We start from the raw sequence: 57,000 nt of genomic DNA, 5'->3' as shown, positions 1-57,000 counted from the left end.
GCCGGAGCATGGGGGATGCCCAGGCGGCCGAGCACGCCATAGGCTTCGAGCTCGTCGAGCACGGGGCCGGGGAGGGCGGGCGCCACCGCCGGTCGGGCGATGGTGGTCGCGAGACGGCGCAGCAAGGCGGCGGCGACCACGTCGGCGCAGCTCTCGGGCGTGCGGAAGGCTGGCACACCCGCCTCCTCCAGCCGGCGCAGCGCCTCCGGTGCCTCCGGCACGATGAAGGCGGCGAGCGGCTTGGGACCGCCGATGCTGGCGGCGATCGGGGCAACCGCCAGTTCCGGCCGCGAGCGCGCCGACGAGCCGACGACGGCGAGCACCAGGTCGAACTCGGGAGCCGCCAGCAGCGTCTCCAGCGCCGCCTTCATCACGGCCGGCCGTGTGCCGGCCAGGGTGAGGTCGACGATGCGGCCGTGCGCCGCCTCCACCTCGACTGCGGCCAGGCGCCGAAAGGTCTCCTCGCTCGGGGAAGCGACATCGATGCCGCGCAGGGCGAGCTGGTCCACGGCCATGGCCGCGCCGCCGCCGGTGGTGGTGACCACGCCGACGGTGGGTGTGCGGCTCGCCGGCCGCCGCGGGCTTGTCCGCCGCAGCAGCGCCGGCGCCTCCAGCAGGCCCTCGAAGGTGTCGACCCGGGCGATGCCGAGGTCCGAGAGGAAGGCGTCGACAGCCGCGTCCTCGCCGGCGAGCGCGCCGGTGTGGGAGACGGCGAGCTCCGCGGCAGCCGCCGAGCGGCCGAGCTTGTAGGCCACGATCGGCTTGCCGCGCCGGGCCGCTTCCAGCGCGAAGGCGCGCAGGTCGTCGGCACGGCGGATGCCTTCGAGAAACAGCAGGTAGGCGTCGATGTCCGGGTCGTCGAGCGTCGCCGCGCAGATCTCGCCGATGCCGAGGTCGACCTCGCCGCCGACGGACACCAGGCCGGCAAAGCCGATGCCGCGTGCCTTGCCGCGCGAGACCAGGGCGCCGATGAGGCTGCCGCTCTGGGAGGCGACGAAGGTGCGGCCGGACGGCAGGTCCGGCTCGGCGAAGGCCGCGTTGGCGGTCAGCACCAGGCGCGCCCGCCCGCTGACGACACCGAGGCTCGATGGCCCGAGGATGCGCAGGCCGGTCTCGGCGGCGATCCGCGCCAGGCTGGCCTGGCGGGCCTGGCCTTCCGCGCCGGCATCGGAGAAGCCGGCGGCAAGCACGGTCGCGACCTTGACGCCTGCTGCCGCGCAGTCCGCCACTGCGGCGACGGCCGCGTCCGTCGGCGTCAGGATGAAGGCGTGCTCGGGCGCCTCCGGCAGGTCGGCCAGCGACCGCCAGGCGCGCTCGCCCTGCACGCTGTCGCGCCTGGCGTTGATGGGGAAGATCGTCCCGTCGTAGCCGGCGGCCCGCAGGAATTGCAGCGGTCGTCCGGCGGTCTTGGCCGGCTCGTCGGAGGCGCCGACGAGGGCGATGCTGCGCGGCGCCAGCAACGCCTCGATGAAGCGGCGATCGCCGGCCTCGGTCGCGCCTGCGATGTGCTTAGCCGGCTTTTGCGGCATGGGGCGCCCTCTGCTCGAATCTGCGGTCGAAGATGTGCTCGGCCACGCGGTTCTTGAGGATCTCGGTCGAGCCGCCGGCGATCATCCAGCCGCGCGTGCGTCGCATGCAGTACTCGGCCAGCGCTTCGGTGCTGTAGCCCAAGCCGCCCATCACCTGCACCGCCTCGTTGGCCGCATCGAAGCCGGCCTGGTTGCAGGCGAGCTTGGCCGTGGTGGTGTCGATCGCCGTGGGCAGCTCACCCGGCGGGGTCGAGGCGGCCCGATAGAGCAGCAGCTGCGCGGCCTCCAGCTTCAGGTAGACGTCGGCGAGCTTCCATTGCAGGCCCTGGAACTCGCAGAGCGGCCGGCCGAACTGGTGCCGCTCGAGCGCATGCCTGCGCGCCAGCTCGAAGGCGTAACGCCCCAGCGCGAGCGCCCGCGAGGCGTTGCCGATGCGTTCGACGTTGAAGCCGGCGATCTGCTTCTTGAAGCCGCCGGGCCCGAGCAGGACGTTCTCGGCCGGGATGCGGCAATCCTCGAAGTAGAGCTGCGACCATTCCTCGCCGCTCATGAACGCCGACGGCCGGCCGACGGTGAAGCCGGGCGTGTCGCGCTCCACCAGCACCGAGCCGATGCCGCCGACGCCGGGGCCGAAGCGCACGTAGATAAGGAACAGCCCGGCGTCCGGACTGTGCGTCGAGAACACCTTGGTGCCGTTGATGACATAGCCCGTGCCGTCCTGGCGCGCGCTGGTCTTCAGGTCGGTCGCGGCCGACCCCGCCTCCGGCTCGCTCATGCCGAGGCTGATGACCTTCCGGCCGGCAAGGAGATCAGGCAGGAAGCGCTGCTTCTGCTCGGGTGTCGCATACTCCGCGAAGGTGCGGATCGGGCCGAAATTGCCGGCCTGCACGACGTCGGCGCTGCGTGGGCAGACGGACGCAACCTGCTCGATAGCGATGACGGCGTCCATCAGCGTGCCGCCCTGGCCGCCGTCGGCCGCCGGCACGGTGATGCCGAGCAGGCCCTGGGCCCCGAACAGCTCCGCCACGTCGAAGGGGAAGCGGGCGTTATGGGCCCGTTCACGGGCGTCCGCGGCCAGGTTGTCCTCCGCCAGCCGCCGCACCGAGGAGGCGAACAGCCGCTGCTCCTCGTTCAGTGTGAAATCCATCGGCAGACCTGCTCCCGGGCTGAGCCCCTTGATGTCGTTGCATGATTTGCCTGGGCGGTTGGCCATGCAACCGACCAGATGTTAGCGTCGCATGAGTTTTTGTGGGGTCGTATTGCTCGCGATCATGAGCAAATGTCGGTACGCGCGGCCGCCGGGGCCGTTCAGCCGGAAATGGCCAGGCCCATGTCCAGACGCATGCCGCCGCTCAACCCACTGCACGTCTTCGAGGTCGCCGCGCGGCTGGGCGGCTTCACGCGCGCGGCGGAGGAGCTGAACGTCACGCAATCGGCCGTGAGCCGGCAGGTGGCGGTGCTGGAGAGCTACTTTGGCCAGCGCCTGTTCCAGCGCGACCGAAGTGGCGCCAGCCTCACCGAGGCGGGGCGTGCCCTGGCAGCCGAGATTGCCGAGCCCTTCGCCAGGCTGGCGGCCGCCGGCAGCCGCTTCGCAGAACGCGAGAAGACCGACCCGGTGCGCCTGCGCGCCTACACGACGTTTGCCACCCGCTGGCTCATTCCCCGGCTGCCGGCCTTCCGGCTCCTCAACCCGGGCATCTCCATCTTCGTCAGCAACACGGTGAAGCCGGTCGACTTCGAGCGCGAGAACGTGGACCTGGCGATCCAGCTCGGCACCGGCGAGTGGCCAGGCCTCGAGGCACATTTTCTCTTCGCCGACGAGATGGAGCCCATCTGCAGCCCGGCACTGCTGCGCAAGGGGCCGCCGCTGGAGCGCATCGAGGACCTGGCCGGGCATACGCTGCTGCATTCCTACTACCGGCGTCGCGACTGGTCCGACTGGCTCGCGGCCGTCGGCCACCCCGAGGTGGAGCATGCCCGCTCGCTCGTCTTCGAGAGCTCGACGCTGACCTACCAGGCCGCCCTGGAGGGGCTCGGGGTGGCGATCGGCCAGAACCGCCTTCTGGTCGACGAGTTCGCCGACCGACGTCTCATCCGTCCCTTTGCCCATCCGGTGACCCGCAACCTGGCCTATTACGTCGTCTGGCCGGCGGACCGGGAGCCGTCGCGCAAGATGCGGCTTCTGGTGTCGTGGCTGAAGCAGGAGGCGGACGGAGCCGGGGCGGCCTTACCGGCAGCGGGATGAGGCCGCGCCACCGCGAGCCGACCTACTGGTCCTTGAGCGCCAGCGGGCAGCCGCCGTCGGCCAGCGGACGGAAGGCCTTGTCGCCCGGCACCGTCTCCAGCAGCTTGTAGAAGTCCCACGGGTACTTCGACTCCTCCGGGCCCTTCACTTGCAGCAGGTACATGTCGCGGACGACGCGGCCGTCGGCGCGGATGCTGGCGTCGTGGGTGTAGAAGTCGTTGATCGGCAGCTTGCGCATCTCGGCCGTGACGGCGGCCGCGTCATCGCTCTTCGCCGCCTCGATAGCCTTGAGATAATGCGTGACGGCGCCGTAGACCGCCGCCTGCAGGCTGCCGGGGGCGCGGCCGTCGAAGCGGGCCATGAAGCGCTTGCTCCAGGCGCGGGTCGCGTCGTTCATGTCCCAGTAGAAGCTGTCGGCCAGCAGCAGCCCTTTGGCGCTGGCGAGGCCGAGCGCATTGATGTCGGGCAGGTTGACCAGCAGGGCCGCGATGTTCTGGCCACCGCCGACGATGCCGAACTCGGCCGCCTGCTTCTGCGCATTGATCATGTCGGCGCCGGCGTTGGCGAGGCCGATCACCTGGGCGCCCGAAGCCTGCGCCTGCAGCAGGAACGAGGAGAAATCCGCCGTGCCGAGCGGATGGCGCACCGAGCCGATCACGGTGCCGCCATTGGCCTTCACGACGCGGGCGGCCTGCTCCTCGAGCGCGTGGCCGAAGCTGTAGTCGGCGGTGAGGAAGAACCACTTGGTGAGGCCGCGGCGCACGACGGCGCCGGCGACGACGTTGCCCAGCGCATAATTGTCGTAGGCCCAGTGCACGCCGTTGGGCGAGCAGGCCTTGCCGGTGAGGTCGGGCGTGCCCGGCCCGGTCGCCAGGAAGACCTTGTTCTTCTCGCGGGTGATCTGCTGCACGGACAGCGCCACCGCGGACGACACCACCTCGGTGATCATGTCGACCTTGTCGACGTCGTACCATTTGCGCGCGATGGCGGAGCCGACGTCGGCCTTGTTCTGGTGGTCGGCGGAGACCACCTCGACCGGCGCGCCGGCGACCTTGCCGCCGAAATCCTCGACCGCCATCTGCGCCGCCAGGATGGCGCCCTTGCCGACGTTGTCGGCATAGGGGCCGGAGAGATCCGTCAGCACGCCGATGCGGACGACGCCGTCGCTGATCTCGGCCCGGGCCGGCTGGGCCGCGGCCAAGAGGGCCACGCCCAGCGCGGCGCCGGCCACGGCATTGGTGATGGTGTTGAGCACGCGCGTATCTCCTCCCGCGGCCGCGCCGGAGGCGTATGTGCCTGAGCGGACGCGGCCTCGGACGGGAAGCTGGCGCGCAGACCCGGAGCCGACAAGTTCCGAATCCTCGGCGCGCCCCGACCTTTGCTCATGGCTGGCGGAGTTCCGCTCGGAGAAATGCTCTAGCCGCTGCTTGCCCGGGCGCGCTCGCGGTGGGCGCGGGCGTTCATGCGGTTGCCGCAGGCCCGTGAGGAGCACCAGACTGCCGAGCGGTTCTTCGAGGTGTCATAGAAGACCCGCTGGCACTCGACGTTGCGGCACAGCTTGAGGCGCTGCCAAGTGCCCTCGGCGCGCGCCGTCGCGATAAGCGCGAGGATCCGCGCCATCGCTCCCGCGGCGCCGGTTTCAGCGGGCCCCAGGGCCGGCTGTGCATTAGCGTCGAAGCGCACGACGAGCGGCGCGCGCTGCGCGATCGCATTCACCTTGTCGGCAGCCGCCGCGCCGGCGCCGTCGGGCGCGCCCACCAGGTCGCGCAGCGCATCGCGCAGCGACCGGACGGCCGTGAAATCCGCATCGGAGATCGGCGCGTCCGCTGCGACGAGCGCGCGCTTGCGCAGCCAGTCCTCGAGCCGTTCGCGGCTGTCGAAGCGCTCGCGCGGCCCGTCGGCGTGGCGCGTGTTGAGGAAGGCGTGCACCAGTCCGAGGTCGCCCGGCGCCGCCGCATGCTGGCTGATCTCGGTCATTGGCGCCCGCCTCCCATTGTAATGATCAAAATAACTTTACTCATTACGATCTCTCTGTATCATAGCTGCGGCGGTCGGCCCAGCGGCAACGCGACGGATCGCGAGAATGGGAGGATGCCGATGCTCTTCGATTTTGAGGCGCTGCCGGCGATGCAGCGCTACAAGCTGCTGCTCGCGACCGTCATGCCCCGGCCGATCGCTTGGGTCACGACCCAGGACCGCGATGGCCGCCTCAACACGGCACCGTTCTCGTTCTTCAACGCCTTCGCATCGGACCCTCCGACGGTCGCGCTCGGGATCGGCAGCCACGCCCCCGGCCAGCCCAAGGACACGCGTCGCAACATCCTGGATACCGGCGAGTTCGTGATCAATCTCGTTCCCTTCACGGCGAGCGAGCGCATGCGGGTGACGGCGATCCCGTTCCCGCACGGGGTCAGCGAAGTGGCCGAGGCAGGGTTGACGGCGATCGCGAGCGACAAGGTGGCCCCACCGCGCATCGCCGAAAGCTCGGTGTCGATGGAATGCGTGCTCATGCAGCACATCCCGCTGGGCAGCTTCGGGATGGTGCTGGGACGGATTCTGCGCATGCACGTGCGCGACGAGGCCGTCATCGACGCGGATCGCCAGTACATCGACGCCGAGAAGCTCGACCTCGTCGGCCGCATGGAAGGCGGCTGGTACACGCGCACCACCGAGCGTTTCGAGATGACGCCGATCGCGCTCGATGACTGGCGCGGCGCACCCGCCGAGACGCCTCTTCAGACCACCTGACCGACGTACACGAAACCAGGACAGATCACATGGCGGAACTGCTCGAGACCATTGCGGATGGCGTCGCGACGCTGACCTTCAACCGGCCCGAGAGCATGAATGCTCTCGCCACGCCGATCATGGAGGGGTTGCTCGAGGCGTTGCCGCGCCTGGCCGACGACCCGTCCGTGGGCGTCGTGGTGCTGACCGGCGCGGGGCGGGCCTTCTGCGCCGGCGGCGACGTCAAGAGCATGGCCGCGGGCGGGCCGGCGCTGAGCGAGGCGCAGGCCACCGCCAAGCTGCGCGCCCGCATGGAGATCTCGCGGCTGCTGCACGACCTGCCCAAGCCGACCATCGCCATGGTCAACGGCGCCGCGGCCGGGGCTGGGCTGTCGCTGGCGCTCGCCTGCGATCTGCGCTTCGCGGCCCAATCCGCCCGCCTGGTGACCGCCTTCGCCAACGTCGGCTTCTCCGGCGACTTCGGTGGCACCTACTTCCTCACCCAGCTCGTCGGGCCGTCGAAGGCGCGCGAGCTCTATTTCACCGCAGCAGCCATCCCGGCCCCGGAGGCTCTGGCGCTCGGCATCGTCAACCGCGTCGTGCCCGATGAGGAACTGGCCGGCACGACCATGGCCTATGCCGCCGCGCTGGCGAAGGGACCGCGCATCGCGCTGGGCTTCATGAAGCAGAGCTTCAATCTGGCCGAGCACGCCTCTCTGAGCGACGTCCTCGACGCCGAGGCGGAGCGCATGATCCGCTCCGGCCGCACCGAGGACCACCGGGAGGCCGCGCGCGCATTCGTAGAGAAGCGCAGGCCGGTGTTCGTGGGCCGGTAGCTGTCGTCATCCGCGCACCGTCCGGTGCCGCCGGTCGGGCAGACGAATCACGGAAACGGGAGGACACGCCGTGGACGAGGTGTTGATCGAACGCGAGGAGCGGGGGCCGGTCTCGGTCCTCACTATGGTCTATCGCCCCTACAACCTGCTCGGCCCGAAGCTGATGGGCGCCATCGCCGCCGAGGTGACAGCGGCCAAGGACGCCGGTGCCCGGGCCATCGTGCTGCGCAGCGGGTTGCGGCACTTCTGCGCCGGCGCCGACGTGTCGCTGTTCAGCGCCCGCATCGAACAGGAGGGCAAGGGCCAGGCGGCAATCAGCGGCGTCGATTTCCTCAGGCTGATGGAGCTGCTGCCGGTGCCGATCGTGGCGAGCGTCCACGGCGTCTGCCTCGGCGGCGGCCTGGAGCTGGCGCTTGCCTGCGACTACATCGTGGCCGCCGCGTCCGCCAAGATCGGCTCGGTCGAGTCCGCCCTGGGCCTGCACCCGCTGCTCGGCGGCATCCAGCGCCAGACCCAGCGCATCGGCGCCATGCGGGCCAAGGAGATGTCGATGCTCGGCCGCCGCTACGACGCGGCGACGCTGGAGCGCTGGGGGCTGATCAATCTGGTGGTCCCCGACGACAGCCTGGAGGCGACGACGATGACCGTGGCCGAGGAGCTGGCGCACGGGCCGACCGTCGCCCACGCCGCCACCAAGCGGCTGGTGCGTATCGCCGCCGACCAGGGCGTTGAAGCTGCCGACGAGGCCATGGCCGAGCTTCAGAAGCCGATCTGGGCGTCCGAAGACCTGAAGATCGGGCTCGCCTCGTTCCGCGCCAACGGCCCGGGTCTCGCCAAGTTCGTGGGGCGCTGACATGGCCGGACCTCTCAGCGGCATCCGCGTCGTCGACTTCTCCCGCGTGCTGGCCGGCCCGCTCTGCGCCCGCACCCTGCTCGACCTCGGCGCCGAGGTCATCAAGGTCGAGCCGCCGCGGCCCGACGTCTCGCGCTTCGCCTTTCCGGGCAAGCCCGGCATGTCCGGCTATTACGCCCAGCAGAACGCGGGCAAGCTGAACGTCAGCATCGACCTCAACGTGCCCGGCGCGCGCGAGCTGGCGCTGCGGCTTTGCGACACCGCCGACGTCGTCGTCGAGAACTTTCGCGCCGGCACCCTCGGCTTCTTCGGCCTCGACTATGCGACGCTGGCGGCGCGCAACCCGCGCCTGATCTACGCGTCGATCACCGGCTACGGCCAGGGCGGGCCGTGGCAGGGCCGCATGGCCTACGCGCCGACCGTGCAGGCCGAGGCCGGCTACACCCACCACAGCCTGCGCCATTACGGCGACGCCTTGCAGGAGGAGCGCACCGACAGCCTGTCGCACGCGGACGTCTACTCGGGCCTGCAGGCAGCCATCGCCATCCTGGCGGCGCTGAACCGGCGCGCCGCGACGGGCAGGGGCCAGTACATCGACGTGGCCATGGCGGCCACCCTGGTCGCCGTCAACGAGCGGGCGCACGTCGACCTGGGCGGCGAGGACCTGGGCGCCGAGCCCGCCATTCTCGGCGCCACCGACTGTCCGTTCTTCGATGGCCCCAACGGCGAGCGCTTCACCGTGGCGACCAGCATGGTCGGCTCGCGCACCTTTCCGTCGTACCTCAGGGCCATGCGCCGGGCCGATCTGGCCGACGACCCGCGCTTCGTCACCGCGGCCGCCCGCAAGGCCAACCTGGCCGCGCTGCACGACATCATCCAGACCTGGGTCCTGACCTTCCCGGACATGGGCGCGCTCGACGCCCAGTTCGACGAGGCCAAGATCGCCATGGGCATCGTGCGTTCACTGGAAGACCTGTCGCGCAGCGAGTGGGCCGACTACTGGGGGGCGGTGCAGGAGGTGTCCGACCGGCACGGCGGCACCTACCGCCTGCCCGGGCGACCCTGGCACTTCTCCGACGACGAGCTGACGCCGCTCGGCGACCCGGCCTTCCAGGGCGAGCACAACCGTGCCGTCTTCGGCGAGCTGGGCCTGAGCGAGCGGGAGATCGAGGGTTTTGTTGCCTCGGGCGCGCTGGTCGCCTCCACCGCCCCGCCGGCGCTGCCCGCCACGCCGTCGGCACCGAAAGCCGCCTGACAGTCGTTCCAATGTGATCAGGAGGGCCCGGCGGCCTCGTGACGGACGGGGGGCTCCGGCTGCGCCGCGTCGGCCTGCGCTGGAGGCCGGTTCGGCTGGAGCGCTTCGCGATTGGGTGGGCCACCCAATCGCAAGAGCCGAGGTCGCCACGCCGTGAGATGTCCGCCTCGGGCTACCCGCGGCGTGCCGGCCTACGTCATAGGCGCACGGCAAGGTTCGCCGCAGTGCCCGTCATGGCGTCAGTTCCGGTTTTGTCTGAAGAGTTCGTGCAGCATGATTGCTGCCTCGCCCTGGACTCGATCTGGCTTTGGAACCGGATCATTACCAACGCAACCAGATAAAATAAGAGACAAAGCAATTATTACATACTTCATCTAGCGGGTCACCGTGGAGTGTCGCACCGCCCCCCTGCGAACGGAACCACGTTCGAGGGCCTTCTGTCGAGAAGCAACCGCGGCGTCACCGCTCGTCGCAACCCTGCTTTGCCGCGACGTCATTCCGTGTTGCGGCGGCGACGATGACGGCGGTTTCGACGGCTCGGGTCAAACGGGAGTTGCTGGCCCCTGTAGAGCACGCCGAACCTCTTGTTGCGGCTGCTCCCCGCGTGTTGGCACGAGATATGCTGGCAAGGGAAGGTGCCTCCTTGGGGCGTTTCTTCCCTCGACTTGGCCCCGTCACCGCGAGGTGGCGGGGCCCGTTCGTCACCGGCCCGACCACAGCGGTCGTGGACGGGTCGCCGTCGTTCGTGCCGCGCGGCCGTTTGGTGACAGGTCGATCGGGTCGGATTGGCGGCTCAGCGCCTGATCCGCAGTGGCGAGCGCGGTGGGACGCGACTCCGGGCCCGCTGATCAAAAGAAGGCTGTTCCTGGTCAAACTTATAGCAACGTCAACGACGAGGTACACACGACCGGATCTCGCGGGGCGTCACCGTCGATCCGAACGCACGCGCCTGTATCGGCGCCGCCACGACCGTCGTGCCCCGCAGCCTCTAGGCGCTACCTGGTTACGGTTTCCCATGAGGTGGCGGGCCGGATGGGCGATGAGGTGTGCGCCGAGATCGCCCGGCAGATGGAGCTCGGAAGCTGCTCGCGCGATAGCATCGCGCGGAGCTTGCGGGTGGCGCCTCGTACCCTGCAGCGGCGATTGAAAATCGAAGGACTGTCGTTCAGCGGGCTGCTCGATGACTGGCGGCGGGCGCGGGCACTGCCCCTGACCACCCATACCCGACTGCCGCTCTCGCAGGTTTCGGAGGCGGTGGGCTATGCCGACCAGAGCGTCTTCACCCGCGCGTCCCAGCGTTGGTACGGAGATTCGCCGCTGGCCTATCGCTACCGAAGCGCGGCCCCAGACACTGACGGCGCATCATCGGCCGCGAGCCGTCAAGAGGAAGATGCCCTATGAGACTTTGAATCCGGAGCGCTGCGCGCGTCGTTTCCGCTGGGCGCGGCGCTGCCGGGGCGGCACGGCGTCGGCGCGACGGCTTCTGACTTGCGGCCGCCGCCGCCGGCCGCCCGCTACCGGGCCGCAGACCTCTGATCGGAGATGGGGCGCTATTCGCTGGCCTGCGGCCAGCTGCGGCCGCGCTTACCGATCGCGGCCAGAGGCTGATTGCCGTTGTGAAGCAGCCAATCGCGAACGATCAATTCGATGGCTTCCGCCCGGCCGATGACGACGGATTGCTGCGCGATGAATTGATCCAGGGCTTCGAGCAGCGCCGGAGAAAAGTTGATCTCGATCCGCATGTGACGTCGTCCCCCCAACTCCGTCATCCATAGCGGCCAGGCGAGGCCGTTGCGAGCCGCACGACCTGTTGCGCGCGCAATCGTGCGAGAGTTCGAGCGTCGAGTAAGTGTCGGACAGCCGGTTAGGGATGTAGCCCGTCGCCGAATACGAGATCCGCGTTTTGCTTTCGTCGGCCCTTCCTCCGAAGGACATGCCAGAAAACCTGGCGATGAGCGTCGATATCTGGCCGGCCGACGGCGATCGGCACCGGTGTCTGCTTGCGTCGACAAGTCTTTCCGCCTGCCGCCTTCATCAGTGCGTCGAGACCGAGGCGATAACGCAGACGTTAACGGGGCGGCTCCGCCGTACTCGTCCACCGCCGCAGGATCGGCTTCTCGAAGAAGTGCCAGCTCACCATGGCCCAGAGGATCGTCAGCGCCAGCGCATATGGGAGCGCGCGTTCGCCAGTCAGCCACGTCATGCGCTGGAGCGAGATCAAGACCGCGAGATGCCATAGATAGAGGCCGTAGGAGATGGTGCCCAGGTAGCGCAGGGGCGCGGTTGCGATCTCCAGAAGACGCGACCGCAGTGTGATCGCCACGAACAGCACTGCCACGAATGTCGCGGCCAGGAGCGTCCTGAAGAAGACCACCATGTACCACGTCGTCAAATAGTCGGCGGACCAGAAAATCTTCATCGTGAGCCAGAGCGCCAAAACGGCAATGGCACCGGAAAGCCAGACGAAGCGCGAGGCTCGCTCAAGGACCGGGCGCCACCGCGTCGACACGACAAACCGCGCAAGGAGGATCCCCAGGGCGAACTCGTCCAGCAATCCCGGCAGCTGCGTCACCGCACAGAAGACCGGGAAATTGCCGAGGGTTGGGTCGGGCTCAACCAGGAAGAACGCCGCTGCGCGCCAGGTCCAGGCGATGGCTATCCCGGCAACCAAGATGAATTGCCAGCGTACGTGCCGCAGCCAGCGGATGGAAACGAGCACCAGCACATAGAACTGCATCTCAACGGCAAGCGACCAGTTGACGCCGTTAATGCTGCCCTGATGGTGCAGAAACCAATTGTGGATGAACAGCGCGTGGCTGCTCATCTGCTCCCAGAAATTCGGCACGAACAGCAACGTCGGAACGATGAAAGCAACGAATACCAGGCACGTGAGATAGTGCAGCGGGACGATCCGCGCCAGTCGGTGGCGGATGTAGGTCGAGCGGAACTCGGGCGGGCTCAGCCTGTCGAAGCGTGCAAACGACGACAGGGCGATCACGAAGCCCGATATGACGAAGAACAGGTCGACTCCGATCCAGCCGGCACGGAACCAGGTCAACAGACCTTCATGGGGAAAGGCGTTCCATTTGAAGAGCTCGATGACGTGGTAAACGATGACCGAGACCGCTGCGAAGGCGCGCAGCACGTCAATCAGCGGGAAGGTGTGCCTGAAGGCCTTTGCATTGAGTACGGTCTCAGCGGCGGTCGATTCGTCACGAGCCAGAATCGAGCGCGCGAACGAGCCGAGCGGCTCGGAAAGATTGGACAATCGTGAAGCCCTCGTCGTGTCGCGGGCTTCATACCGCTGCAATCTCGGGATGGAAACGGAGGCGCCACCAGCATCAGCTGCCGCGTGTCGGCCAGCGATAGTCCCAGATCGTCTCCGGCGAATCCGAGTGGGCGCCGATCGGAACGGCGCAAGGACATGGTTTGGAAACCGCGACCACGAAATTGGAAACCAGACGTCCGCCGGAGCGCGTGCTGGATTCGCCAACTTATTGAAATTGTGCCGGAAAGTGGTGAGCGCGCTGGGACTCGAACCCAGGACCTACTGATTAAAAGTCAGTTGCTCTACCGGCTGAGCTACGCGCTCGCTCCGCGGCTTGATAGGCTTTGGGGGCAGCCGGGTCAACTGGCGCTCGCCGAGCCCGCCAATCGGCTCGTATGACGAGGCGGTGGCGTCGAAGGCCTTCCGCGGCGGTGACCGCGCGCAGAATGTCGCCAATTTGACAGTTCGGGCCGCCGCCGCGTGCAGAATGGTGGCAACTCAGGCGCAGGCTGGCGCGCTCTTTCAAGAGAGTCGGTGCCGTCGGAAGCCAATAACGACAACCGGGGGGTGTTATGGGACGAGGATACGTCTGGATCAGCTTGGCGTTGGCGGGCGGAATCGGCCTGGTGGCAGGTCTGGCTCCCGTAGCCGGAACGGCCCAGGAGGTGATCAAGATCGGTCAATCCTCGGTCTACAGCGGGCCCGCTTCGGCTTTCTCGACCATTCCCCGATTGCAGACCGCGTACGTGCGGATGCTGAACGAGCAAGGCGGGATCGGCGGCAGGACGATCGAGCTCATTTCGCTCGATGACGCCTTCACGCCTGCCAAGGCGGTGGAGAACACCCGCAAGCTCGTCGAGGGAGACGGCGTGCTGTTCATGTTCTCCTATTTCGGTTCGTCGCAGGGCCTCGCCACCCGCAAGTACCTCAATGGAAAAGGTATTCCGCAGCTGTTCGTGTCCAGCGGCGCCGCGGCCTTCGGCGACTACAAGGAGTTCCCGTGGACCATCGGCTGGCCGCCGACGATCGTCTCGGAGGGCCGCGCCGTTGGGACCTACATCGCCGAGAACCTCAAGGGGCAGAAGATCGGCATCCTGTCGGAGAACGCCGAATATGGCCGCGACTACATCAGGGGCTTGAAGCAGTCGCTCGGCCCGGCTGCGGCGGACATCGTCAAGGAAATGACCTACGAAGTGGGAGACCCCACGATCGACTCGCAGATCATATCGCTGAAGGCGGCCGACGTGTCGGTCCTGGTCGACGTCAGCACGCCGAAATACGCGGCTCAGGCGATCAGGAAGCTCGATTCCCTGGGGTGGAAGCCGGCGCATTTCATCTATTCCGCTTCAGCCTCGATCGGCGCCACGATTGCGCCGGTCGGCGCCGACAAGGCGGTCGGCGTGATGTCGGCCACCTTCTTCAAGGACCCCAACGACCCCCAGTGGGCCAATGATCCGGCGCTGAAGGCCTGGACGGAATTCATGGAGAGGTATTTTCCCGAGGGGGATCGACGAGAGATCTACAACGTCATCTCGTACCTGCAGGGCGAGACGTTGAAAAAGACGCTCGAGCAGTGCAACGGCGATTTTTCCCGGGCCAATATCATGAAGCAGGCGACGAACCTGGATTTCCAGCCGGGCATGCTGCTGCCGGGCATCCGCATCAAGACCGCGCCCGACGATTACTATCCCATCGAACAGCTCCAGATGACCAAGTTCGACGGGACTCGGTTTGTGCCGTTCGGTAATCTGATCAGCGGCAAATGAATCCGATCGGCGCCAAATAGGTGTGTCGCCGCATGCATGCGGCGCAGCCGGCGGGAGGAACGCGTGTCGGAATCGGTTTGGCTGGAGGTGGCGCTCAACGGCCCCTGGGGGCCGGCGCTTCAGCCGCTTGCTCCCGTGTCGGTCGAAGCCATCGTCGCGGAGGCCGTCGCGTGCGTCCGGGCCGGAGCGGCCATCGTTCACGTTCACGCCTACGACGCGGACACGCGCCGACAGATCGACTGCGCCGACACCTATGCCCGCATCATCGAGGGGATCCGAGCGCGGGCCGATGCCATCGTCTATCCGACAATCGCGTCGGGCGAGGACCGCTATGCGGTGATCGAGGAGCTGGCGAGGCGAGGCCTCCTGGAGTGGGCGGTCGTCGACCCCGGGAGCGTCAACATCGATCCGCTCGAGCCCGACGCCGCCGCGCTGCCCCGCTTCACCTATGTCAACACGCCGGCCAGCCTGGAGCGCGGTTTCGGCCTCGTGGCGCAGCACGGCCTGCATCCGGCCTTCGCCTGTTACGAGCCTGGCTTCGTGCGGACCGGGGCGGCCTATTGCCGGCGCTTTCCGGCCGTGCCGCGTCCCATCTACCGCTTGATGTTCTCGTCCACTTTCAGCTTCGGCTTGCCGCCGGGCCCGCCCGCGCTGCACGCGTACAAGGCGCTCCTGGATGAGGTTGCTCCGGGCGAGCCGTTCATGGTCAGCGGCCTCGGCGTCGACGTCCGGCCGCTGGCCGGCGAAGCGGTCGCGCTTGGCGGCCATGTGCGCGTCGGGCTGGAGGATGCGCCGCTGGGAACCCGGCAGACCAACCTGGAACTGGCCGAGGAGATGGCGAGGCTCGTCAACAGCGCCGGCAAGCGCCTCGCCGCGCCGGACGACGTCCGCCAGCGACTGGCGGCGCCAGCGCCGCACGAAGCTGGGCGATAGCGTCTCCCGCCGCCGGAGCGCGGCCGCACAGCAAGCTGTTGATACGGCAGCCTATTCCGTCACGTAGCCGTCGAGCGCGCACACGACGGCGGTGCCGGCCAGCGCCGCGAGCAACATCACTGCGCCGTCGCCGATTGCGATGAACGGCACCACGCCCGTAAAGGCGGCAACCGTCAGCAGCGCCAGAACGGCGCAGGACCAGAGCAAGGGGGCCAACATCCGACGCTCCTCCGCGGGTCCGCTTCGCGCGGAACCTCGGCCGGTCACCTTTGATCCGGCCGTGTTATAGCTTGAGCTGAGCTGGAGTGCAGGCGCGCCATTTCACCCCCCGTGGCGGCCCATATCACCCCCGCGCGCTCAACGCGGTCCGCGGCATTTTGTTCCGACCGGCGAGCGGCCCGGCGACGTCGTCGCGCGCCGCGTCAGCTCGCCGGTTGGTGGGGCACGGGCAGGCGCGCCAGCCTGCCGATGAGCGCCCGGTCCTGCAGCACGATCATCCGCTCGCGCGGCTGCAGCCAGGTCAGCGCATCGTCGATGGTTTCGGCATCCGTCAGCTTCGCTTCCGCCACGGCGCGATCCGCGTCGATCTGGCCGCGGCGCCGCTCGGCCGGGGCGGGCAGCAGTTGCTCATGCAGCTCGCGCGCCCCGGCGTCGCAGTGGATCACCCGCAGCGCGTCGGCATCGTCGAAGCCCGCGAGCGCGAACTCGCCCGCGAGCGCATTGGCACGTGCCAGGATCGGCGGCGGCGCGCTCTCCTCCGGCGTGAGCAGCAGCCCGAGCTTGCGCAGCGCCAGGCCGACGGCCCTCTGCCCGCTCATCCACGAGATCGGGATGGCCAGGACCAGGCCGACGATGGTGGGCGACATCCACAGGAACAGCGAGGTGGCGATCAGGAAGGCCGTGAGGCCGGCGACGATGCCGAGCGCCATGTGCGGCCAGTGGCGCCGCGTGATGTCGGCCAGTGAGATCGAGCCGTCGTCGCGGCGCTGCGGGTTCCAGCCGGTGTCGCGCCCGAGCAGGATCTGGAACACCGCGCCGGACTGGATCACCATCAGGATGGGGGCCAGCAGCGCCGACAGGATCACCTCGAACAGCGTCGACGCGATCAGCCGCAAGGCGCCGCCGCATTGCCGGCGCTGCGTGCCGCGCACCAGCATGAGAACGAGCCCGAACGCCTTGGGCGCGAGCAGGATGCTCATGGTCAGGATGAACAGGGCCAGCGCGCGCTCGGGATCGAACCGTGGCCAGACCGGGAACAGCGAGAAATCCTTGGTGAAGTACTCGGGCCTGACGTAGCTGGTCTGCAACACCAGCATGATGCCGATGATGAGCTGGCAGAGCCACAGCGGGGAGGCGATGTAGGAGAAGATCCCGGTGGCGAAATGCTGCCGCGTCGGCCACTTGAACCCGGCCGAGCCGATGACGCGGACGTGCTGAAGGTTGCCCTGGCACCAGCGCCGGTCGCGCGTCGCCAGGTCGATCAGCGACGGCGGGCTCTCCTCGTAGCTGCCGGGCAGGTCCGGCAGCATGTAGACCGACCATCCGGCTCGGCGCATCAGCGCCGCCTCGACGAAGTCGTGCGACAGGATGTGGCCGCCGAAGGGCGGCTTGCCGGCCAGGTCCGGCATGCCGCAATGGGCGGCGAAGGCCGCCGTGCGGATGACGGCATTGTGGCCCCAGTAATTGCCGTCACGGCCCATCCAGACCGCGAGGCCCTTGGCGATGATCGGCCCATAGATGCGGGCGGCGAACTGCTGCACGCGAGCGAACAGCGTGTTGCGGTTCACGATCAAGGGCAGGCTCTGGACGATGCCGGCGTCCGGGTCGGCCTCCATGGCCGCGGTCAGCCGCACCACGCAGTCGCCGGTCATCAGGCTGTCGGCGTCGAGCACCAGCATGTGGTCATAGGCGCCGCCCCAGCGCGTGACGAAGTCGGCGATGTTGCCGGCCTTGCGATGGGTGTTCTTGGCGCGATGGCGGTAGTAGAGGCGCGCATTCGGCCCGATCCGGCGGCGCATGGCGTCGAAGGCGCGCTCTTCCGCCACCCACGCGTCCGGCCTGGTGCTGTCCGAGAGCACGAAGTAGTCGAAGGCCGCGCCCTGGCCGGTCGCTTCGATGCTCTCGCGGATGGCGTAGAGGGCGGCGAACACCCGCGCCGTGTCCTCGTTGTAGACCGGCATGACCACGGCGGTGCGCGAGGTCAACGGCCCCGGCATGGGCGACGGCCGCCGCGGTGCGAACAGCAGCGCGAAGAAGCCGACGACGGCGCTGGTGAAGGCGACCGCGATCCAGGAGAAGTTGATGGTGAACAGGACCAGCAAGGCCCACTGCAGCACCGTGGTCCGGCTCACCGACACGACCGCATACATTTCCCGCGCGCCGTAGGCGGTCAGCAGGATGCCGCCGCCGAACACGACGGCGCGGGCCAGATAGACGCCGAGGGACTGCCGGGCCTGCGCCGGGTTGCGCTCGTGACGCGCCTCCCAATGGCGCAGCGACTGCACCGGCATGTCGAGGCGGCGCTCCGGCGGCGTCGCCGGTTCGGTCCCGGCGGCGGCCGGTTCGGCGCGGCCGGACGTTTGCAGGTCTAGGGCGTCCATCGATAGAGCCATGTCTCGCTCAAGGGTTTGCCACCCGCCTCCAATACGAGACGCAGCTCGCTGTTTTGCTCATTGCCGGGGTCGAGCTCGAAACCCACGCGGAGGGCCTTTCGTTCCGGATAGGGCCAGATCCGCACGTTGGAGAGCGTGCCCGTGGCGGCGGAAAGGGCGGGCTTGATCTCGATCAGCGTCCGCGCGTCGGCCAGAACGTCCCCGGCGAACTCCACCAGGAACTTGCGGCGGCGCCCGCTGCTGCCCTTGCCGCTGCGGGTCTGCACCACAATTGCGAGCGGCGGCCGGTCCGGAACCGTCCAGCACCAGAACTGGCGGTAGGAATAGGATGTCTCGCTGCCCGAGGGCAAGGTCTGCCGCGGCCGCCAATAGGCGATGATGTTGTCGTTGACGTCGGAATCGGTCGGGATCTCGATCAGCTGCACCGAGCCGTCGCTCCAGTCGCCGAGCGGCTCGACCCACAGGCTCGGCCGGCGCTCGTAGCTCTGGTCGTCGTCCTGGAAAGCCGCGGCGTCGCGGTCGCGCTGCAGCAGGCCGAAGCCGCGCGGATTGGTGTCGACGAAGGCCGAGATCTGCAGCGACTGCGGATTGTTGAGCGGCCGCCAGAGCCATTCCTGCTTGCCGTTGAACATTTGCAGGCCATTGCTTTCGTAGACGGCGGCGCGCACGTCATCGGCATTGCGCCGGCTGCTGGCACCGAAGACGTAGGCTGCCGCCATGCCGCCCCAGCCGACGTGGTCGAGGTTGACGCGGGCGAACAATGTGACCTCGACGTCGATGATGGTGACGTCGCCCGGGCGCAAGGTGAACCGCACCGCCCCCGAGGCGCTTTCCGAATCCATCAGCGCGTGCACCGTCAGCGTGTCGGCGGCCGGCGCCGGCTGCTCGATCCAGAACGCGCGGAAGGCGGGGATCTCCTCGCCCTTGGTTTCTCCCGGCCGCAGCGTCAGCGTCCGCGCCACGACACCCATCGCCTGGCCCGAGCGATGGCGCGGAAGAACGTCGCACCCTGGAAGATGGCCACTTCGTAGGGGCGCTCGCCGCTCCCGGCGAACACACGAAAGCCGGAGAAGCCGATGTCCTGCGTGGGCGGCTGCACCGGTAGCCGGCCGAAATCGAAATTGACGGCATCGTAGCCGAGGCGCCGCACGATGCCCTCTTCGACGATGTACAGCACCACCTGATCGCGGAACAGGGAGCCGCGGTGCAGCGGCTCGATGACGAAGCCGCGATTCTCGTTGGACCAGAGCAGTCCGTTCGGGCGCGCCCGGATGCCCACGTACTGCTCGTAGCTCAAGGACGCGAACGCGTCCGCGAGGTCGTTCACCGGCGCGGCGAACGGCCGCTTGGCGAGTTGGCGGGCGAGCTCGGCCACCTGCGATGCCTCGAAGTGTGGCTTCTCGGGGCGCGCCGCGGCGTCCGCCGCCGCATTGGGCGCCGGGGCCGGCGTATCCTCGGCAGTGGCGTGGCTCGCCACGCCCAGCACCGCCGTTGCCACGCCCGAGCGCAGCAGCTGCCTGCGATCCATCATGGCCGCGCCGGCGCCATGGGACTTGAAGGGGGGGAGGCGGCAAGGCAGCCGGCAGGCGAAGGGTGGACGCAGAACAAGGCCATCGGAGCAGGTTGTCTGGGTGAGTGGATGAGCATGACTAGCACGCCCCGGTGCCGGGGTGGGAGGCCACCTTGGTCGTGCCGACGCGTGGGCGATGGATAAGAAGCCGCACCGACTTTGACAGATGAATGGTTTTGAGGTGGTTAGCCCGAGGCCGGGGTTCGGCCAACCACCGAGAGCACGGGCAGCAGTGGGCAGCGCCATGACAGAGCAGTCGTCCGAGCATCCGCAACCATTCACGGCCGTCGTCCTGGCCGCAGGCGAGGGCACGCGGATGCGCTCCGCCAAGCCGAAGGTGCTGCATCACGTCGCCGGCCGCAGCATGGTCGGGCACGTGCTGACCGCGCTCGCGGGCGCCGGCGCGGCCGGCGTCTCGGTCGTCATCGGCCCGGACCGCGACGATGTGGCCGAGGAGGTGCTCACCTACGCGCCGCACGCGCGCATCCGTGTGCAACGCGAGCGACGCGGCACCGCCCATGCGGTCCTGGCCGCGCGCGAGGACATCGAGGGGGGCGCCGACCTCCTCGTGGCCTTCGGAGACACGCCCCTGATTCGTCCGGAGACCTTGGCGCGGCTCAGGGCCGAGCTCCGCGGCGACGTGGCGGTCGCGGTCCTGGGCTTCCAGGCGGCCGATCCGCACGGCTATGGGCGCCTGGTCCGCGACGGCGACACGCTCGTGGCGATCCGCGAGGAGCGCGACGCGAGCCCGTCCGAGCGCGCCATCGGCCTCTGCAACGCCGGGCTGATGGCGCTGTCCGGCGCGTACGCCATGGTGCTGCTGGAGAGCATCGGCAACGCCAACGCCAAGGGCGAGTTCTACCTCACGGACGCCGTCGAGATTGCCCGGGCTCGCGGCCTGAGATGCGCCGTGGCGGTGGCACCGGAGGCCGAGGTTCTGGGCATCAATGACCGGGTGCAGCTCGCCGCCGCCGAAGCTGCCCTGCAGGCCCGCCTCCGCCGCGAGGCGATGCTGGGCGGCGCCACGTTGCAGGCGCCGGAGACGGTGTTCCTCAGCGCCGACACGCGGCTTGGCCGCGATGTCGTCGTCGAGCCGCACGTGGTGTTCGGCCCGGGCGTGGTCGTCGAAGACGGCGCCGTCATCCATGCCTTCTCGCACCTGGAGGGCGCGCACCTGCGGCCGGGCGCGGCGATCGGCCCCTATGCGCGCCTGCGGCCCGGCGCGGACGTGGGCGAGGGCGCCCGCGTCGGCAATTTCGTCGAGCTCAAGAACGTCAGTCTGGGGGCGGGCGCCAAGGCCAACCACCTGGCCTACCTCGGCGACGGCTCCGTCGGCGCCGGCGCCAACATCGGCGCGGGCACGATCTTCTGCAACTATGACGGCTTTCTGAAGAGCCGCACCACCGTGGGCGCCGGCGCCTTCATCGGTTCCAACTCCGCCCTGGTGGCGCCGGTCACCGTCGGTGACGGCGCCTACGTCGGCACCGGCTCGGTGGTGACGGACGACGTCCCCGCCGATGCGCTGGCGGTGGCACGCGCGCGCCAGATGGTGAAGCCTGCCTGGGCGGCAGAGTTCCGGGCGCGCCAGGCCGCGGCCAAGGCTAAGGGCGGCTGACCGGGCCGTCGCTGGTTATAATCCGTCATCCAAAGTGATTGGTGTCAGCTTCGTGTTTCGTCCAGTACTGTAGCGGTCAAGGTTGTCATCCTCACGTCGTCATGGCTGTCCTTGATCTGGCCCTCCATCAAAGCATGAACAACGTTCTTGCCATATGGCGCCATCACTACTGGCTCTATCTGCATGATGACTGACGGCGGGCCGCGTTCATACGGAGCACTTGCTTAGCGGATGGGTGCCGGCTCGAGCCCGGCCATGACGTCGGTGATCATGTCTTTTCGGCGCCACTCTTGATTCGGGCTCGACCCGGCTGGCAGCCATGACGGTGAGGGGAGCCCCTCGGGGGATTCGATCGGATGTGCGGAATCATTGGCATTCTCGGCAAGCAGGATGTGTCGGCGCAACTGGTGGATGCGCTCAAGCGGCTCGAGTACCGCGGCTATGATTCGGCCGGAGTGGCCACGCTCGAGAACGGTGCGCTCGGCCGGCGCCGGGCCGAGGGCAAGCTGCGCAATCTGGAGGCCAGTCTCGGCGAAAGGCCGCTGCCGGGCGCAGCCGGCATCGGCCACACCCGCTGGGCGACGCACGGCCGGCCCAACGAGACCAACGCCCACCCTCACGCGACGGCGCGGGTGGCCGTGGTCCACAACGGCATCATCGAGAATTTCCGCGAGCTGCGCGCCGAGCTGGAGGCGGCCGGCGCGGCCTTCGAATCCGACACGGACACGGAGGTCGTGGTGCGGCTGGTCGACCGCGAGCTCATCCGCGGCAAGGCGCCCGGCGAAGCGGTGGCGGCCGCGCTGCCGCGGCTGCGCGGGGCCTTCGCGCTGGCCTTCCTGTTCGCCGGCTACGACAACCTGCTCATCGGCGCGCGCCACGGAGCGCCGCTGGCCGTCGGGCACGGCGACGGTGAGATGTTCCTGGGATCGGATGCATTGGCGCTGGCGCCCTTCACCGACGACATCCTGTATCTCGACGAAGGCGACTGGGTGGAGCTCGACCGGGAGGGCGTCACCATCCACGATGCCGCCGGGTTTACCGTCGCGCGCACCCGCCAGAAGATCCAGCCCGGCGCCTTTCTCGCCGACAAGGGCAACCATCGCCATTTCATGGCCAAGGAGATCCACGAGCAGCCCGAGGTCGTCGGCCGTACCATCGCCCACTACGTCGACATGGCCGCGGCCCGGATCGCGTTCCCCGATCCCTTTCCCTTCGATTTCAAGTCGCTGTCGCGTCTGACCATATGCGCTTGCGGCACGGCTTATCTCGCCGGCTACGTCGCCCGCTACTGGTTCGAGAAGCTGGCCCGGCTTCCCGTCGACATCGATGTCGCCTCCGAGTTCCGCTATCGGGAGGTGCCGCTGACGCCGGGCGGCCTGGCCCTGTTCATCTCCCAATCGGGTGAGACCGCCGACACGCTCGCCTCGCTCCGCTACGCCAAGCGCGAAGGCCAGCACGTGCTCTCGGTGGTCAACGTGGCGACATCGACGATCGCGCGCGAGAGCGACACGACGGCCGCGACACTGGCGGGGCCGGAGATCGGCGTCGCCTCGACCAAGGCCTTCACCTGCCAGCTCGCCGTGCTGCTGGCCCTCGCCGTAGCCGCAGGACGGGCCAGGGGCGTGCTCTCCGCGGACGAGGAGCGGCGCATCGTCGAGGCCATGATCGGCGTGCCGAGCCTGATGTCGGAGGCGCTGAAGCGGGAGGTCGACGTCGAGCACCTGGCACGCGAGCTCGCCAAGGCGAAGGACGTGCTCTACCTGGGCCGCGGCACCTCGTTCCCGCTGGCGCTCGAGGGCGCGCTCAAGCTCAAGGAGACGTCCTACATCCATGCCGAGGGGTACGCCGCCGGCGAGCTCAAGCATGGCCCGATCGCGCTCATCGACGAGGATGTGCCGGTGGTCGTCATCGCGCCGCATGACGACCTGATGGAAAAGACCGTCTCGAACATCCAGGAAGTGGCGGCGCGCGGCGGGCGTATCATCCTGCTCGGCGATGCGCGCGCTGCCCACGAAGCAGCGCTCGACACCTTCGCCACCATCGAGATGCCGGATGTGGACCCGATCGTCGCGCCGCTGGTGTACGCCGTGCCGGTGCAACTGCTCGCCTACCACGCCGCGGTGTTCATGGGGAAGGACGTCGATCAGCCGCGCAATCTGGCAAAGTCGGTCACGGTCGAGTAAGCTCTTGCTGCGGCGCACCCGGGGGCATGTGCGGCCCGTTGAACCGGCGGAGCGAGCGGGTGTGTCGTTGGGCTGATTGCGCGGCATGACCAGCAAGACCGATCCTCCGAGCCCCGAGCCCGCAGGGCCGCCGTCAACGGATGCCGTTGCGGTCCACAGCGCGCGGGGCATCTCGGCCCGCGCGCGCATCCGCAACTACTTCCTCACCGGCCTCGTCGTCGCGGGCCCTCTGGCGCTCACCATCTACATCACCTGGTGGATCGTCGGTCTGGTCGACGCCTGGGTGAAGCCGCTGGTGCCGGCCTCCTATTGGCCCGACACCTATCTGCCGGTGTCGGTCCCGGGCTTCGGGCTGGTCGTCGCCTTCGTCGGGCTGACCCTGCTCGGCTTCCTCACCGCCAATCTCGTCGGCCGCACCCTGGTCGAGGCCGGCGAGACGCTGCTCGAGCGCATGCCGGTGGTCAGCGGTCTCTACCGGGGCATCAAGCAGATCTTCGAGACGGCGTTCTCGCCCTCCGGCACATCCTTCCGCAAGGTCGGGCTGGTGCAGTTCCCCACGCCCGGGACGTGGTCGATCGTCTTCATCGCCGCCGCACCACCGCGCGACATGGCCGAAGCCCTGCCGCCCGTCGGCGACTACGTCGGCGTCTTCCTGCCGTGTACCCCCAATCCGACGACGGGCTTCTTCTTCTACCTGCCGCGCCGCGACGTGCTGGAGGTGCCGGTGTCGGTCGACGATGCGGCCAAGCTCGTCATGTCCGCCGGCCTGATCCAGCCCGACGACCAGCAGAAGCGGCTGCAGGCGCTGGCGGCCCAGGCGCATGAGGCGGCGTAGTCCGCGCCGTCCTCAACCTGCCCGCAGCAGGCGGATCGCCTCGTCCCGTCCGAACAGATAGAGCAGCAGCCTGAGCGCCTCGCCCCGCTCGCCGGTGAGCTCCGGGTCGCGCTCGAGGATCAACCGGGCCTCGTCGCGGGCCGACGCGATCAGGTCGGCATCGACGTCGGGACGCAGGAAGCGGAAGTCGGGCACGCCGGACTGGCGCGTGCCGAGGATCTCGCCCTGGCCACGCAGTTTCAGGTCCTCCTCGGCAATGCGGAAGCCGTCCTCCGTTTCGCGCATGATGCGCAGGCGCGCCTCGGCGATCGGGCCGAGCGGCGCGCGGTAGAGCAGCAGGCAGCTCGACGCCTCGGCGCCGCGCCCCACCCGCCCGCGGAGCTGGTGCAACTGGGCGAGCCCGAAGCGCTCGGCGTGCTCGATCACCATGACCGTCGCCTCGGGTACGTCGACGCCCACCTCGACCACCGTCGTGGCGACCAGCACCTTGGTGTCGCCGGCAGCGAAGCGCGCCATGGCGGCGTCTTTGTCGCGCGCGCTCATCTTGCCGTGCAACAGCCCGACGCCCGAGCCGAGCGCCCGGCTCAGGCTGTCATAGCGTTCTTCCGCTGCCGCGACGTCGAGCTCCTCGGATTCGGCCACCAGCGGGCAGATCCAGTAGACGCGGGCGCCGCCGCCCACGGCACGCGAGACCGCGCCCGCCACTTCGTCGAGCCGCTCCAGCGGCACGGCGCGCGTCTGGATCGGTTGCCGCCCGGCCGGCTTTTCGGTCAGCAGGGAGACATCCATGTCGCCGAACAGCGTCAGCACCAGCGTGCGCGGGATGGGTGTCGCCGTCATCACCAGCAGATCGACGCCGTCGCCCTTGTCACCCAGTGCCAGCCGCTGGTGCACGCCGAATCGGTGCTGCTCGTCGACCACGGCCAGGCCAAGATCGCGGAATGCCACGCTCTCCTGGAACAGGGCATGAGTGCCGACGACGACGTGGATGCGGCCGGTGGCGAGCCCGTCGAGCACGGCGGCGCGCTCGGCCGCCTTGTCGCGTCCGGTGAGCACGGCGACCTCGATGCCGGCAGCCCTGGCGAGCGGCGCAATGCGGGCGTGATGCTGCCGCGCCAGGATCTCCGTCGGCGCCATCATGGCCGCCTGACGGCCCGCCTCTACCACGCGGGCCATGGCGAGCAGGGCGCAGACCGTCTTGCCGGAGCCGACGTCGCCCTGCAGCAGGCGCAGCATGCGGTCGGGCGAGGCGAGATCAGCGTCGATGTCCGCGAGTGCGGTGCTCTGGGCGGCCGTCAGCTTGAAGGGCAGGGCAGCGCGGATGGCGGCGACGCGGGTGCCATCGCCCTGGTGGACGCGGCCACGCGTGCGGCGGCGGCGACTGCGCACCAGGCTCAAGGCGAGCTGTGTCGCCATGATCTCGTCGAGCGCCAGGCGCGCCCGGCCGGGACTTGTCGCGTCGGCCGCCTCGGCGTCCGGCGGCTGGTGCAGCGAGTGGAGCGCCGCGGCGAACGGCGGCAGGGCGCCGCGCAGCGCCACGTCATGCCATTCGGGCAGCGGCGGGATGCGCCGCAACGCCTCGTTCATCGCCTTGCCGACGATGCGGCCGCTCAAGCCCTCGGTCAGCGGATAGACCGGCTCGATCAGGGTCGCGCCCGCGAGCTCGTCCGGGCGCAGCACGAGATCCGGGTGGACGATCTGGCGGTGGCCGTCCCACAGCTCGATGCGGCCGGAGACGATGCGCCGCTCGCCGAGCGGCAGCAGCTTCTCCAGCCGCTGACGGACGCCGCCGAAGTAGACCAGCGTCACGTCGCCGGTGTCGTCCTCGACCAGGATGCGGTAGGGGCTCCGCGCACGCTGCGGCGGCACGGGCTGGTGATGGGTGACGCGCACGTCGAGGGTGACGATCTCGCCGGGTACCGCATCGACGACCGCCGGCCGCGTCCTGCGGTCGATCAAGCCGGTCGGCAGGTGGAACAGGAGATCGATCAGGCGTGCGGGCTGCGAGGCCGAGCCGAGCAGGCGGTCGAACAGCTGCTCCAGCCGAGGCCCGATGCCAGGGAGCACGGCGACGGTGGCGAACAATGGATCGAGGACGGACGGCCGCATTGACCCTTCTGTGACGGCTGACATGGGCGGGGCCCGACGCTATATACCAGCCCGCGACCGCGACACGAGATGCGCCCCCCGTCGACGCTCCGTCCGGATCACCCCGCCGTGACCATACGGAGGCACCCATTGAGCGGCTCAACTCGGACCAGCGCCAATCTCGACGTCCGGCGTCGGCGCATCCTCTTCCGCGCCTGGCACCGCGGCACGCGGGAGATGGACCTCCTGATGGGGCAGTTCGTCGACGCCGAGATCGAGACCCTGACTGAGCACGACCTCGACGAGCTGGAGCGCCTGATCGAAGTGCCCGACCGGGACGTCTTCGGCTGGGTCACCGGCGAGAACGAGACGCCGGACAACTACCGGTCGGGCGTGCTGGAGCGCCTGCGCGCCTTTCACAGCCATTCCGGCCCGGTCCACCTTTGAAGCGCCCGGCCAGGGCGTCGCGGGTACGGCGCCGCGGCCCTTCCACCGCCCCCGGGGCGGCTTGCGTGCTCCGCGCAAGCGTCCGCATGATCACGTTTGACCGATGACAGCGTCTCTCAAGAAAGCGCTCGACGCGCTCATGCGCGGCGACCGGCCCACCTTCGCCGGCGTTCCCGACAGCTTCATTCCGCTGGTGCTCGCCGACCTGGCCCGCGGTGTGGCCCAGACGAGCGAAGCGCCGGCCGCGCTCGTCTATGTCGCCCGGCAGGGCCAGCGTCTGGCGCTGGTCGAAAGCGGCCTGGGCTTCGTCGCGCCCGACGTGGAGGTGCTGACCTTCCCGTCGTGGGACTGCCAGCCCTATGACCGCGTGTCACCGATCAGCGCCATCACCGCGCGGCGCATGACGGTGCTGTCGCGCCTGGCCCGCACGCGCTCCTCGGCCGAGCGGCCGCGCATCCTGCTCACCACCGTCAATGCGCTGGTGCAGCGGGTGCCGCCGCGGGCGCGAATCGCCGCCGAGACCTTTTCCGCTGCGCCCGGCAATGCCATCGCCATGGACGGGCTCATCCAGTGGCTGGAGATCAACGGCTTCACCCGCACCGGCACGGTGCGCGACACCGGGGAGTACGCCGTCCGCGGCGGCATCCTCGATCTCTATGCGCCGGGCATGCCGCAGCCGATCCGCCTCGACTTCTTCGGCGATACGCTCGAATCGATCCGCCCGTTCGACCCGGAGACGCAGCGCTCCACCGGGCAGCTGCGCTCGCTCGACCTGGTGCCGATGAGCGAAGTGCAGCTGACCACCGAGACCATCCGCCGCTTCCGCCAGGCCTACGTGGCCGCATTCGGCGCCGCGACGCGGGACGACACGCTCTACGAAGCGGTGAGCGAGGGCCGCCGTCATCCCGGCCTCGAGCACTGGCTGCCGCTGTTCCACCAGAAGCTCGACACCCTGCTCGACTTTCTGCCCGGCGTGCCGCTGGTGCTCGACGAGCGGGTCGACGACGTGGTCGGCGAGCGGCTGACGCAGGTCAGTGACTACTACGAGGCGCGCGTCGCCGGCATGGGTGGGAGCGGCGGGGGGCACCCTACAAGCCGGTCCGGCCCGAGACGCTCTATTTTTCGGCCGAGGAATGGCCGCAGTATCTCCAGAAGGCGGACTTCGCGCGTGTGACCCCCTTCGCCCAGCCGGAGGGCGGCGGCCGCCTTGTGATCGACCTCGGCGCCCACCAGGGCCGCAGCTTCGCGCCCGAACGGGCCGACGAGACGGTCAACGTCTTCGAAGCCGCCGTCCGCCATATCGCCGCCCGGCAGGCGGACGGACGCCGCGTCATCGTCGCCGCCTGGTCCGACGGCTCGCGCGAACGTCTGTCGCACGTGCTGGCGGACCACGGCGTCAAGACGCTGCGTCCGGTTCCGGATCTCGCACGCACCGCAGCCCTGACCAAGACCGAGATCGGCATGGCCGTCTGGGGCATGGAGGAGGGCTTCGAGACCGGCGACCTCACCGTCGTCTGCGAGCAGGACATCCTCGGCGACCGGCTGGTCCGGCAGGCCCGCAAATCCAAGCGGGCGCAGGATTTCATCGCCGAGGTCGGCAGCCTGTCCACCGGCGACGTGGTCGTCCACGTCGACCACGGCATCGGCCGCTTCATCGGCCTCCAGACCATCACGGTCGGCGGCGCGCCGCACGACTGCCTGGAAATCCACTATGCCGGCGGCGACAAGCTGTTCCTGCCGGTCGAGAACATCGAGCTGCTGTCCCGCTACGGCTCCGAAGACACCGAGGTGGTGCTCGACAAGCTGGGCGGTGTCGGCTGGCAGGCGCGCAAGGCCAAGCTCAAGAAGCGCATCCGCGAGATGGCGAGCGAGCTCATCAAGGTCGCCGCCGCCCGCGCCCTGCAGGACGCGCCCAAGATGGTGCCGCCGCCGGGGCTGTACGACGAGTTCGCGGCGCGCTTCCCCTACGACGAGACCGAGGACCAGCAGAACGCCATCGACGCGGTGATGGACGACCTCGCCCGCGGCCGGCCCATGGACCGGCTGATCTGCGGCGACGTCGGCTTCGGCAAGACCGAGGTGGCGCTGCGGGCCACCTTCGCCGTGGCCCTGGCCGGCCAGCAGGTGGCGCTCATCGCCCCGACCACGCTGCTGGTGCGCCAGCACTACCAGGGCTTCGTCGAGCGCTTCCAGGGCCTGCCGGTCAAGCTGGCGCAGGCATCGCGGCTGATTCCGGCCGCCGAGCTCAAGCAGGTCAGGACGGGGCTGGCCGATGGCCAGATCGATATCGTCGTCGGCACCCACGCGCTGCTCGGCAAGACCGTCAAGTTCAAGGAGCTCGGCCTCATCATCGTCGACGAGGAGCAGCACTTCGGCGTGGCGCACAAGGAGCGGCTGAAGGCGCTGCGGTCGGAGGTGCACGTGCTGACGCTGTCGGCGACGCCGATTCCGCGCACGCTGCAGCTCGCACTGACCGGGGTGCGGGAGCTGTCGATCATCGCCACCCCGCCGGTCGACCGGCTGGCGGTGCGCACCTTCGTCACGCCGTTCGACCCGCTGACCATCCGCGAGGCGCTGCTGCGCGAGCGCTATCGCGGCGGCCAATCCTTCTACGTCGTGCCGCGCATCGAAGACCTGGCCGAGGTCAAGGCGTTCCTCGACGAGCACGTGCCCGAGGCGAAGGTGACCACGGCACACGGGCAGATGCCCGCCGGCCAGCTCGAGGACGTCATGACCGCCTTCTACGAGGGCAAGTTCGACATCCTGCTGTCCACCACGATCATCGAGTCGGGCCTCGACATCCCGCGCGCCAACACGCTGATCGTGCACCGGGCCGACATGTTCGGCCTGGCCCAGCTCTACCAGTTGCGTGGCCGGGTGGGGCGGTCGAAGACGCGCGCCTACGCCCTGTTCACGGTGCCGGCCAACCGCACCATCACCGCAACCGCCGACAAGCGCCTCAAGGTGCTGCAGAGCCTCGACACGCTCGGCGCCGGCTTCCAGCTCGCCAGCCACGACCTCGATATCCGCGGCGCCGGCAACCTGCTCGGCGACGAGCAGTCCGGCCATATCCGCGAGGTCGGCTACGAGCTCTATCAGCAGATGCTCGAGGAGGCGGTGGCGCAGCTCAAGGCCGGCGTGGAGGACACGGTCGGCGACGAGCAATGGTCGCCGACCATCACCATCGGCACGGCGGTGATGATCCCCGAGGACTACGTTCCCGATATCCAGCTCCGGCTCGGGCTCTACAAGCGCCTGTCGACGCTGGAGAGCGACCAGGAGATCGAGGCCTTCGGCGCCGAGCTGATCGACCGCTTCGGGTCGCTGCCCCAGGAGGTGGAGCAGTTGCTCAAGCTGGTCGCCATCAAGGCGCTGTGCCTGCGCGCCAACGTCGCCAAGGTGGAGGCTGGCCCCAAGGGCATCGTCGTCTCCTTCCGCGACAACAGCTTCGCCAATCCGGAGGGGCTGGTCGGCTATGTGGCCGAGCAGGGCTCGCTGGCCAAGGTGAGGCCGGACATGACCATCGTCTTCATCGACGACTTCGATACACCGGAGGCGCGCCTCAAGGGCACGGCGCGGCTGCTGCGCGATCTGGTGCGCATCGCCGAGCGCAAGAAGGCGGCGTGATCCCGGATCGGCCCGCGGCCGGCCGTATCAGGCCGAGGCGCCGGCGGTCGCCACGCTCTCGTTGGCGATCTTGACGGCGATCCGCTGCATGTAGCGGGCGAGCGTCGCCGGCTCCTGTGCGCCGGGGATCGCCAGCCGGCTGGCGAAGATGAAGCAAGGCACGCCGGTCACCCCCGCTTCCGCCGCGTAGCCGATCTCCTCCTGCACGTGGCCGACATCGGCGTCGCCGGCGAGCAACTCGCCGACGACGTCGGCGTCCATGCCGGCCTCGGCCGCGACGTCCTTGAGCACGGCCGGGTCGCCGATGTCGTCGCCGTCGATGAAGAAGCGGGTGAACAGCGCCTCCACCACGGGTCCCTGGGCGCCGGCGGTCCCGGCCCAGCGGATCAGCCGGTGCGCGTCGAGGGTGTTGGGCGAGCGCTTGATGCGGTCGAAGCGGAACGCGATGCCCTCGGCCGCGCCTTCCGCGGTCAGCCGCTCCGAGATGGCGCGCACCTTCTCGGCGCTGCCGAACTTGCGCTGCATGTACTCCTGCCGGTCGAGGCCCTGACGGGGGATGGTCGCATCGAGCTGGAACGGCCGCCACGCCAGCTCGACGGCTACGTCCGGTGCCAGGGCGACGGCGCGCTCGATGCGCCGCTTGCCGATGAAGCACCACGGGCAGACGACGTCGGAGACCACGTCGACGTGGAGGGGCAGGGCTTGGGCTGGCGGCACGTCTTGGGCTGGCGGCATGGCGCATCTCCGCGTGGAGGTTTCAGCACCACGCATTATGCGCCAGCGATCCTAGTCGGCCAAACCAAGAATGACCGACAGCATATGGTTCAAGACGATCAGCGACTCGTCGTCGAGTCGGCCAATGACGTCACCGCATTTTTCGCGCGGGAACGCCATGATCTTATCGACCATCACCTGGGAGGGGACCCTCAGCCCATTTCCAGGCACGGGCATGACGGTCAACCGAAATATCGGCGCGTCGCGGAGCGTGCTCGTGAGCAAGCTGACCAGCACGCTGTCAGTGTCGGCCAGCCAATCCGACTGAACCACCACGGCTGGACGCGGCGTGCCGGTGTCGCCGGGAGCGGAAACCGTGACGATATCTCCTCGCTTCACGATTCCTGCCATTCCGTGGCAGCTTGAATGAAGCTCAGCGCTTCGGCCTCTTCAGGCGCCCCTCGCAGGCGTGCGGCTTGGCGCTTGGCGTGCTCCTGGAAGTCGGCAGCCTTCGGATCGGGAACCCATATGCGCAGCAGCTTCATGCCTCGGCTGTGCTGCATCCGTCGGTATCGCTGGAACTTGGTCAGGCCATCCCTTTGCTTAGCCTTGGCCATGTCGCCTCCATCACCAATGACAGCCGCACGGTACAGATGGTTGCGCGCAACCAAAAGGGCAATGATCCGGAACCGTTGAGCTGGGAGCGAAGCTTCATCTTTAAGGCTAACGCCCGCCCGCCGTCGCTTCGCCTGCCTGCCACCACTGCTCCGGATAAGGACCGTAGAGCGGCAGCTGCGCCGGGCGGCCGATGCGGCTCGCCCGGGCGATCCAGAAGTCGGACAGGTGGAAGAGCGGGATGACGTAGAAGCCGGACAGCAGCGTGCGGTCGAGGGCGCGGGCCGCGGCTTCGAACGCGTCCTGGCTCTCGGCGGCCAGCAGCGCCGCGATCATGGCGTCGATCGCCGGCGAACGGGCGCCGGCGAAGTTGAACGAGGCTTCCCGATCGGCCGACTGCGAGCCCCACCGGAAGTACTGCTCGTTGCCCGGGGAGGGCGATACGGGCCATGACGCGATGATCATGTCGTAGTCGAAGCGCTGGCGGCGGCGCTCGTACTGCACCGTGTCGACCAGGCGGACCCGCGTGCCGACCCCGATCCAGCGCAGGCTGTCGGCCAGATTGAGCGCCAGCCGCTCCTGATCGCGGGTGAGCACCATGATCTCGATCGTGAATGGTTCGCCGCCGGGCTGCTTCAAGGCCCCGTCGTCGAGACGGAAGCCGGCGGCCTCGATCTGCGCCAGCGCGCGCTGGAAGGCCTCCCGGTCGCGGCCCGAGCCGTCGGCCTCGGCCGGACGCCAGCGGCCCTCCATGATGTCCGCCCGCACGGCATCCGGAAACGGCGCCAGCAGCCGGCGCTCCAGCGGCCCGGCCGGGCGCCCGCTCGAGGCCATCGGCGATTCGGCGAAGTAGCTGGTCGTGCGCTCATAGAGGCCGTAGTAGAGGTTGCGGTTCACCCAATCGAAGTCGAACAGGTACGACAGGGCCTCGCGGACCTTGACGTCCGCGAACTTGGCCCGGCGCGTGTTGAAGACGAAGCCCGACATGCCCTTGGGCAGCCGGGAGCGCGGGCTCTCCTTGACGATGCGTCCCTCCTTCACCGCCGGAATGTCGTAGCCTTGCATCCAGCGGGCGGGATCGAGCTCGACCCTGACATCGCAAAGGCCCGCCTTGAACGCCTCGAACAGGCTGTTGGCGTCGCGGTAATAGTCGTAGCGGATCTCGTCGAAGTTGATGGTGCCGCGGTTGATGGGCAGGTCGGCGCCCCAATACGCCGGATCACGCCGGAAGGTGATGCTCTCGCCGGGCTTGATCGCCGCCGCCACGTAGGGCCCGGAGCCGACGAGGGGCTTGAAGCCGGCGGTATCGAAATGGGCCGCATCGGTCGCGTGCTTGGGCAGCACCGGCATCAGGCCGAGGATGAGCGGCAGCTCCCGATCGCCGGCCTGGCTGAGATCGAGCCGGATGGTGAGCGGGTCGATGATGTCGATGCGCGAGACCTTGCCGTAGGCGTTGCGATAGTTGGGGCGCCCACTGCTCCTCAGCAGCTCCAGGCTGAACTTCACGTCCTCGGCGGTGATCGGGACGCCGTCGGAAAACTTCGCGCGGGGGTCGAGCCGGAAGATGACGTAGGAGCGGTCGTCCGGTGTCTCGATCGAGCGGGCGATCAGTCCGTACAGCGTGAAGGGCTCGTCCAGCGAACGCTTCATCAGCGACTCGACGCTGAGCGTCGCCACCCCGAGCGCCGCCGTGAGGCCTTTGACGGGAAACGGGTTGAGGCTGTCGAAGGTGCCCTGCACGCCGAGCGTCAGGCGGCCTCCGGCGGCCCCGTCGGCCGCCGCATAGGGCAGTCGGTCGAAGCTTGCCTCGAGGCGGGGCTCGCCATGCATGGCGATGCCGTGGCTTTCGTGCGCTTCGGCGCCGGCCGCCGCGATGGTGAGCGCGACGACGCCGATGCGGCACCAGAATCGGCCCGAGATCAACATGGATGGATGCGAGGTCGGTTCGGCAAGGAGTGGCATCCGGCTGGGAGAATCAAGAAACGGCTCTCTGTGGCCGCCAACCTAAGCGTTTTCTTGTCATGTCACGCGCGCGTCCGTGCCGGGCCGGCTGCAGAAGGTCGGGGCCGGACCGCCCGGATCGAAGCGCGCGGGCTGGCGACGGGCCCGCGCCGGACGGGCCGGCCATCCACCGAAGGGACTGGAAACCTGCGGGGTTAAGCGGTAAAGGGGACGCCCAATTCGTCGGTCATTCATCCGCCTCATTCGCCACCGAAGCACGTCGTGCCGATCGAGGGTGAGCAGGGCGCGATGACGCTCTTCAGGTCGAAACCGCGGCACGCCGCAAACGGGCTCGCCCTTCTGGCAATGATGGACATCGACGACATGTGTAAAGGCGCTCGGCCGCGCAAACCTGCGCATTGAACAAGAGCGCACCGGGGTTCGTGCTGTGATCGAAGGGATATCTTGCATGACATTCATCAACAGGTCTGCGCGCCTCGGCGTGGCCCGCACGGCCGCGGGATTGCTCGCCGTGAGCGTGGCGGCGCTGGCTCCGGCCGTTGCATTCGCCCAGGCCAAGAAGCCCGCCGCCCAGCCGGCGCCCGCGCAGCAGCCGGCTCCGGCGCAAGGGGCGGCCCCAGGCCCGACCGTGGTCGCGGTCAAGTCCGAGCCGTCGCAGCCGGACTGGACCAAGGTGTGCGGCAAGGATCCGTCGAACCAGAAGGAAATCTGCTACACCACGCGTGACTTCGTCTCCGACCAGGGTCAGCCCGTGCTCGCCGTCGCCGTCTACGACGTGAAGGGCGAGCCGCAGAAGATGATGCGCTTCCTGCTGCCGCTGGGGCTGCTGATCCAGCCGGGCATCCGCGTCACGATCGACCAGGGCCAGGCGACCGAAGGCCGCTTCGCGCTCTGCTTCCCGAACGGTTGCTTCGCCGAGGTGCCGATCAAGGAAGCCGACATCGCCAGCCTGAAGAAGGCGACGAACGTCAACGTCAGCGTCCAGAACCAGGTCGCCAACGTGGTCACCTTCCAGGTGCCGCTGGCCGGCTTCCAGAAGGGCTTCGACGGCGCCGCCATCGATCCGAAGGTGCTCGAGGAGCAGCAGAAGAAGCTGCAGGAAGAGCTCCAGAAGCGCAGCGAAGAGATGCGCAAGAAGATGGAAGCGTCCGGCCAGGCCGCGCCGGCGGCAGGCGCTGCCCCTGCCGCGGCCCCGGCCCCGGCGCCCGCGCCGAAGCAGTAGGCGCCCTCGTGGCCGGGCTCGACCCGGCCATCCCTCGCCCCGGAACAAGCGTCAGCCCGCCAGAGCCGGCTGACGCGCGAGAGCATGTCCCGATCAGATAAACTCATCTAATCGGGTCGATATGCTCCAAGTCTTTAAAATCTGGAGCGGTCGTGACTGTGCCGGCGTCACCAGACCGCGGGGAGCGGGGGGCCCGGCTCCTCCGCTAGAGCGCTTTGCGATTGGGTGGGACCACCCGATCGCGAGAAAGCGCTCCAGATTCAAAAGACTATGAGCATTTTCTCTGCCATTGGATAGGTCCATCCAATGGCAAAATGCTCTAGCCCGACAGGTCGATGCGGGTTCCGGTCGCGCCGTTCAGCAGCCGCCTGAGATGATAGCTCGCCAGCCCGTCGACGGGCCGTTGGCCGACGAGCGCAGCGAAAGCGGCGATCGCTCCTGAATCGTTGCGCTCGAGCTTGGCAAAGGCCTCATGATAGCTCGCCGTCGACGGCTCGGCCAACGCGTCGTCCGACAGCGGCTCCCACGCCCGCAGCGCCTCCGTCTTGCCGCGCAGCAGCAGGTCGCCGATCGGGCGGCCGCCGAAGCCGTCGACCTGTTCGGCCAGGTCGGCGCTGACGCAGATGCGCGTGCCGAGCGGCTTGTTCGCCGATTCCAGCCGTGCCGCCGTGTTGATGGTGTCGCCGTAGGCCGTGTAGTCGAAGAAGCGCCCGCCGCCGAAATTGCCGACGATCGCCGGCCCCGAGTGCGCGCCGATCCGCGTCGCGCCGACCCCGATTCCCTTGCCGGACCACGTCTTGCGGAACGCCTCTGCGAAGGCGTCCAGCTCCAGGGCACAGGCGATGGCGCGGCTGGCGTGATCGGGCTGATCGCCGGGCGCTCCGAACAGGACGTGGAGGGCGTCGCCGACGATCTTGGCCACGGTGCCCTCGTGCACGAAGACGATATCGGTCATGCCGATCAGATATTCGTTGAGCAGCGGCGCGAGTACGGCGGGATCGATGGATTCGACCAGGCTGGTGAAGCCGGTCACATCGGTGAACAGCGAGGTGACGTCGCGCCGCTCGCCGCCGTTCAGCCGCTGGGCATCGATGGCGAGCCGCTCGGCCAGGTTGGGCGAGAAGTAGCGAGACAGTGCCGCATGGGCCCGTTCGGCGTCGAGCTGCCGCTGGCGGGCATCGCGGATGCGGGTGATATGGCGCAAGGTCTTGTCGATCGTCGCCTCCAGATCACCGAAGTCGATCGGCTTGGTGACGAAATCGAAGGCGCCGCGGTTCATGGCGGTGCGGATGTTGGCCATGTCGCCATAGGCCGACACGATCACCGTCGAGACGTCCTCTTCCGCCTCCTGCAGGCGCTCCAGCAGCGCGAGGCCGTCCATGCGCGGCATGTTGATGTCGCTGACCACCAGATCGATGCCGATGTGGCTCTCGATCAGGGACAGCGCCTCGACCCCGTCGTGCGCAAACAGGAAGGCGAGCTGGCCGCTGCGGATCTGACGCCTGAAGCGCTGCAGTACCAGCGGCTCAAGATCCGGCTCGTCGTCGACGACGAGAATCGTGATCACGGCGCTTGTCCGCTTCCACCCACCCGTGCGTCGATCTCGCTGCGCAGCGCCAGAAAGTCGATCGGCTTGGTCAAGAGCTCGTCGGCGCCGCGCGCCAGCGCGACCTCCCGGGTGCGGGCGTCGCCATAGGCGGTGATCATGACGATTGGCAGATCGGGCCGAACCTCCTTCGCCCGGGGCACGAGATCGAGGCCGCTCATGCCCGGCATGTTGATGTCCGAGACGAGCAGCACGGGCTGAGCGCCGGCCACGTCGGAGAGCTTGCGCAGCGCCTCTTCGCCGGAAAGAGCGAAATCCATGACGAAGCGGCCGGCGCGGAGCTCGCGGCGGAATTGCTGCCGGAACAGCATTTCCACGTCCTTTTCGTCATCGACGATCAAGATACACGCGCTCACTTGCTTCTCCTCGCCTGAGGCTGCGGCGTCGGCGTGGCGCCGCGCGGCAGTGTGACGACGAACTCCGTAAACGAACCGGGCTCGGTCTCCACCTCCAGGGTGCCGCCGTGCTGCTTCACGACGATATCATAGCTGAGCGAAAGCCCGAGCCCCGTTCCTTCGCCGGCGGGCTTGGTCGTGAAGAACGGGTTGAAGATCTTGGCCTTTACCTCTGCCGGTATGCCTACGCCGTTGTCTCGCACACGGATCTCCGCCCGGTCACCTAAATTTTTCGTGGCCACCCGCAGGGTGGGCTCGAAGCCTGGCTCCCCCGTCTTCTTGCGCTGCTGCGCGGCGTAGAAGCCGTTGCCGATCAGGTTGATCAGGACGCGAATGAACTCCTGCGGATAGAGCTCCACCGACCCGACCGTCGCATCGTATGATCGCTCCAGCGTGACGTTGAAGCCCTGCTTCTCGGCCCTGGCCCCATGATAGGCCAGGTTGAGGCTTTCCTCGACGAGCGCGTTCAGATCGACCGCCCGGTACTCGCCCACGCCCTCGCGGGAGTGCAGGAGCATGTTCTTGACGATCGAATCCGCGCGCTTGCCGTGCTCGACCACCTTGCCGAGGTTGCCCTCCAGCATATCGCCGATGTCCTCGACCTCAGCCTTGGTCTCCCCGTCGAGCTTGGCGCCGCTCAGCAGGGTGCGCAGCTCCCGCACCAGGTCGGCCGACAGGTCGGCGAAATTGTTGACGAAGTTCAGCGGATTCTTGATCTCGTGCGCGATGCCGGCGGTGAGCTGGCCGAGCGAGGCGAGCTTCTCGCGGGTGACGAGCTGGGCTTGTGCCGCCTGCAGCCCGGCCAGTGCCACCTCGGCCTTGTCCTTGGCGAGCTTGAGCTCCTGCTGGTCGCGCCGCTGCATGAGCAGCAGCGCGATGCCGCCCGTCGCCGCCGCGACCAGGTAGACCAGCAGGTACTTGAAGGCGAAGGTGTTGGCCTCGATCGGCTGGACGACCGTGATCTCCTGGATGCCGCGGACGTCGCCCACCTTCCAGTCCGTTTTGGGGCTGTCCGGATGCACATTGTGGCAGTTGACGCAGGCCTGCCCCATGATCACCGGGGTGGCGATCCGCACCTGGCGGTCGAACACCGAGCCGCTGACCTCGGAGATCGTCTCCTTGGGATGTGTCCGCAGCTCGGCGAGGGCCTCGCTCTCGAAGGCATCGAGGCTGTAGGGCTTGCGGCCCTTGAACGGCATATCGGAGATGAAGGCGTAGCGGACGGTGCCGTCACGGCTGCTGATCATGCGACCGAGCTCGATCGACAGCGTCGCCGGGATCGGAATGGCGTGGTCGACGTCCTTGTACTTCTCGGTGATCTGCACGCGGCCCGGGGCGGACTGGATGCGCGCCACCACTTCGCTGGCGTAGAACGCACGCAGATCGTCAATGACGCGCCCAACCTCGCCGGCCTGACGGCGTAGAATGTTCTCCGACAGCGACCGCAGGTCGAGCCAGACCGCGACAGGCAGCCCGGCGAGGGCGAGCAGCATCAGGATGGTCGCGAAGCGACCGGTCCTGATCTGGCTGAACGCATTCGTCACGGCCGAACCTCTGGCGCTTCCCCTATCTACTAGTTTAGAGCATCAGACGCCGACGTGGATACCGGCTTTGCAGAAAGGCCGCGTCCAACAAGGAGATCGTTCTTCTGGACCATGGCGCTCCGGCTGCTGCGGAGCACCGATCTCCGCCGCAGGCCGGCCACGGCGGCATGACGTGCGGGCGGGCTCGGCCGTCTTGCGGGCGGTGCCCGCGCGGAGACGAGCCCCGCACAGGCCATGGCCGCTTCAGTGCGCGTGGTGGGATCGCGCGCGGTACGAACCGTCGTTGTCGCGCTCGAACATTTCGTCGATGCGCGGATGGCGTACCGGGTTTCCGGACGTGTCGGGCAGCAGGTTCTGCTCGGAGACATAGGCGACGTACTGGGTCTCCGCATTCTCGGCGAGCAGGTGGTAGAATGGCTGGTCCTTTCGCGGACGGACGTCTTCGGGGATCGACTCCCACCATTCCTCGGTGTTGTTGAACTCCGGGTCGACGTCGAAAATCACCCCGCGAAACGGGTAGACGCGGTGGCGAACGACCTGTCCGATGGCAAATTTGGCGGCGCCGAATTTCATCGCCTGATCTCCGCTCTGGTCCAAACTAGGGTGGTCGGTTGCCGTTTCCGATCCTGGCAGGGCATCACCGTTCAGGACCTTCGAATCCATTAAACCACGCTAGAATCATAGAATTGCCCGCTGGGGCCGCGGAATCCGCAAACTCGCCCCCGATGCCGCCTCGAATATGATGCGAATTTCGGATTCGCCCCACGAACATGCTGCTGCCGCGGCGCGGCCGATATCACAGCCCGTACAAGGCAGCGTAGTCGCTATCCTTGGCCGCAACGAGACGCGCCAGATCGACGATGACCTTGGCCTGCTTCCAGGTGGCGTCGTCCTGCATCTTGCCGTCGATCATGACCGCGCCCGTGCCGTCCGGCATGGCTTCGAGGATGCGCTTGGCAAAGCCGACTTCGCCCGGATCCGGACTGAACACGCGTTTGGCGATTGAAATCTGAGTCGGGTGCAAGCTCCAAGCCCCGGCGCAGCCGAGCAGGAAGGCGTTGCGGAACTGGGCCTCGCAGGCATCCTGATCGGCAAAGTCGCCGAACGGCCCATAGAAGGCCTTGATGCCGTTCGCCTGGCAGGCGTCGACCATGCGGGCGATGGTGTAGTGCCAGGGGTCCTGCTGGGCCGACTGGCGCGGTGCATCGCCGCTCGGGTCGGACAGCACCTTGTAGTCGGGATGGCCGCCGCCGACGCGGGTGGTCTTCATGCCGCGCGACGCGGCGAGATCCGCCGGTCCCAGGCTGATGCCATGCATGCGGGGCGAGGCCTGCGCGATCGCCTCGACGTTCTTCACGCCCTCGGCGGTTTCCAGGATGGCGTGGATCAGGATCGGCTTGGTGACGCCATGCCGGGCTTCGAGCTGCGCCAGCAGCTGGTCGAGATAATGGATGTCCCAGGGGCCCTCGACCTTGGGCAGCATCATGACGTCGAGCTTGTTGCCGGCCGCGGCGACGATCTCGGTGATGTCGTCGAGCACCCACGGGCTGTTCAGGCAGTTGATACGGGTCCACAGCCCCGTCGTGCCGAAGTCGGTCTCCTGCGCCATCTTGATGAAGCCGGCCCGCGCCGCCTCCTTGGCGTCGGCGGGAATGGCATCCTCCAGGTTGCCGAGCACCACGTCGACCTGGCGGACGAGCTCCGGCACCTTGGCCCGCATCTTGTCGTTGTGCGGCGGAACGAAATGGATCATCCGCTCCAGCCGGACGGGCAGCTCGCGGAACGGCTCCGGCGCTCCGATCGCCAACGGACGGAAGAACTGACGCGGCAGTTTCATGGAGCGCTCCCTTGTCGCCGCAGCCGACGGCGACCGCAGTGTGATCGATCGAGGTGTGCGATAGGCGAGGTCGAGGCCGCAGTCCAGCCCACCCTGGGAGCTCCTCGGCCCGGGCGGAGGACATCATCCGGCCCGAACAGCTCCGATTGTCGTGAATCTACGCCTGCTGGCTCGCCGGGCGCGTCCCGCTCGAGCGGCGTGCGCGGCGGCCGCTCGCCAGACTGCTCGGCTACGAGGCAAAATTCGCGCCAGGGCCGCGCATCAGGCTGGGCAACCCCAGCCGGGGTGCCAACCCCTCGCGCATCACCAGCCGGCGCAACGGCCCGGCAAGGTCGAGCGTCAGCATGGCGGCGGCGCGCATCATGTCGAAAGGCAGGAAGTCCATCAGCAGCGAACGGTTCAGCGTGTCGATGGCGCCCGTGCGCGTGCGCGCGTCGATGAGCCTGCCGCGCGAATAGCTGCCCATCGCGGCGATATCGGCGATCGGCCGCCCCCGCACCCGGGCGTCGACGACCGCATCGCGAAGCGCCGCCACGTCGCGGAGACCCAGGTTGAGCCCTTGCGCGCCAATCGGGGGGAACACGTGGGCGGCCTCGCCGACGAGTGCGGCGCCGGGGCCGGCGAAGCGGGCGACGGACAGCGCGTCCATGGGCACGACGCCGCAGCGGCCCTCCAGCGCCATGGCGCCCAGCATGGATTGCGCCCGACGCTCGACCGCCGAAGCAAGCTCGCCCGCAGCCATCCGGCGCAAGCGCCGGGCCTCGTAGGGCGGGCAAACCCACACCAGGCTGGAGCGCCGGCCGGGCAGCGGCACCAGCGTGAAGGGGCCGCCCCGCGTATGCAGCTCCGTCGAGGTGTCGCGGTGCGACCGTTCGTGCGTGAAGATGGCCGTCAGCGCCGCCTGCCGGTAGGTCCAGGTCCGTGCGGGCACGTCGAGCGCACGGCGCACCAGGGATTGCCGCCCGTCCGCCCCGACGACCAGCGCCGGCTCGAACACCTGGCTGTCCGCCAGCGCGAGCCTGAGACCGGCCACGCCCGGTTCGGCCGTCATTAATGCCGTCTCCAGGATCGTAAGCCGCGCGGTGGCCCGCGCGACCCGCGCCAGCTCGTCGACGAGGATCGCATTCTCGATGTTGTAGCCGAACGCGTCGAGCCCGATCTCGCTGGCGTGGAAGGTGAGGGGCGGCGGCGCGAACAGGCTGTCGGTGGCATCGACGATGTGCATGCTCGCCATCGGCGCCGCCCGCGACGCCAGCTCCCGCCAGGCCCCGATGGCGGCGAGAAACGTGACGGAGCCGTCCAGCAGCGCCACCGTCCGGCCGTTGGCCGGCGCGCTCGGCCGGCCGATCAGCACGGTGTCGAAGCCGTCGCGCGCGAAGGTGATGGCGGCGGCGAGACCGGTGGCGCCGGCGCCGACGACCGCAATGTCCGGCGATCTGTCGTTCATGGGCTCATCCGTAGTGATTTTCCGGCAACGGCGAAAGCCGGCCGCCGCCGTCCGCTCTTTTCAATTGCGATCCGCCCGCCCATGTTCAGGCGGATTTTCTAATGGGAGGACTTATGTTCGGATGGATGGCCGAGCCGGCGGGCTGGGCGGCGCTGCTGACCTTGAGCGCGATGGAGATCGTGCTTGGCATCGACAACGTCGTTTTCATCTCTGTGCTGGTTGCCAGGCTGCCGGCTGCGCAGGCGGAGCGAGCGCGGCGCATCGGCTTGGCGTTGGCCCTCGTCTTTCGCATCGCCCTGCTGTTCACGCTGACGGCGATCATGAAGCTCACGGAGCCTGTCGTCACCATTCTTGGCGAGGGCATCTCCTGGCGGGACATCATCCTCATCGTCGGCGGCCTGTTTCTCATCGTCAAGGCGACGCACGAGATTCACGGCGCGATCGAGGGCGACCACGGCGCCGACGCGGGGCGGCCGGCGCCCAACGCCTTCCTCACCGCCATCGCCCAGATCGCCGTCATCGACCTGGTCTTTTCCATCGATTCCATCGTCACCGCCATCGGCATGGTCGACGACGTGTCGGTGATGATCGTCGCCGTCATCATTGCCATGATCGTGATGTACGCTGCGTCGGGTGTCGTCGGCCGCTTCATCGCGGCGCATCCGACCACCAAGATGCTGGCCCTGTCCTTCCTGATCCTGATCGGCGTCTCCCTCGTCGCCGAGGGCGGCGGCTTCCATCTGCCGCGCGCCTACATCTATTGCTCCATGGCGTTCGCCGCCGCCGTGGAGGCGATCAACGTCCTGGCCGGACGCAAGCGGAAGCACCCCGCCAAGGAGGCGGGGCGGGCGATGACCGAGGAGACCTGAAGCATGTCCCGATCGGGTGAGACCATTCGATCGGAACATGCTCCAACCTATTGAATCTGAAGCGCGTCTCTCCGGATCGGGATTCCGTCCGAGGGCACGCGCTCCAGGCCAACCGACAACCGGAGGCGACGACCATGACCAAAGCCATTCGTGTTCACCGCACCGGCGGGCCCGAAGTTCTCTCCTACGAGGACGTGACCATCGGTGATCCGGGGCCGGGCGAGGTTCGTGTCCGGCACATGGCGATCGGGCTGAACTTCCTCGACATCTACTACCGCACCGGGCTCTACCCGATGGCGCTACCGTTCACGCCGGGCAACGAGGGCGCCGGCGAGATCGTCTCGGTCGGCGAGGGCGTCACCGAGCTCGCCCCGGGCGATCGCGTCGCCTATGTCGGGCCGCTCGGCTCCTATGCCGAGGAGCGCATCCTGCCGGCGCAGGTCGTGGTCAAGCTGCCCGGCGCCATCGACTTCGAGGTGGCGGCGGCGATGATGCTGAAGGGCATGACCGCCGAATTCCTGCTCCACCGCACCTTCAAGGTCGGCCCGGGGCACACCATCCTGTTCCACGCAGCCGCGGGCGGCGTCGGCCTGATCGCCTGCCAGTGGGCCAAGCAGCTCGGCGCCCGCGTCATCGGCACGGTCGGCTCGGCGGACAAGGCCGAGCTCGCCCGCCGCCACGGCTGTGATGACGTCATCCTGTACCGGGAGGAGGACTTCGCGGTGCGGGCCAGGGAGCTCACGGGTGGGGCGGGCTGCGACGTCGTCTATGACAGCGTTGGCAAGGCGACCTTTCCCGGCTCCCTCGACTGCCTGAAGCCCTTCGGCACCTTCGTCAGCTTCGGCAACGCGTCGGGACCGATCGAGGGGTTCAACATCGGCCTCCTGGGGCAGAAGGGGTCGCTCTATGCCACGCGGCCGACCCTGTTCACCCATACGGCCAATCGTGCCAGCCTGGTCGACATGTCGACGAAGCTCTTCGAGGCCGTGGAGAGCGGTGTCGTGAAGATCATGATCGGCGCGCGCTATCCGCTCGCCGCCGCGGCCGACGCGCAGCGCTCGCTGGAGACGCGCGCGACCACCGGGGCGACCGTGCTGCTGCCGGCCTGAGCCAAAGACCGGATAGGCGTCAGACCAGGCTGCCGAACAGGTCGTAGTCGTCGGCGCGGTCGATGCGCACGGTGACGATGTCGCCGGTCCGCATCGGCCGCCGGCCGCTGACGTGGACGACGCCGTCGATTTCGGGGGCATCCCACGGCGAGCGGCCGCGCGCCTGCTGGGCGCCGCCGGCATCGATAATGACCGGGATGCGGCGGCCGACCCGCGACTTCTGCCGGGCTGCGCTGACGGCCCGCTGCGCGGCCATGAAGCGGTGCCAGCGCTGTTCCTTGAGCTCCTCCGGCACCGGATCGGCCAGATCGTTGGCGGGTGCGCCTGCCACGGCCTCGTACTTGAAGCAGCCGACCCGGTCGAGCCGCGCGTCCTTCAGCCATTCGAGCAGCAGCTCGAAATCCGCCTCGGTCTCGCCGGGGAATCCGACGATGAAGGTCGAGCGGATGGCGAGGTCCGGACAGATCTGCCGCCAGGCGCGGATGCGATCCAGCGTCTTCTCCTGGTGGGCTGGGCGCTTCATCGCCTTCAGCACCCGGGGCGAGGCGTGCTGGAACGGAATGTCGAGGTAGGGCAGCACCTTGCCCTCGGCCATCAGCGGCAGCACCTCGTCGACGTGCGGGTAGGGATAGACGTAGTGCAGCCGCACCCACACGCCGAGCTCGCCCAGCGCCCCCGCGAGATCGGCGAACTGGGCGCGCAGCTCGCGCCCCTTCCACGTGCTCGCCCCATAACGCAGGTCGACGCCATAGGCGCTGGTGTCCTGGGAAATGACCAGCAGCTCCTTGACACCCGCCGCAACCAGCCGCTCGGCCTCCCGCATCACGTCGGCCGCAGGCCGGCTCACCAGGTCGCCGCGCAGATGCGGGATGATGCAGAAGCTGCAGCGATGGTTACAACCCTCTGAAATCTTGAGATAAGCGTAGTGTCGCGGCGTCAGCTTGACGCCCTGCGGCGGTACCAGATCGACGAACGGGTCGTGCTGCGGCGGGGCGGCTGCATGCACGGCGCCGATGACGCTTTCGTACTGCTGCGGCCCGGTGATGGCGAGCACGTCGGGGAAGCGCTCCCGAATCGGCTCCGGCTGCGCGCCCATGCATCCGGTCACGATGACGCGGCCATTCTCGCCCATGGCCTTGCCGATCGCCTCGAGCGATTCCGCCTTGGCCGAATCGAGGAAACCGCAGGTGTTGACGATGACGAGGTCGGCGCCCTCGTGGGTCTTGCTGAGTTCGTAGCCCTCGGAACGCAGATGCGTGACGATGCGCTCGGAATCGACCAGCGCCTTGGGGCAGCCGAGGGAGACGAAGGAGATGCGGGCGGGAGCGTTCATGCGATGGTCGGGAACCGGGTGAGCCGAAGTCGCGCTGTCTGGGCGACGATTGCAGCAATTTCGTAGCCGATGGCGGCGGCGCCCTCGCGCCTCGTGCCAAAACAGATAGACCCGGCGACGTCGTCGCCGGGTCTATCCGTAACGGTAGAGTAGTGTGCTCTGAAGCTCGTGGCGAACTTAGAACTTGTAGTTCAGGCCGACGCGGACGACGCCGAACTCGTTGTTCTTGCTGCCGCTGCTGTAGTAGGTCGTGGCCAGCGGCAGGCCCGGCAGATACACATCGCTGTTGCCGCGGTCGAGGCTGACATACAGACCTTCGATGCGGGCAGTGATGTTGTCGGTGAAGGCGTACTCGAGACCACCGCCGACGGTCCAGCCGGTCGCGGTGTCGTCGCCGTTACCGCCGTAGTAGGCCGCGCCGTAGTTGTAGAAGTTGTTGCTGTTGTTGCCGCCGCCGCCGCCGTAGGCGAAGCCGCCGGTGGCGTAGATCAGGGCCCGGTCGAAGGCATAGCCGAGGCGGCCGCGGACGGTGCCGAACCAATCCATGCCCTGGTTGCCGTAGCCGTAGTTGTTCTTGCCGCCGAGGTCAGCGTACTGGATGTCCGCCTCGACGCCGACCACGAACTGGCCGATCTGGTAGTTATAGCCGATCTGGCCACCGCCGGTGAAGCCGCCGTCGTTGTTGCTGCCGCCACCGTAGTAGCCGTAGCCCGGATAGGCGTAACCATAGCCCGGATAGCCGTAGCCATAGTTCTTGTCGTTGTTGGTGTTCCAGGCGTAGCCGGCGTTCACGCCGACATAGAAGCCGGTCCAGGTGAACACGGGCACGATGACGACCGGAGCGACCGGGGCGTACTTGCGCGAGGGCAGGTCGGCGGCGAGGGCAGTGCCGCCCAGAGCGACCAGGCTCACGGTGGTCAGAAGAACTTTGCGCAGCATCTTAGCTCCCCATCTTGAGATAATCGGGCATTCCCGCAGCAGCGGATTGATTGTTGACTAACACAGCCGGCGCGGGCTGTCCGTGGCCAATGTGCAACGCTTGTGCGCAATCCGCGTAGTTTGGCGGCATTCCAGCCATAAAATGTGCCACGGCCAATGGCGGAGGAGGGGCCCAAGCGCTTGACATGCCCCGAGTAACCGCGGCTTCGAACGCTTCTAAGTATCGCCGCATGGCACGGCTGGGCGAGGCGGGTGAGCCCTCCGCGAGGTGCTTTGGCCGTCGATGCTGACGTAACGTCCGCTCCCCACATGCCAGCGGGAGCCAGAATAGGGCGTAAGAATAATGTTGGAAGACTTGCCGTCCGCCGATACGCACGGCGAGATTCGCTGGTTCGATACTCGCGAATTGGCGGTGGGCTGTGGATCGGTCCCTGCCAAATTCGCGATTCACGCGGAACTGGGCAGCCCATGGTGAATTCTGGCGCCCGGACAGCGTCGTCACCCGGGTCGGGCGGGCGGTTGCAGCGCCGCCTGTGATTCGGGCTAGCTTGCGGGGAACGTCGTGCGCAGACGCGTGGCCGTCGTGATCAACAGCTCGTCCGGCAGCCTGATCGGCACGTCCGTCGCGGCCCATATCGCCGACTATCTAGCCGCGGCGGGCTTGCAGGCGACGATCATTCCGGATGATCGACCGCTGCCGGCGCGTATCGAGGCGGCGGTCGCCGTCGGCGCCGAGGCCGTCGTCGTCGGCGGCGGCGACGGCACCATCGCCTGCGCCGCCCAGCGGCTCTGCCAGCAAGACGTGGCCCTGGGCATCATCCCTCTCGGCACGATGAACCTGCTGGCCAAGGACCTGCGGATCCCGCTGGACCCGGCGGCCGCCTGCCGGGCGCTGGTCGACGGCGGCATCCGCCAGATCGACGTGGGGGTCGTCAACGGTCACGTCTTTCTGGGCAATTCCGTGCTCGGCATACCGTCCCGGCTGGCCCAGCTGCGCGAGGCCAACCGCGGCCGTATGGGCCTGGCCGCCTATTGGCGGCTGGCGCTGGCGGGCGCGCGCGCCTTCGGCCGCTATCCGTCGCTCCGCGTCGCCATCGACCTCGGTGACGGGCCGCGCCGCGTGCGCACCTGGGCTCTCGCCGTCGTCAGTAACGACTACGACGAGGGCATGGGCCAGATCATGAGCCGCAGCCGGCTGGATGACGGCGAGTTGGCCATCTACATAACGGGACCGCTCGGCATCTGGCGGATCATGCGGCTGGCGCTGGGCATGGCCATCGGCAACTGGCGGAGCACGCCCGGGCTGCAACGGTACCGGACGGCCGGCCTGACCGTCTATTCGCGCCGCTCTTCGCTTCGCATGATGAACGACGGGGAGATCCTGCGGCTGCCGCCTCCCCTGGAGTACCGGATCCGGCGGAAGGCCTTGAACGTCATCGTACCGCAAGCTGCGCTCGGGCCGGCGCCGGCCCCCCCTGCGGCCGCGGGGGCGTCATGGACGTGCCGGCGGCGCCATGAGGCGGCTCGCCCACATCTCCGACCTGCACTTCGGCCGCGCCGACCTGGCCGTGGCCGACGCGCTCGTCGACGAGCTGACGCGCATCGCGCCGGATCTCGTCGTCGCCAGCGGCGACTTCACGCAGGGCGCCCGAAGCCGCGAATTCCGTCAGGCCGCAGCGTTTCTCGAGCGGCTTGCAGCGCCGGTGCTGGCGGTGGTGGGCAACCACGATATCACCCCATACCATCTCGTGGAGCGCTTCCTCGACCCCTACGCCCGGTTCAGGCGCTACATCCAGCCCGGGATCGAGCAGGTCTGGCAGGACGACGAGCTGATCGTCGTCGGCATCAACACGGCCCGGCGCATGGCGCCCGAGCTCAACTGGTCGTACGGCCGAATCAGCAGGCACCAGATGAAGAGCGTCGAGCGCATCCTCGCTGCGGCGCCGGCTTCGCTGTACCGCATCGTCGTCGGCCATCACCCGTTCCTGCCGCCGGCCTGGGACGAGGACGCGCGGGTCGTGATGCGCGCCAAGCGCGCCATCGCGGTGTTCGAGCGCGCCGGGGTCGGGCTCATCCTCTCGGGCCATCTGCACCGCGGCTATTCGCGCTTCGTCAAGCCCGAGGTCGTCGGCGAGGAGGTGGCCGGCATGGAGGAGACCAGCGGCGCCACGACGAGCCGCCGACTCATGGTGGTCCAGGCCGGCTCGGCGATCTCGACGCGGCTGCGGGGCGAGCCGAACGCGTTCAACGTGATTACCATCGCAGACGGGCGCGCCACCGTGGAGCCGCGCATCTGGAATGGGGAGGCTTGGGTGCCCGTCGCCGGGCATGGGGGATGGGCCGGCGCGCAATGACGGCTTGATCGACGTCGCGAAGTGGACTGCAATCGGGCCCGGTCGGCAGCCGCGGCTGCGGCAGCGACGAGCGAAGCGCGTGGCGGGAGGGTCCGGTGAGCGGTCTGACATTCGACGAATATGTGAGCCACGACGCGGTCGGGTTGGCGTCGCTGGTCGCCAAGGGCGAGGTGAAGCCGATCGATCTGATCGATGCGGCCATTGCTCGGGCCGAAGCGGTCAACCCGACGATCAACGCTATTGTCGAGAAGCTCTACGAGCAGGCGCGGGCGACCGCGCAGGATAAGCCGACCGGGCCCTTGGCGGGTGTGCCCTTCGCCATCAAGGACCTCGGCCATCCGATGGCCGGCGTGCGCGTCACCGGCGGCAGCCGCGCTTTCCGCGACTACGTCGCGCCCGCCGATTCCGAGACGTCAACGCGGGTGCACGCCGCCGGCCTGATCCCGATCTGCACCTCGACGACACCGGAGTTCGGCATCACCGTCACCACCGAGTCGGCGCTCTTCGGCCCGACGCGCAACCCTTGGAACCCGGCCTACAGCGCCGGCGGCTCGTCGGGCGGCGCGGCCGCGCTCGTGGCCGCCGGTGTCCTGCCGGCCGCACATGCCACCGACGGCGGCGGCTCGATCCGCATTCCGGCGTCGTGCTGCGGGCTCTTCGGCCTCAAGGTGTCGCGGGGCCGCACGCCGGTCGGCGTCGGCCGCACCGAAGGCTGGAACGGCCTGGGCGTCAGCCACGCGGTCACCCGGTCGGTGCGCGACTCGGCCGCCATCCTGGACGCCACGCACGGGGCGCCGTTCGGCGCGCGCTACGTGGCGCCGCCGCCCAAGGGCGCTTTCGTCGCGGCCGCCGGCCGTGATCCGCGCCCGCTGCGCATCGCCCTCCAACTGGAGCCCTTCGGCGGCACGGAGGTCGATCCCGCGTGCATCGCGGCCATGAGGGACGCGGCGAAGCTCTGCCAGGAGCTCGGCCACCGGGTCGAGGAGGCCAGGCCGGCGCTGCCCGACCCGCTCGGCGACCACCTGCTGAACGTCATCGCCGCGCACACGGCGATGAGCCTCGACCTGCGCGCCAAGGAGCTCGGCCGGCCCCTGGCGGACGACGAGGTCGAGCCGATCACGGCGCTGACGGCGGCGAAGGGCCGCACGCTGACCGGCCTCGATATCGTGGCGGCGGACAACGCCTTCATGCGCACCGCCATCGCCATGGCGGAGTTCCTGTCCAACTACGACGTCATTCTGTCGACGACGATGGGAGCGCCGCCGGTGAAGCTGGGCCTGCTGTCCCTTGACCAGCCGCCCGCCGAGTACGGCACGCTGATCCGCCAGTATTCGCCGTTCACGGCCATCTACAACATCACGGGGCAGCCGGCGATGAGCGTGCCGCTGGCCATGTCCGCCGATGGGACGCCGATCGGCATCCATTTCGCCGGTCGTCTGGGCGAGGAGGAATTGCTGCTGTCGCTCGCCGGCCAACTGGAGCGGGCGCGGCCGTGGTTCGCCAGGCGCGCTCCGATCTGACCGAGAATCACGTGCGCCAGGGCAGCCTTTTCAAAGGCCTCTAACCACATCTTAACTGGCGGATGATCATCGTGCCTCATGGTCATCCGCAGGCGTCTTCGCTCCGTGCTGGTCCCGCTCGCGCTCTATGCGGTGTCGGGGGCGGTGGCCGCCTATTTTCTGTTCCATGCCCAGCACGGACAGCGCGGCCTCGAGGCCAAGCGCGAGATCAAGGCGCAGATCCTCAACCTCAATGCAGAGCTCGCCACGCTGAAGGCCGATCATCACGATTGGGACCGGCGCGTCAGCCTGCTGCAGGATTCGAGCATCGACCGCGATCTGCTGGACGAGCAGGTGCGCAGCCAGCTGGGTTGGGTCAACCCGGCGGACCTCGTCGTCATGACCCCGGCGGACGGCCGCACCGAGCCGCGCTGAGCGCTGCTTCGACGCTTGTATTGAAGCGAAAAGCACCCTTAATTATCAATACGTTGGCGCCGATAGCGGTTGCAATCGTAACCGTGTCCGGGGGGCTCGATTCCAGTGGGCCTATCGGCTAGTAGTGGCTGCCTAAGCGAGGGAGGGCGACCATGGCTCGTGAGCCGCGCAGGTCTCGGCAGACCGGTTCGGAGCAGACCGCTGCATCCGGTTCGGATTCCAAACCCGCCGCGGGCCCGGCCCGCCGCAAACCCGTGGCCGCATCGGGCCGCGCGGCGGCATCGGCCACGGTGGCCAAGGCCGAGGCAGCGCTCGAGGCCGCCACGCCCGCCCTGGCCCCGCCAGCCGACTTGAGCCGCGACGACGAGCTCGCGGCGTACCGCGCGATGCTGCTCATCCGCCGCTTCGAGGAGAAGGCGGGGCAGATGTACGGCATGGGCCTGATCGGCGGCTTCTGCCATCTCTACATCGGGCAGGAGGCCGTCGTCGTCGGCATGCAGGCGGCGATGAAGCCGGGCGACCAGGTCATCACCGGCTATCGCGACCATGGCCACATGCTGGCCACCGGCATGGACGCCAGGGGCGTCATGGCCGAGCTGACCGGACGCCGCGGCGGCTACTCCAAGGGCAAAGGCGGCTCGATGCACATGTTCTCCGTGGAGAAGAAGTTCTACGGCGGGCACGGCATCGTCGGCGCGCAGGTGCCGCTCGGCACCGGCATCGCCTTTGCCAACCGCTACCGCAAGGATGACGCGGTGTGCCTCACCTATTTCGGTGATGGCGCCGCCAACCAGGGCCAGGTCTACGAGAGCTTCAACATGGCCGAGCTCTGGCGCCTGCCGGTCGTCTACATCATCGAGAACAACAAGTACGCGATGGGCACCTCGGTCGCCCGTTCCTCCGCCCAGCAGGATTTCTCCAAGCGCGGCGCCTCGTTCAATATTCCCGGCGAGCAGGTCGACGGCATGGATGTGCGGGCGGTCAAGGCCGCCGGCGAGCGCGCCATCGCCTGGGCGCGCGGCGGCAAGGGCCCCTACATCCTGGAGATGCAGACCTACCGCTACCGCGGCCATTCCATGTCCGATCCCGCCAAGTACCGCACGCGTGACGAGGTCGAGCGCATGCGCACGGAGCACGATGCCATCGAGCAGGTGCGCAAGCGGCTGCTGGAGGGCCACAAGGTCGCCGAAGACGAGCTGAAGCGGCTCGACGCCGAGGTTCGCCAGATCGTCAACGAAGCCGCCGACTTCGCCACCCACGATCCGGAGCCGGATCCGGCCGAGCTGTGGACCGACGTCATCTACGAAACCGCCTGATGCGCCGGCACTGCGCCGTCCCGTCCGACCTTCAGAGCTGAGCCATGCCGACAGACGTCCTCATGCCCGCGCTTTCTCCGACCATGGAGGAAGGCAAACTCGCCAAATGGCTCAAGAAGGAGGGTGACAGCGTCAGGTCCGGCGACGTCATCGCCGAGATCGAGACGGACAAGGCCACCATGGAGGTGGAGGCCGTCGACGAAGGCGTCCTCGCCAAGATCCTGGTACCGGACGGGACCGAGAACGTCGCGGTCAACACGCCGATCGCCATCATCGCGGCCAACGGCGAGGACGTGACGACGGCGTCGTCCGCCGCGCCGGCTCCGCAGGAGCGGACGGCAGAGTCCAAGGCGCCGGCCCCCCAGAGCGAAGCACCGCCGCCGGTCAAGGCGCCGGCCAAGGCCCCGTCGGCAGTGGCCGCGCCCCCGAGCCTCGAGGCGCAGCCCGAGCCGGACGTTCCAGCCGGCACCGAGATGGTGACCATGACGGTGCGCGAAGCCTTGCGCGACGCCATGGCCGAGGAGATGCGCCGGGACGGCGACGTCTTCGTGATGGGCGAGGAGGTGGCCGAGTACCAGGGCGCCTACAAGGTCACTCAGGGGCTGCTGCAGGAGTTCGGCGACCGGCGTGTCGTCGACACCCCGATCACCGAGCACGGCTTTGCCGGCCTCGGCGTGGGCGCGGCGTTCGCGGGCCTCAGGCCCATCGTCGAGTTCATGACCTTCAACTTCGCCATGCAGGCGATCGACCAGATCGTCAATTCGGCCGCCAAGACCCATTACATGTCGGGCGGTCAGATCATCTGCCCGATCGTGTTCCGCGGCCCGAACGGCGCCGCGGCGCGCGTCGCGGCGCAGCACAGCCAGGATTACAGCTCCTGGTACAGCCATATACCGGGCCTGACGGTCATTGCGCCGTACTCGGCGGCGGACGCCAAGGGCCTGCTCAAGGCCGCCATCCGCTACCCTAATCCGGTCATCTTCCTGGAGAACGAGATCCTTTACGGCCACTCGTTCCCGGTGCCGAAGCTCGACGACTACGTACTGCCGATCGGCAAGGCAAAGGTCGTGCGCCACGGCGCGGACGTCACCATCGTCTCATGGTCGATCGGCATGACCTACGCGCTCAAGGCGGCGGAGGAACTGGCCAAGGACGGCATAGAGGCCGAGGTCATCGACCTGCGCACGCTGCGGCCGATGGACTCGGCCACCATTGTCGAATCGGTGAAGAAGACCGGGCGCTGCGTGACGGTCGAGGAAGGCTGGCCGCAGTCCGGGATCGGCGCCGAGATCTCGGCCCGGCTGATGGCGGACGCCTTCGACTATCTCGACGCCCCGGTGACCCGCGTGTCGGGCCGCGACGTGCCGATGCCCTATGCGGCGAACCTGGAGAAGCTGGCGCTGCCCTCCGTCGCCGACGTGGTCGAAGCGGCGAAGGCCGTTTGCTACCGCTAGGCGGGCACGAAAGCTCCCATGTCTGCGACCCTGGTTTGAGCCGCGCGAGGACGCCATGCCCACCAACATCCTGATGCCGGCCCTGTCGCCCACGATGGAGAAGGGCACCCTCGCCAAGTGGCTCAAGAAGGAGGGTGATCCGGTCAAGTCCGGCGATGTCATCGCCGAGATCGAGACCGACAAGGCCACCATGGAGGTGGAGGCCGTCGACGAGGGCGTGCTCGCCAAGATCCTGGTGCCCGACGGTACCGAGGATGTCGCCGTCAACCAACCGATCGCCATCATCGCGGCCGAGGGGGAGGACATCAAGGCGGCGGCCGCCGCGCCGGCGGCGGAGCAGCCGAAGCCGGCCGCCGCGCCTGAAGCGCCGGCGGCAAAGCCGCAGGCTGCCCCTGCCCCTGCGCCTGCCGAGGCGGGGCAGCCGTCCGCGCCGCAGGCCCGCGCCGGCAACGGCCACGACCGGGAGGACGGCCGGGTCTTCGCGTCGCCGCTGGCACGCCGGCTGGCCAAGATCGCTGGCATCGATCTGTCGGCTATCGCCGGCACCGGGCCGCATGGCCGCGTCATCGAACGCGACGTCAAGGCCGCCCAAGGCGGCGGTGCCAAACCGGCAGCGAAGCCGGCGGCCGCGACGGCCGTAGCTCCGCCATCCGCCCCGACGCTCGCGCGGGCGCCCAGCGACGACGCCGTCCGCTCCATGTTCGAGCCCGGCAGCTTCGAAGAGGTGCCGCACGACGCCATGCGGCGGACGATCGCCCGCCGGCTCACCGAAGCCAAGCAGACGATCCCGCATTTCTATCTGACCATGGATTGCGAGCTCGACGCGCTGCTGGCGCTGCGCGAAGAGGTCAACAAATCGGCCCCGACCGACAAGGAGGGCGACAAGCTCTACAAGGTCTCGGTGAACGACTTCATCATCAAGGCGCTGGCGCTGGCGATGATGCGGGTGCCGGATGCCAATGTCAGCTGGACCGAGACGGCGATCCTCAAGCACAAGCACGCCGACGTGGGCGTGGCCGTGTCCATCCCCGGCGGGCTGATCACCCCCATCGTCCGCAAGGCCGAGCTGAAGACGCTGTCTGCGATCTCCAACGAAATGAAGGAGATGGCCGGCCGCGCCCGCAACCGGCGGCTGAAGCCCGAGGAATACACCGGCGGCTCGACGGCGGTCTCCAACCTCGGCATGTTCGGCGTGCGCGAGTTCGCCGCCGTCATCAACCCGCCGCACGCGACCATCCTGGCGGTGGGCGAGGGCGAGAAGCGAGTGGTCGTCAAGGGCGGCGCGCCAGCGGTCGCCACCATCATGACGGTCACGCTGTCGACCGACCACCGGGCCGTCGACGGGGCGCTGGGCGCCCGCCTGCTCGGCGCCTTCAAGCAGCTCATCGAGCATCCCATGGGCATGCTGGTGTGAAGGGGCTGCCGCGATGGCGCGTCGATAGCCATGCCTCAGGTCTACCTCGCCGGCCCTGACGTGTTTGCGCCGAACGCGCGCGAGCTGGCGCTGCGTAAGCAACAGCTCTGTCAGGCATACGGTCTGGTCGGCCTGGTCCCTGTCGACACGGACGAGGCGCAGGCACCGGTGGACGTCTCGTCGCAGCGTATCTTCGCGGCCAACGTTGCGATGATGCGCTCCGCCGCCGCGATCATCGCCAACCTCACACCGTTCCGCGGCGTCAGCGCCGACGCGGGCACCATCTTCGAGCTGGGCTTCATGGCCGCCCTCGGCAAGCGGATCTACGGCTATTCGAACGTGGCGACGCCGTTCAGGGAGCGGCTGGCGGCGGCGCTCGGACCGTTGCAGCCCGGCGCCGACGGTCGTCTCTTCGGCAGCGACGGCCTCGCCATTGAAGACTTCGGTCTGGGCGACAATCTGATGATCGACGAAGCGCTCGTCGTCTTCGGCCACCCTCTGGTCACCAGCGACGTCGCACCCGGCGCCGCGTTCGACGATCTCACCGCGTTCGAGGCCTGCCTCGTCCAGGTTCGACGTGATCTGATCGGGAGCGATCCTCCCGGTCTGGCTCAGTCTTCCGGATCCGTGCCCTAGCACGCCCATCCGCCCCGTCCGGGGACATCCTGCGGAGATTGCCTTGCCTGACATCTACGACGTCGTGGTCATCGGCTCCGGGCCGGGAGGCTACGTCACGGCCATTCGCGCGGCTCAGCTCGGCTTCAGGACAGCCATCGTCGAGCGCGAGCACCTGGGCGGCATCTGTCTCAACTGGGGCTGCATCCCGACCAAGGCGCTGCTGCGCTCCGCCGAGATCTACCACTACCTGCAGCACCCCGGGGATTACGGCCTCAAGGCCGAGAACGTCGCCTTCGACGCCAAGGCGGTCGTGGAGCGCTCGCGCGCCGTGTCGCGGCAGCTCAACGCCGGCGTCGGCTTCCTGATGAAGAAGAACAAGGTCGACGTGATCTGGGGCGAGGCCAAGATTGCCAAGGCCCCGAAGGGCCAGGCGGCGGGCACCGTCACCGTCGCCGCGTCGAGCAAGGAGCCGATGCAGCCGCAGCCGCCGTTGCCCAAGGGCGCGCTCGGGCCCGGCAGCTACGAGGCCAGGCACATCATCGTCGCGACCGGGGCGCGACCGCGGGTCCTGCCCGGGCTCGAGCCGGACGGGAAGCTGGTGTGGACCTATTTCGAGGCCATGGTGCCGCAGACCATGCCGAAGTCGCTCCTCGTCGTCGGCTCCGGCGCCATCGGCATCGAGTTCGCCTCGTTCTACCGCACGTTCGGGACGGAGGTGACCGTGGTCGAGGTGCTCCCACAGATCCTGCCGGTGGAGGACGCCGAGATCGCCGCCTTTGCCCGCAAACGCCTGGAAAAGCAGGGGATCCGCATCCTGACTGGCGCCAAGGTGAGCAAGCTCGAAAAGGCATCGGGCCACGTCACCGCCACCATCGACGACGGCAAGGGGGGCATCGAGAGGATCGAGGTCGAACGCGTCATCTCGGCTGTCGGCGTCGTCGGCAACATCGAGAACCTCGGCCTCGAGCAGCTCGGGGTCCGTACCGAGCGTGGCGTCGTGGTCACCGACGGGCTCGGGCGGACCAGTGTAGAAGGCGTCTACGCCATCGGTGACGTGGCCGGCCCGCCGATGCTGGCGCACAAGGCAGAGCACGAGGGCGTGCTGTGCGTGGAGACGATCAAGGGGCTTCCCACCCACCCGATGGACAAGGCCATGATTCCGGGCTGCACCTACTGCAACCCGCAGGTGGCGTCCGTCGGCCTCACCGAGGCCAAGGCCAAGGAGGCCGGCTACACCGTCAAGGTCGGGCGCTTCCCCTTCATCGGCAACGGCAAGGCGATCGCGCTGGGCGAGCCGGACGGGCTGGTGAAGACCATCTTCGACGGCAAGACCGGCCAACTCCTCGGCGCCCACCTGGTGGGCGCCGAGGTGACCGAGCTCATCCAGGGCTTCGTCATCGCCATGAACCTGGAGACGACGGAGGAGGAGTTGATCCACTCCGTCTTCCCGCATCCCACGCTGTCGGAGACGATGCACGAAAGTGTGCTCGACGCGTTCGGCCGTGTCATCCATACGTAGACTTGCAGCGATAGCACATGCGCCGCTGCGTGAGCGCCGTACCGCGCCTCTATCGAAGCTGGTGCGGCAGGCCGGGTAGAGCGTTGCAGAGGACGGGGAGACCGGAATGAACGATCAGGTTTACGGCGCGCTGGGGCAGCCCGGGGTGAGCTTCATCGTCGCCATCATCGTCGGCGCCATCGCCGGCTGGATTGCCGAGAAGATCACCCGCTCCGACATGGGGTTCTTCACCAACATCCTCATGGGCATCATCGGCGGCATCGTCGGCAACATACTGGCGCGGCTCATCGGCCTTTCCATCTACGGCTTCTGGGCCAATCTCATTACCGCCGTCATCGGCGCCGTCATCCTTATCTACGCCTATCGGGCGATCCGCGGGCGGACAGCCTGACGCATGGCGTCCGGGGACG

45 protein-coding genes, 1 tRNA gene and 3 pseudogenes (1 of these 49 running past the window's edge) are annotated in these 57,000 nt (G+C 68.4%); 26 read left to right on the top strand and 23 right to left on the bottom strand.

Translation table 11 applies throughout. From position 1 onward, the window contains the following. Both ACZ5PO_RS29360 and ACZ5PO_RS29355 read right to left on the bottom strand, forming a co-directional pair. Positions 1-1,529, bottom strand: partial view of an acetate--CoA ligase family protein gene (locus tag ACZ5PO_RS29360; protein WP_464185782.1) — the 5' portion only. The gene continues 622 nt to the left of window position 1, outside the view; only the first 1,529 of its 2,151 coding nucleotides appear in the window; its start codon is at positions 1,527-1,529; its stop codon lies beyond the left edge, outside the window. Next, positions 1,510-2,676, bottom strand: a complete 1,167-nt coding sequence (locus ACZ5PO_RS29355; RefSeq protein ID WP_464185781.1) for an acyl-CoA dehydrogenase family protein — start codon at positions 2,674-2,676, stop codon at positions 1,510-1,512. Before ACZ5PO_RS29355 ends, ACZ5PO_RS29360 begins: the two co-directional genes overlap by 20 nt. Positions 2,677-2,859: 183 nt before the next feature. Here ACZ5PO_RS29355 and ACZ5PO_RS29350 point away from each other — a divergent pair, with 183 nt between their 5' ends. Next, positions 2,860-3,774 (top strand): LysR substrate-binding domain-containing protein, encoded by a 915-nt coding sequence (locus ACZ5PO_RS29350; protein ID WP_464185779.1) that lies wholly within the window; start codon positions 2,860-2,862, stop codon positions 3,772-3,774. A 22-nt stretch (positions 3,775-3,796) separates the two neighbouring features. Here the strand turns inward: ACZ5PO_RS29350 and ACZ5PO_RS29345 are convergent, their stop codons facing one another. After that, positions 3,797-5,017, bottom strand: a complete 1,221-nt coding sequence (locus ACZ5PO_RS29345) for an ABC transporter substrate-binding protein (RefSeq protein WP_464197100.1) — start codon at positions 5,015-5,017, stop codon at positions 3,797-3,799. Positions 5,018-5,190: 173 nt separating this feature from the next. Next, positions 5,191-5,751, bottom strand: coding sequence for a CGNR zinc finger domain-containing protein (locus tag ACZ5PO_RS29340; protein ID WP_464185778.1), 561 nt, complete (start codon positions 5,749-5,751; stop codon positions 5,191-5,193). 120 nt (positions 5,752-5,871) lie between these two features. Between ACZ5PO_RS29340 and ACZ5PO_RS29335 the strand changes: the two genes are divergently transcribed. The 5 genes from ACZ5PO_RS29335 to ACZ5PO_RS29315 all read left to right on the top strand — a co-directional run bounded on the left by ACZ5PO_RS29335 (position 5,872) and on the right by ACZ5PO_RS29315 (position 10,846). Next, entirely contained in the window at positions 5,872-6,522 is a 651-nt protein-coding gene (locus ACZ5PO_RS29335; RefSeq protein WP_464185777.1) for a flavin reductase family protein, read from the top strand. Between the two features lie 29 nt (positions 6,523-6,551). Further along, positions 6,552-7,337 carry an enoyl-CoA hydratase gene (locus ACZ5PO_RS29330; RefSeq protein WP_464185776.1) on the top strand — a complete coding sequence of 262 codons (786 nt, stop codon included), beginning with the start codon at positions 6,552-6,554 and terminating at the stop codon, positions 7,335-7,337. A 70-nt stretch (positions 7,338-7,407) separates the two neighbouring features. Continuing rightward, positions 7,408-8,190, top strand: a complete 783-nt coding sequence (locus ACZ5PO_RS29325; RefSeq protein WP_464185775.1) for an enoyl-CoA hydratase/isomerase family protein — start codon at positions 7,408-7,410, stop codon at positions 8,188-8,190. Position 8,191: 1 nt separating this feature from the next. Continuing rightward, on the top strand, positions 8,192-9,445 hold the full coding sequence (locus ACZ5PO_RS29320) for a CaiB/BaiF CoA transferase family protein (protein ID WP_464185774.1): 1,254 nt from the start codon (positions 8,192-8,194) through the stop codon (positions 9,443-9,445). 1,032 nt (positions 9,446-10,477) lie between these two features. Then, positions 10,478-10,846 (top strand): helix-turn-helix transcriptional regulator, encoded by a 369-nt coding sequence (locus tag ACZ5PO_RS29315; RefSeq protein ID WP_464185772.1) that lies wholly within the window; start codon positions 10,478-10,480, stop codon positions 10,844-10,846. Between the two features lie 149 nt (positions 10,847-10,995). Here the strand turns inward: ACZ5PO_RS29315 and ACZ5PO_RS29310 are convergent, their stop codons facing one another. From ACZ5PO_RS29310 to ACZ5PO_RS29300, 3 genes are all read right to left on the bottom strand, one after another. Then, positions 10,996-11,187, bottom strand: coding sequence for a hypothetical protein (locus tag ACZ5PO_RS29310; RefSeq protein ID WP_464185771.1), 192 nt, complete (start codon positions 11,185-11,187; stop codon positions 10,996-10,998). A gap of 326 nt (positions 11,188-11,513) precedes the next feature. Further along, on the bottom strand, positions 11,514-12,713 hold the full coding sequence (locus ACZ5PO_RS29305; RefSeq protein WP_464185770.1) for an acyltransferase family protein: 1,200 nt from the start codon (positions 12,711-12,713) through the stop codon (positions 11,514-11,516). A gap of 248 nt (positions 12,714-12,961) precedes the next feature. Then, positions 12,962-13,037 (bottom strand) — tRNA-Lys (locus tag ACZ5PO_RS29300). 302 nt (positions 13,038-13,339) lie between these two features. On the opposite strand from ACZ5PO_RS29300, the gene ACZ5PO_RS29295 reads away from it, so the two are divergent. Next, complete coding sequence (locus ACZ5PO_RS29295; RefSeq protein WP_464185768.1) at positions 13,340-14,479, top strand: ABC transporter substrate-binding protein; 1,140 nt, start codon at positions 13,340-13,342, stop codon at positions 14,477-14,479. Between the two features lie 63 nt (positions 14,480-14,542). After that, positions 14,543-15,412, top strand: a complete 870-nt coding sequence (locus ACZ5PO_RS29290) for a beta-keto acid cleavage family enzyme (protein WP_464185767.1) — start codon at positions 14,543-14,545, stop codon at positions 15,410-15,412. Positions 15,413-15,463: 51 nt separating this feature from the next. On the opposite strand, the gene ACZ5PO_RS29285 is transcribed toward ACZ5PO_RS29290, so the two are convergent. The 3 genes and pseudogenes from ACZ5PO_RS29285 to ACZ5PO_RS29275 form a co-directional block, all read right to left on the bottom strand. Beyond that, positions 15,464-15,631 carry a hypothetical protein gene (locus ACZ5PO_RS29285; RefSeq protein ID WP_464185766.1) on the bottom strand — a complete coding sequence of 56 codons (168 nt, stop codon included), beginning with the start codon at positions 15,629-15,631 and terminating at the stop codon, positions 15,464-15,466. A gap of 203 nt (positions 15,632-15,834) precedes the next feature. Next, entirely contained in the window at positions 15,835-18,024 is a 2,190-nt protein-coding gene (gene mdoH / locus ACZ5PO_RS29280; protein ID WP_464185764.1) for a glucans biosynthesis glucosyltransferase MdoH, read from the bottom strand. Continuing rightward, a pseudogene (locus tag ACZ5PO_RS29275) lies at positions 18,000-19,552 on the bottom strand (OpgD/OpgG family glucan biosynthesis protein). The gene mdoH and the pseudogene ACZ5PO_RS29275 overlap by 25 nt, the downstream one beginning before the upstream one ends. A 286-nt stretch (positions 19,553-19,838) precedes the next feature. Here ACZ5PO_RS29275 and glmU point away from each other — a divergent pair. From glmU to ACZ5PO_RS29260, 3 genes are all read left to right on the top strand, one after another. Further along, positions 19,839-21,209: a bifunctional UDP-N-acetylglucosamine diphosphorylase/glucosamine-1-phosphate N-acetyltransferase GlmU gene (glmU, locus tag ACZ5PO_RS29270; protein WP_464185762.1), complete on the top strand. Its 1,371-nt coding sequence runs from the start codon at positions 19,839-19,841 to the stop codon at positions 21,207-21,209. A 356-nt stretch (positions 21,210-21,565) separates the two neighbouring features. Next, the gene (gene glmS / locus ACZ5PO_RS29265; RefSeq protein ID WP_464185760.1) at positions 21,566-23,392 is read left to right on the top strand and encodes a glutamine--fructose-6-phosphate transaminase (isomerizing); all 1,827 of its coding nucleotides are present in this window, start codon (positions 21,566-21,568) and stop codon (positions 23,390-23,392) included. An 85-nt stretch (positions 23,393-23,477) separates the two neighbouring features. After that, positions 23,478-24,227, top strand: coding sequence for a DUF502 domain-containing protein (locus ACZ5PO_RS29260; protein ID WP_464185758.1), 750 nt, complete (start codon positions 23,478-23,480; stop codon positions 24,225-24,227). Positions 24,228-24,239: 12 nt separating this feature from the next. On the opposite strand, the gene recG is transcribed toward ACZ5PO_RS29260, so the two are convergent. Continuing rightward, the gene (gene recG / locus ACZ5PO_RS29255; protein ID WP_464185757.1) at positions 24,240-26,336 is read right to left on the bottom strand and encodes an ATP-dependent DNA helicase RecG; all 2,097 of its coding nucleotides are present in this window, start codon (positions 26,334-26,336) and stop codon (positions 24,240-24,242) included. Positions 26,337-26,465: 129 nt separating this feature from the next. Between recG and ACZ5PO_RS29250 the strand changes: the two genes are divergently transcribed. After that, positions 26,466-26,762: an FAD assembly factor SdhE gene (locus tag ACZ5PO_RS29250; RefSeq protein ID WP_464185756.1), complete on the top strand. Its 297-nt coding sequence runs from the start codon at positions 26,466-26,468 to the stop codon at positions 26,760-26,762. A 103-nt stretch (positions 26,763-26,865) separates the two neighbouring features. Continuing rightward, positions 26,866-30,389: pseudogene (gene mfd / locus ACZ5PO_RS29245) on the top strand (transcription-repair coupling factor). A 27-nt stretch (positions 30,390-30,416) separates the two neighbouring features. Here mfd and ACZ5PO_RS29240 read toward each other — a convergent pair. From ACZ5PO_RS29240 to ACZ5PO_RS29225, 4 genes are all read right to left on the bottom strand, one after another. Then, the gene (locus ACZ5PO_RS29240; protein WP_464185754.1) at positions 30,417-31,124 is read right to left on the bottom strand and encodes a DsbA family oxidoreductase; all 708 of its coding nucleotides are present in this window, start codon (positions 31,122-31,124) and stop codon (positions 30,417-30,419) included. 51 nt (positions 31,125-31,175) lie between these two features. Further along, complete coding sequence (locus ACZ5PO_RS29235) at positions 31,176-31,514, bottom strand: type II toxin-antitoxin system PemK/MazF family toxin (protein WP_464185752.1); 339 nt, start codon at positions 31,512-31,514, stop codon at positions 31,176-31,178. After that, positions 31,499-31,720 (bottom strand): antitoxin MazE-like protein, encoded by a 222-nt coding sequence (locus tag ACZ5PO_RS29230; protein WP_464185750.1) that lies wholly within the window; start codon positions 31,718-31,720, stop codon positions 31,499-31,501. The genes ACZ5PO_RS29235 and ACZ5PO_RS29230 overlap by 16 nt, the downstream gene beginning before the upstream one ends. Before the next feature lie 106 nt (positions 31,721-31,826). After that, entirely contained in the window at positions 31,827-33,644 is a 1,818-nt protein-coding gene (locus tag ACZ5PO_RS29225; protein WP_464185748.1) for an extracellular solute-binding protein, read from the bottom strand. 484 nt (positions 33,645-34,128) lie between these two features. Between ACZ5PO_RS29225 and ACZ5PO_RS29220 the strand changes: the two genes are divergently transcribed. Continuing rightward, a complete protein-coding gene (locus tag ACZ5PO_RS29220; RefSeq protein ID WP_464185746.1) occupies positions 34,129-34,902 on the top strand; it encodes an invasion associated locus B family protein in 774 nt (257 codons plus the stop codon). Between the two features lie 319 nt (positions 34,903-35,221). Here ACZ5PO_RS29220 and ACZ5PO_RS29215 read toward each other — a convergent pair whose 3' ends face one another. The 6 genes from ACZ5PO_RS29215 to ACZ5PO_RS29190 all read right to left on the bottom strand — a co-directional run bounded on the left by ACZ5PO_RS29215 (position 35,222) and on the right by ACZ5PO_RS29190 (position 41,731). Next, positions 35,222-36,469, bottom strand: a complete 1,248-nt coding sequence (locus ACZ5PO_RS29215; RefSeq protein ID WP_464185745.1) for an adenylate/guanylate cyclase domain-containing protein — start codon at positions 36,467-36,469, stop codon at positions 35,222-35,224. Continuing rightward, entirely contained in the window at positions 36,466-36,864 is a 399-nt protein-coding gene (locus ACZ5PO_RS29210; RefSeq protein WP_464185744.1) for a response regulator, read from the bottom strand. The genes ACZ5PO_RS29215 and ACZ5PO_RS29210 overlap by 4 nt, the downstream gene beginning before the upstream one ends. After that, the gene (locus ACZ5PO_RS29205) at positions 36,861-38,396 is read right to left on the bottom strand and encodes an ATP-binding protein (RefSeq protein ID WP_464197098.1); all 1,536 of its coding nucleotides are present in this window, start codon (positions 38,394-38,396) and stop codon (positions 36,861-36,863) included. Before ACZ5PO_RS29205 ends, ACZ5PO_RS29210 begins: the two co-directional genes overlap by 4 nt. A 294-nt stretch (positions 38,397-38,690) precedes the next feature. Further along, positions 38,691-39,020 (bottom strand): heat shock protein HspQ, encoded by a 330-nt coding sequence (hspQ, locus tag ACZ5PO_RS29200; protein WP_464185743.1) that lies wholly within the window; start codon positions 39,018-39,020, stop codon positions 38,691-38,693. 223 nt (positions 39,021-39,243) lie between these two features. Then, positions 39,244-40,284 carry an HpcH/HpaI aldolase/citrate lyase family protein gene (locus ACZ5PO_RS29195; RefSeq protein WP_464185741.1) on the bottom strand — a complete coding sequence of 347 codons (1,041 nt, stop codon included), beginning with the start codon at positions 40,282-40,284 and terminating at the stop codon, positions 39,244-39,246. Between the two features lie 229 nt (positions 40,285-40,513). Next, positions 40,514-41,731: an FAD-dependent monooxygenase gene (locus tag ACZ5PO_RS29190; protein WP_464185739.1), complete on the bottom strand. Its 1,218-nt coding sequence runs from the start codon at positions 41,729-41,731 to the stop codon at positions 40,514-40,516. Between the two features lie 113 nt (positions 41,732-41,844). Here ACZ5PO_RS29190 and ACZ5PO_RS29185 point away from each other — a divergent pair, with 113 nt between their 5' ends. Then, a complete protein-coding gene (locus ACZ5PO_RS29185; RefSeq protein WP_464185737.1) occupies positions 41,845-42,600 on the top strand; it encodes a TerC family protein in 756 nt (251 codons plus the stop codon). Between the two features lie 134 nt (positions 42,601-42,734). Further along, complete coding sequence (locus ACZ5PO_RS29180) at positions 42,735-43,709, top strand: quinone oxidoreductase family protein (RefSeq protein ID WP_464185735.1); 975 nt, start codon at positions 42,735-42,737, stop codon at positions 43,707-43,709. A gap of 19 nt (positions 43,710-43,728) precedes the next feature. Here the strand turns inward: ACZ5PO_RS29180 and rimO are convergent, their stop codons facing one another. Continuing rightward, complete coding sequence (gene rimO / locus ACZ5PO_RS29175; RefSeq protein ID WP_464185734.1) at positions 43,729-45,042, bottom strand: 30S ribosomal protein S12 methylthiotransferase RimO; 1,314 nt, start codon at positions 45,040-45,042, stop codon at positions 43,729-43,731. A 177-nt stretch (positions 45,043-45,219) separates the two neighbouring features. Further along, entirely contained in the window at positions 45,220-45,981 is a 762-nt protein-coding gene (locus ACZ5PO_RS29170) for an outer membrane protein (RefSeq protein WP_464185732.1), read from the bottom strand. Positions 45,982-46,543: 562 nt separating this feature from the next. Here ACZ5PO_RS29170 and ACZ5PO_RS29165 point away from each other — a divergent pair. From ACZ5PO_RS29165 to ACZ5PO_RS29120, 10 genes and pseudogenes are all read left to right on the top strand, one after another. Next, positions 46,544-47,359 (top strand): annotated as a pseudogene (locus tag ACZ5PO_RS29165) (diacylglycerol/lipid kinase family protein); the annotation flags it as partial. A gap of 136 nt (positions 47,360-47,495) precedes the next feature. Continuing rightward, a complete protein-coding gene (locus tag ACZ5PO_RS29160; protein WP_464185731.1) occupies positions 47,496-48,335 on the top strand; it encodes a metallophosphoesterase family protein in 840 nt (279 codons plus the stop codon). A 95-nt stretch (positions 48,336-48,430) separates the two neighbouring features. Beyond that, entirely contained in the window at positions 48,431-49,855 is a 1,425-nt protein-coding gene (locus ACZ5PO_RS29155) for an amidase (RefSeq protein ID WP_464185730.1), read from the top strand. A 78-nt stretch (positions 49,856-49,933) separates the two neighbouring features. After that, the gene (locus ACZ5PO_RS29150; protein WP_464185729.1) at positions 49,934-50,269 is read left to right on the top strand and encodes an FtsB family cell division protein; all 336 of its coding nucleotides are present in this window, start codon (positions 49,934-49,936) and stop codon (positions 50,267-50,269) included. A 152-nt stretch (positions 50,270-50,421) separates the two neighbouring features. Further along, positions 50,422-51,585: a pyruvate dehydrogenase (acetyl-transferring) E1 component subunit alpha gene (pdhA, locus tag ACZ5PO_RS29145; RefSeq protein WP_464185728.1), complete on the top strand. Its 1,164-nt coding sequence runs from the start codon at positions 50,422-50,424 to the stop codon at positions 51,583-51,585. A gap of 44 nt (positions 51,586-51,629) precedes the next feature. After that, complete coding sequence (locus ACZ5PO_RS29140) at positions 51,630-53,039, top strand: pyruvate dehydrogenase complex E1 component subunit beta (protein WP_464185726.1); 1,410 nt, start codon at positions 51,630-51,632, stop codon at positions 53,037-53,039. Positions 53,040-53,094: 55 nt separating this feature from the next. After that, a complete protein-coding gene (locus tag ACZ5PO_RS29135; RefSeq protein WP_464185724.1) occupies positions 53,095-54,453 on the top strand; it encodes a pyruvate dehydrogenase complex dihydrolipoamide acetyltransferase in 1,359 nt (452 codons plus the stop codon). 30 nt (positions 54,454-54,483) lie between these two features. After that, the gene (locus ACZ5PO_RS29130; RefSeq protein WP_464185723.1) at positions 54,484-55,089 is read left to right on the top strand and encodes a nucleoside 2-deoxyribosyltransferase; all 606 of its coding nucleotides are present in this window, start codon (positions 54,484-54,486) and stop codon (positions 55,087-55,089) included. 43 nt (positions 55,090-55,132) lie between these two features. Beyond that, the gene (lpdA, locus tag ACZ5PO_RS29125; protein WP_464185721.1) at positions 55,133-56,590 is read left to right on the top strand and encodes a dihydrolipoyl dehydrogenase; all 1,458 of its coding nucleotides are present in this window, start codon (positions 55,133-55,135) and stop codon (positions 56,588-56,590) included. Positions 56,591-56,696: 106 nt separating this feature from the next. Continuing rightward, positions 56,697-56,981: a GlsB/YeaQ/YmgE family stress response membrane protein gene (locus ACZ5PO_RS29120; RefSeq protein WP_464185719.1), complete on the top strand. Its 285-nt coding sequence runs from the start codon at positions 56,697-56,699 to the stop codon at positions 56,979-56,981. Positions 56,982-57,000 lie beyond the last annotated feature (19 nt).

It is taken from the genome of Chelatococcus sp. KU-N122 (assembly GCF_055391085.1).
This window is presented reverse-complemented; position numbering and strand designations above follow the sequence as displayed.

What these genes read in the sequence shown, in the direction of transcription:
- ACZ5PO_RS29340 (WP_464185778.1), bottom strand. Translation starts at nt 5,751, where the DNA reads ATGACCGAGATCAGCCAGCATGCGGCGGCGCCGGGCGACCTCGGACTG.
- ACZ5PO_RS29320 (WP_464185774.1), top strand. Translation starts at nt 8,192, where the DNA reads ATGGCCGGACCTCTCAGCGGCATCCGCGTCGTCGACTTCTCCCGCGTG.
- mdoH (WP_464185764.1), bottom strand. Translation starts at nt 18,024, where the DNA reads ATGGCTCTATCGATGGACGCCCTAGACCTGCAAACGTCCGGCCGCGCC.
- ACZ5PO_RS29135 (WP_464185724.1), top strand. Translation starts at nt 53,095, where the DNA reads ATGCCCACCAACATCCTGATGCCGGCCCTGTCGCCCACGATGGAGAAG.
- glmS (WP_464185760.1), top strand. Translation starts at nt 21,566, where the DNA reads ATGTGCGGAATCATTGGCATTCTCGGCAAGCAGGATGTGTCGGCGCAA.
- ACZ5PO_RS29220 (WP_464185746.1), top strand. Translation starts at nt 34,129, where the DNA reads ATGACATTCATCAACAGGTCTGCGCGCCTCGGCGTGGCCCGCACGGCC.
- ACZ5PO_RS29355 (WP_464185781.1), bottom strand. Translation starts at nt 2,676, where the DNA reads ATGGATTTCACACTGAACGAGGAGCAGCGGCTGTTCGCCTCCTCGGTG.
- ACZ5PO_RS29180 (WP_464185735.1), top strand. Translation starts at nt 42,735, where the DNA reads ATGACCAAAGCCATTCGTGTTCACCGCACCGGCGGGCCCGAAGTTCTC.
- ACZ5PO_RS29335 (WP_464185777.1), top strand. Translation starts at nt 5,872, where the DNA reads ATGCTCTTCGATTTTGAGGCGCTGCCGGCGATGCAGCGCTACAAGCTG.
- ACZ5PO_RS29195 (WP_464185741.1), bottom strand. Translation starts at nt 40,284, where the DNA reads ATGAAACTGCCGCGTCAGTTCTTCCGTCCGTTGGCGATCGGAGCGCCG.
- ACZ5PO_RS29330 (WP_464185776.1), top strand. Translation starts at nt 6,552, where the DNA reads ATGGCGGAACTGCTCGAGACCATTGCGGATGGCGTCGCGACGCTGACC.
- pdhA (WP_464185728.1), top strand. Translation starts at nt 50,422, where the DNA reads ATGGCTCGTGAGCCGCGCAGGTCTCGGCAGACCGGTTCGGAGCAGACC.
- ACZ5PO_RS29140 (WP_464185726.1), top strand. Translation starts at nt 51,630, where the DNA reads ATGCCGACAGACGTCCTCATGCCCGCGCTTTCTCCGACCATGGAGGAA.
- ACZ5PO_RS29185 (WP_464185737.1), top strand. Translation starts at nt 41,845, where the DNA reads ATGTTCGGATGGATGGCCGAGCCGGCGGGCTGGGCGGCGCTGCTGACC.
- ACZ5PO_RS29130 (WP_464185723.1), top strand. Translation starts at nt 54,484, where the DNA reads ATGCCTCAGGTCTACCTCGCCGGCCCTGACGTGTTTGCGCCGAACGCG.
- ACZ5PO_RS29120 (WP_464185719.1), top strand. Translation starts at nt 56,697, where the DNA reads ATGAACGATCAGGTTTACGGCGCGCTGGGGCAGCCCGGGGTGAGCTTC.
- recG (WP_464185757.1), bottom strand. Translation starts at nt 26,336, where the DNA reads ATGCGGCCGTCCGTCCTCGATCCATTGTTCGCCACCGTCGCCGTGCTC.
- glmU (WP_464185762.1), top strand. Translation starts at nt 19,839, where the DNA reads ATGACAGAGCAGTCGTCCGAGCATCCGCAACCATTCACGGCCGTCGTC.
- ACZ5PO_RS29150 (WP_464185729.1), top strand. Translation starts at nt 49,934, where the DNA reads ATGGTCATCCGCAGGCGTCTTCGCTCCGTGCTGGTCCCGCTCGCGCTC.
- ACZ5PO_RS29225 (WP_464185748.1), bottom strand. Translation starts at nt 33,644, where the DNA reads ATGTTGATCTCGGGCCGATTCTGGTGCCGCATCGGCGTCGTCGCGCTC.
- ACZ5PO_RS29315 (WP_464185772.1), top strand. Translation starts at nt 10,478, where the DNA reads ATGGGCGATGAGGTGTGCGCCGAGATCGCCCGGCAGATGGAGCTCGGA.
- hspQ (WP_464185743.1), bottom strand. Translation starts at nt 39,020, where the DNA reads ATGAAATTCGGCGCCGCCAAATTTGCCATCGGACAGGTCGTTCGCCAC.
- ACZ5PO_RS29190 (WP_464185739.1), bottom strand. Translation starts at nt 41,731, where the DNA reads ATGAACGACAGATCGCCGGACATTGCGGTCGTCGGCGCCGGCGCCACC.
- ACZ5PO_RS29260 (WP_464185758.1), top strand. Translation starts at nt 23,478, where the DNA reads ATGACCAGCAAGACCGATCCTCCGAGCCCCGAGCCCGCAGGGCCGCCG.
- ACZ5PO_RS29160 (WP_464185731.1), top strand. Translation starts at nt 47,496, where the DNA reads ATGAGGCGGCTCGCCCACATCTCCGACCTGCACTTCGGCCGCGCCGAC.
- rimO (WP_464185734.1), bottom strand. Translation starts at nt 45,042, where the DNA reads ATGAACGCTCCCGCCCGCATCTCCTTCGTCTCCCTCGGCTGCCCCAAG.
- ACZ5PO_RS29310 (WP_464185771.1), bottom strand. Translation starts at nt 11,187, where the DNA reads ATGCGGATCGAGATCAACTTTTCTCCGGCGCTGCTCGAAGCCCTGGAT.
- ACZ5PO_RS29235 (WP_464185752.1), bottom strand. Translation starts at nt 31,514, where the DNA reads ATGGCAGGAATCGTGAAGCGAGGAGATATCGTCACGGTTTCCGCTCCC.
- ACZ5PO_RS29285 (WP_464185766.1), bottom strand. Translation starts at nt 15,631, where the DNA reads ATGTTGGCCCCCTTGCTCTGGTCCTGCGCCGTTCTGGCGCTGCTGACG.
- ACZ5PO_RS29240 (WP_464185754.1), bottom strand. Translation starts at nt 31,124, where the DNA reads ATGCCGCCAGCCCAAGACGTGCCGCCAGCCCAAGCCCTGCCCCTCCAC.
- ACZ5PO_RS29205 (WP_464197098.1), bottom strand. Translation starts at nt 38,396, where the DNA reads ATGCTGCTCGCCCTCGCCGGGCTGCCTGTCGCGGTCTGGCTCGACCTG.
- ACZ5PO_RS29230 (WP_464185750.1), bottom strand. Translation starts at nt 31,720, where the DNA reads ATGGCCAAGGCTAAGCAAAGGGATGGCCTGACCAAGTTCCAGCGATAC.
- ACZ5PO_RS29350 (WP_464185779.1), top strand. Translation starts at nt 2,860, where the DNA reads ATGTCCAGACGCATGCCGCCGCTCAACCCACTGCACGTCTTCGAGGTC.
- ACZ5PO_RS29170 (WP_464185732.1), bottom strand. Translation starts at nt 45,981, where the DNA reads ATGCTGCGCAAAGTTCTTCTGACCACCGTGAGCCTGGTCGCTCTGGGC.